This is a genomic window from Aeromonas sp. RU39B, from assembly GCF_900156095.1.
In the GTDB taxonomy this organism is placed as follows: Bacteria; Pseudomonadota; Gammaproteobacteria; order Enterobacterales; family Aeromonadaceae; genus Aeromonas.
Map to the genome: position 1 here is coordinate 54747 of NZ_FTMJ01000013.1, position 55710 is coordinate 110456.

Genomic DNA, 55710 nt, shown 5'->3' on the forward strand with positions numbered 1-55710 from the left:
GTCGGTAGCCAGCGGTTTCAAGACCATGAGCTTTATGGGCATGGACGTGGCGATGATCGGTTATCAGGGCACCGTGTTCCCGGTGCTGTTGGCGGTCTGGTTTATGTCTCATCTCGAGCGTCAATTGCGCAAGCGGGTGCCCGATGCGTTAGATCTGATCGTGACCCCATTCCTGACAGTCATTATCACCGGCTTTGTGGCGCTGCTGTTTATCGGCCCAGCCGGTCGCATGCTGGGCGATGGTATCTCGTTTGGTCTGAGTGCTCTTTATAATCAGGCCGGTTGGCTGGCGGGGCTGGTGTTTGGCGGTACCTATTCGGCCATTGTTATCACAGGTATTCACCACAGCTTCCATGCTATCGAAGCGGGCCTGCTGACCAATCCGCAGATTGGCGTTAACTTCCTGCTGCCGATCTGGGCCATGGCCAACGTGGCACAAGGGGGCGCCTGTATCGCTGTCTATTTCAAGACCCGCGATCCCAAGGTCAAGGCCATCACGGTGCCGGCGGCCATGTCCTGCCTGCTCGGAATCACGGAAGCGGCCATCTTTGGTGTGAACCTGCGCTTTATGAAGCCGTTTCTCGCCGGCCTGTTTGGTGGTGCGCTTGGCGGCGCTTATGTCGTGGCGGCCAAGGTGGGGATGACAGCGGTAGGGCTGACCGGGATCCCGGGCATGGCGATCGTGCAGCCGCAGAGCCTCATCCACTACATCATCGGTATGGTGATCGCGTTTGGTTCGGCCTTCGCGGCCTCCTGGCTGCTCAAGTACAAGGTAGAGTGATGAGCGAGAGCGATTTTCTCAAACAGGTTGTCCGGTCAGTGCTGGCCGGACAGCTCAAGGCAGCGGCCGATCCTCATCGGCCCGCTTGGCATTTGGCAGCCCCGGTGGGGCTGCTTAACGATCCCAACGGTTTTATCGAACACGGCGGGCGCTACCATCTGTTCTACCAGTGGAACCCGTTGGGCTGCGCGCACCGGCACAAAAGCTGGGGCCATGTCAGCTCGACCGATCTGCTGCACTGGCAACACGAGCTGCCGGCGCTGCTGCCCATTGAAGAGTATGAAGTGAGCGGCTGTTATTCGGGCTCGGCGGTGAGTGATGCCCAGGGCCGGCTCACGCTGATCTATACCGGTAATGTCAAATACCCCGACGGCTCGCGCACCGCCTATCAGTGTCTGGCCCGTGAAGATGAGCTAGGCGGATTTAGCAAACTGGGCCCGGTGCTCGGCCTGCCTGAAGGCTACAGCGGTCATGTGCGCGACCCCAAAGTCTGGCACGACGGCTCCCAATGGTTGATGGTGCTCGGCGCCCGCACCCTGGACTCTCAGGGAGAGGTGCTGCTCTATCGCTCCGATAACCTGCATGAGTGGCACGCCATCGGCCCGATTGCAGGCAGTCGGCGCGGCGGGCTCGGCGAGTTTGGCTACATGTGGGAGTGCCCGGATCTCTTCCCGCTCGGCGACCAGCATGTGCTCATCAGCTGCCCGCAGGGGATTGCGCCCGAGGGCGATAACTATCTCAACATCTACCAGTGCGGCTGGCTGGCGGGCAACTTCGATGGCAAGCAGTTTGACCACGGGGCATTTCACGAGCTCGACCGCGGCTTTGAGTTTTACGCGCCGCAGACCACCTGTGACAGCCGGGGACGGCGTCTGCTGTTTGGCTGGCTGGGGCTGCCGGAAGAGAACGAGATGAGCCAGCCAACGATGGAGTATGGCTGGCTTCACCAGATGACCTGTCCGCGCGAGCTCTATTGGCAAGGAGAGTGGTTGTGCCAAAAGCCGGTCGATGAGCTGCATAGCCTCAAAGGCGAGGCGACCGGCTATCAGGGCGCGGTGCTCGGGGCGCCTGCGTTGGCGCTGGGCTCGGCTTGGCTCGAACTGACACCAACGGGCCAAGGCATGCTGGCACTGGGGGATAGTTTGCGTCTGCACTGGCAACCGGGTCAGGTGGCGCTGGAGCGGCGCAACTGGGAGAGCGGTGAGTGGCAGTGGCGCAAGGCGCCCTGGCAAGGGGGCCGCATCATCTTGCTGCTCGATCACTCCAGCATCGAGTGCTTTGTCGATGAGGGGCGCGCTGTGCTGTCGGCCCGTTACTTCCCGAGCGCAGAGCCGGTGGCCGTGTGGCAGGGTGACGGGGAAATTGACCTGACACACTGGCCGCTTGGCGCGAGCCTAGTACAATAGTCCGGTTATCCATAGAGCCGGACCGCCAGGTGGAGAAGAAAAAACGCATTACCATCGCCCGGATTGCCGAGCTGGCAGGAGTCTCCAAGGCGACTGCCAGCCTGGTGCTCAACGGGCGCAGCGCCGAATATCGTATTGCTGACGAGACCTGCCGCCGCATTCAGGAGGTCGCCAATGCCTATCACTATCAGCCCAGCATTCATGCCAGGGCGCTGCGTGAGACCCGTAGTTACACCTGGGGGCTGGTGATCCCGGATTTGACCAACTTCGGCTTTGCCCAGATTTCGCGCCATCTCGAGGCGCACTGCCGCGAGGCCGGTATCCAGCTTTTGATCGCCTGCTCGGAAGATGATCCCACCATCGAGCAGCAGGTGGTGGACTCTCTTATCAGCCGGCAGGTCGATGGCTTGATTGTCGCTTCCAGCACCCACAATGATGAGATCTACTGCCGCATTCACGACCAGCTGCCAGTGGTGCAGCTGGACCGTCATATCGGTGAGTCGCATCTGCCGATGGTGATCTCCGATGCCTGTAAGGTGACGGCCGAGCTGGTACAGGCGATGGCCGCCGAGCATGGAAACCGCATCTATTACTTTGGTGGTTTGCTCGATCTCTCCCCGAGTCGCCACCGTCTGGCTGGCTATGAGCTGGGGCTGCATCGGGCCGGATTTGAAGCCGAAACTCGCTATGTGCGTCATCGCGACTATCAGCCGCGCTCCGGTTATCAGCTGATGAGTGAGCTGGTGGACGAGCTTGGTGGCGAGCTGCCAGAAGCGCTGTTTACCGCCTCATTTACCTTGCTCGAAGGGGTGCTGCGCTACTTGAACGAACATGGCAGGATGGACACGCCCATGCGGCTGTGCACCTTTGATGATCACTATCTGCTCGACTGCGTTCCACTGCGTATCGACTCGATTGCCCAAGATTGCGAGGCGCTGGCCAACCATGCGTTTAGCCTGATGGAGCAACTGGTGCGCGGGCGCACCCCTGACAACATCGCGCTGGTGCTGCCACCTGCCATTCACTGGCGAACCCGTAAGCACGCCTGACTACTAGCTCACACCGCATCGAAATAGGTGACCCGGCCTTGGACGGGTCACCTAGCTGTGTTTACTCAATTTTGTCTATACCCAGATATTTGAGCATCAGTTTTTCGTAGAGGGGTTCGGTATCGCCGACTTGCATCTTGTGCAAGAAGTATTTTTCAAAGGCTATCTTGGCTAGGTGCACCCATTTTCCTTTTTTGAACCAAGCTACGTTGCGCGGCGGGATCTGTGGCATAGCGACAAAGGCTGCGCCAGTGTCTCCCATATCAGCAAGACAAATGGCATTCCATACCGCTTTGCAGGTGGGGGGGGTACCATTAATTTCGGCCTTGATGTTGTGACTGAGGGCGCGCACCATCGCTTCAATCATGTAACCGGTTTTGGGAACGCCGGTCGGGACCGGAGTCTTGTGCTGGGGAGGGATGGCAATACAGACCCCGGCGGAATAAATCTCATTAAAGACCGGGTTGCGCTGGAACTCATCCACGATGACAAACCCACGCGGGTTGACCAACCCTTCAATACCACGCAGGGGCGCAATGCCCTTAAAGGCCGGCAGCATCATGGCATGGTGGTAAGGGAGCTGGTGGGTGCGCTTGATATTGCCATCCTCATCAAGCTCCTCGACAATCATCATCCCCTCTTTGACTCCGACGGTGCGTGCATTGCAGATCCAATGGATGTCACGCATGCGCAGTTCACTTTCCAACATCCCTTTTGAATCACCTACACCGTTTAACCCGAGATGGCCAATGTAAGGCTCGCTGGTGACAAACGTCATGGGGATATGCTTTCTCACTTTCTTATCGCGCAGATGGCGGTCAAGGATGAAGGCATATTCGTAGGCAGGACCGAAACAGGAGGCTCCCGGCATGGCACCCACGATCACGGGCCCGGGATGTTCAATCAGCTCAGTCACATTGTGCCGGCACTCTTCGGCATGTGAGAGGGTACAGACGCTGGTGGTGCCGCCGGCGTCGGGCCCAGCGCCAGTCACCTCCTCAAAGGCCAGTGCTGGCCCTGTGCAGAGCACCAGAAAGTCATAACGCAGGGTTTGTCCATCTGACAGGCTGATCTGCCGCTCTGTCGGTTCCAGTTTGGTCAGCGCGGCATGCACAAATTGAATCCCCTTTTTCTTCACATAGGGCTCGATAGGGATAGAGATCTCTTTGCGTTCGCGCCACTGGACGGCAATCCAGGGATTAGAGGGGGTGAATTCGAAGTCGGGTTTGTCGTTGACCAAGATGACGTCGTGTTGTTTGCCAAGCTCGGCCTTGAGCTCGTAAGCAGCCGACATACCGCCCAGTCCTGCTCCGATGACGATCACTGTAGCCATGGATGGTCTCCTGTTTGCGTGACCAGCTGTTTAGTCCTGAGTAAAACCGATGTGCTTTAACAGCGTCTGCGCAGGGCAGAATCCGGTGAAGGCACTTTGGATTAGATTTAATCCGACAAATGCACTCAGCCAGACAAAACCGGGATGAACCCAGTGCGTCAGTGCCAGTGAGAGCAGCACCATGCATCCGGCCACCACCCTGACTCCGTTGTTTACAGTCATGATGATTCTCCTTTCATTAGGTATTGCTAATTTATAGTTGGTTTATAAAATAGTAGTAAATATCAGTAATCGCTAATTTATCGCCATGAGTTCATTAACACAGATGGATCAGCATGCTGAAGCCGCGGCGGCCTTGCTCAAGGCTCTCGCCCATCCCGAGCGGTTGATGGTGTTGTGCCAGCTGACGCAAGGGGAGAAAGGGGTGGGTGAGCTGCTGGCTAAAAGCCGGCTGGGACAGTCGGCTTTTAGCCAGCAATTGGCGGTATTAAGACGCTGTGGCGTGATCCGCTCGCGCAAGGTTTCCCAGCAGATTTACTACTCGCTGGCCAGCGATGCGGTGGCCGATGTGCTGATGGCGCTCCAGAAAAATTATTGTGATCCACGGGAGAATATCGATGTTTGAAATGCAATGGCTGCTTTCGCTGCTAGGAGGTGCGCTGGTCGGCAGTGCTGCACTCATGCTGCTGCTGGTCAATGGCCGCATAGCAGGGATAAGCGGCATCCTGGCTGGTGCCCTGCAGAGCCGGCAGCTTTGGCGCTGGGTTTTCTTACTCGGGCTGGGGGCCGGCGCTTGGAGCGGATTTACTCTGGGACTTGCCGAAATGCCAGATTTTACTGCCTTGCCAAGCTGGCCCGTGGTCGCGCTGGCCGGTTTGCTGGTTGGCGTTGGTACCCGCCTTGCGAATGGCTGCACCAGTGGACACGGCATCTGTGGTCTGGGGCGTTTATCACCCCGCTCGATGGTGGCTACCCTGACTTTTATGGGCGTGGCTGCGCTGACCGTCTTCGTTACCCATCATCTGCTGTAAAGGAGTCTTCATGATGATGTTTGTCGCCCTGTTTTCCGGTGTCTTGTTTGGGCTGGGATTGGCCGTATCCGGTATGGTTGATCCGGCCCGGGTTATCGGTTTTCTTGATGTGGCCGGAGTCTGGGATCCCAGCCTGATGTTTGTGATGGTGGGGGCTCTGGGTGTTTTTACACCGGGCTATTTCCTACTGGTGAAGCCTCGTCTGTGCAGCTTGTCAGGCTGTGCTTTCCAGTTTTCGAATCAGAAAATAATAGACAGAAGACTCGTTGGAGGCGCGGCGTTGTTCGGACTAGGCTGGGGGATGGCAGGGATTTGTCCGGGGCCGGCCTTGAGTCTGCTGGCCAGTGGTGAGCCGCGCATCCTGTTGTTTGTATTGTGTATGGGGATTGGTTTGTTCTTGGTTGACAAGGTGCTGTTACCACTAAGATGGCTGCGGCACGCCTGATGGGATGAGTGACAGGGAGGTGAGAAATGGGAAAAACGGTAACACTGTTATTCGCCATGCTGGTGGGAATACTCTGCAGCGCTGCCCGGGCAGCTGATGCTTCCCTGACTGTTCAAGACGAGATGGTGCCTCGCTGGTTGCTGCTCGATGGCACGGTAGAAGCCATCAACAAGGGGACTATCGCCGCCCAGACCAGTGGTCGTGTTGTGCGCATGCTGGTTGATGTCAACGATCAGGTCGAGGCAGGTGCACCGCTCATTGAAATCAGCGGTAACGAGCAGTCCGCATCAGTCAATGGCGCTCAGGCGCAACTGGCACAAGCACAGGCACAGGAGAAAGAGGCTGACCGCCAGCTGGCCCGTTACCAGGCGCTATCGGTCAAGGGGGTGATTACTCGGGCCCAGCTTGATAATGCTCAAGCCACGGCGCAGGCTGCCAGAGCTCGGGTCAAGGCCAGCGAGGCGGAGCTGACCAAGGCGCGTGAAGCCTATGGTTACACCCGGGTTCTGGCTCCATATGCTGGCATCGTCACAGCTCGCCATGTCGAGCTGGGTGAAACGGTGGCGCCGGGTACGCCCCTCTTATCGGGTCTGTCGCTCGATGCTCTGCGTGTAGAAGCACAATTGCCCCAGTCGGCGATGAGCAGGGCATCACTTACGGCCTCTCAGGTGCGAGTGTTGCTGCCATCGGGCGATGAGGTTCAACCAACAAGTCTGACACGCTTTAACTATGCCGATAGCACGAGCCATACCTTTCATCTGCGCCTGACTCTGCCTGCCAAACAAGCCGGTGTGCTGCCCGGCATGTGGGTCAAGGCCAAGATCCTGCTTGGTGAGCGTCGTGCCCTGCTGATCCCGGCAACAGCACTGTTGCGTCAAGGTGAGCTCAGTGCAGTGTATCTGGCGCAAGGGAACGATTGGTCTCTGGTGCCGGTGCGGGTAGGTGATAGCACTGGCGATCGGGTCGAAATCCTCGCAGGCCTTCAGGCCGGAGACAGGATTGCTATCGATGCCTGGTCCAGAGTACGAGAGGTGCATCATGAGCAGTGACAAGCCGCTTGGTATTGCCGGACGATTGGCGAGGGCGTTTCAGGGCAGCGCCATTACGCCTCTGCTGGCGCTGGTTGCCGTATTGCTCGGACTGTTTGCTGTCTCGGTGACTCCGAAGGAGGAGGAGCCGCAGATTGATGTCACGTTTGCGGATGTCTACATTCCCTATCCCGGAGCGACACCGCGCGAGGTTGAAAATCTGGTGACTACGCCGGCCGAGCAGGTGATTTCACAACTGGCCGGTATTGATACCCTCTACTCGTTTTCCCAGCCTGATGGTGCGCTTATCGTGGTTGTGTTCAAGGTCGGCGTGAAGCGGGCTCAGGCGATCGTGGATCTCTATAACCAGCTTTACTCCCACAAAGATTGGCTGCCAACCGGGTTGGGGGTGGGAGATCCGCTGATCAAGCCTCGTGGCATCGATGATGTGCCGATTGTTAGTTTGACGTTGTGGAGTCAATCACTTGGCACGCCCGCATTGACCCGCGCCGCTCATGAACTGGAGACCGAACTCAAGCGGTTACCCGGTACACGGGATATCACCACCATTGGTAGTCACGACGAGGTTCTCAATGTGGTGCTGGATCCTGTTGCACTGGCCGCCCATAAGCTGACGGTAAGCGCTCTGGCCGATCGTCTTGGCGCAGCCAATAAGGTCGGGACGATTGCAGGTATCACGCAGAATAATCGTGAGTTCAAGGTGAGAGTCGGTGCATTTTTACATTCGCCGCAAGAGGTCACCCAATTAGTCGTGGGGGTACATGAGGGGAAGCCGGTTTATCTTGGCGATGTCGCCAGCGTGACACTGGGGGCTGCGCTACCGACCCAGGCTGCCTGGTTTGCTAAAGGAGGCAAGGGCGCGCCACATCCGGCGGTGACCATCGCTATTGGCAAGCAGCCCGGTCAAAATGCTGTTGAGGTAGCCAAGCGGGTGGAGGCACGAGTTGCCGAGCTTAAAAACCGTCTGCTGCCGGGCCAACTCGAGGTGACGGTAACCCGCGACTATGGTGTGACCGCTGCAGATAAGTCCAATACCCTGATTGGCAAGCTAATTTTCGCTACGGCAGCGGTGGTTTTATTGGTGCTGGTCAGCATGGGGTGGCGTGAGTCGCTGGTGGTTGGGTTGGCCATCGTGATTACCTTGTTGCTAACACTGTTTGCGTCATGGGCCTGGGGCTTTACCCTCAACCGGGTCTCCCTGTTTGCCCTGATCTTCTCCATCGGCATTCTGGTCGACGATGCTATCGTCGTGGTAGAAAACATCCACCGTCATCGCTCGCTCGAGAAGCGACCACTGCGCGAGTTGATCCCCGGTGCCGTCGATGAGGTGGGAGGGCCGACGATTCTGGCTACTCTCACCGTGATTGCAGCCCTGCTGCCAATGGCCTTTGTCTCTGGCTTGATGGGGCCTTATATGAGCCCCATTCCAATCAATGCCAGCATGGGGATGCTGCTCTCGTTGCTGGTGGCGTTTATTTTCTCTCCCTGGCTGGCTGGACATCTGCTTTCTCACCATGGCCATCATGCTGGCACCAGCGTGCAAGAAGGGCTGTTTCACCGCCTGATGTCTCCGTTTTTGCTCGGTCCCGGGGCAAGGCGAGCGCGGCGCTATTTGTGGCTCGCTGTGCTGCTGTTGGTTGGATTGGCATCCAGTTTGCCAGTTATCCAATGGGTCGTGCTCAAAATGCTTCCCTTTGATAACAAGTCAGAATTTCAGCTAGTGCTGGATATGCCGGAAGGAACCAGCTTTGAGCAAACCCAGCGTACCTTGCTGGCGATGGGCAGAGAGATTGGCCAAGTGCCAGAGGTTCGTGATTTCCAGATCTATGCCGGTACGGCAGCGCCGATTAACTTCAACGGCTTGGTGCGCCACTACTTTGCGCGAAGCGGTGCCAATGTGGGTGATATTCAGGTCAATCTGGTGGAAAAGCATGAGCGCAAACGCAGTAGCCATCTCATTGCTCTGTCAGTGCGTGATGCGCTGCAAGCCATCGCGCGTCGTGATGGGGGCAATCTTAAAGTGGTAGAGGTCCCGCCCGGTCCCCCCGTCTGGTCCCCGATCTTGGCTGAAGTGTACGGACCAACCGAAGCCATTCGGTCAAAGGCGGCGGACAAAGTCATGGCCGCGTTGCGAGCCACACCAGATGTGGTGGATGTGGATATCTATCGAGGCGAGACGCAACCTCTCTGGCGACTGACCGTCGATCGCAGCAAAGCTGCGCTACTGGGTGTCGATAGTGCTGATGTGGTGAAAACCCTCGCGGCCGGTGTCGGTGATCTGGATGTGACCTGGCTGCACCGGGAAGAGGCCAAATACCCGGTGCCAATTCGCCTGACTCTCTCGCCAGGGGATCGGCGCGATCTCGATAGCGTGTTGACACTCAAAGTGAGCTCATCATCCGGTAATCGGGTGCCGCTCTCGGAATTAGTCATGCGCCGTGATGAGGTTTTACCGCCCTATATCACCCACAAAAACATGCTGCCGATGGTGATGGTGGTGGCTGACATGGCTGGTCATCTCGATAGCCCGCTATATGGCATGGTGGAGGCCGGTGGACGTATCGACCTGCCTCAATACTATGTACGCCAGCCAACGGCACCGGGTGAGGTGGCGTTGTTATGGGATGGGGAGTGGAAGGTCACTTACGAGACGTTTCGCGATATGGGAATTTCTTATGGTGTCGGCATGGTACTTATTTACCTGCTGGTAGTGGCCCAGTTTCGCTCCTATCTGGTGCCACTCATTATTATGGCCCCGATACCCATGACGGTGGTTGGCGTTATGCCAGGGCATGCTCTGCTGGGAGCCCAATTCACTGCTACCTCAATGATTGGCATGATTGCGCTGGCAGGCATCATTGTTCGCAATAGCATTTTGCTGGTGGATTTCATCGAGTTGGAGCGCGCTGGTGGCACGCCGTTTGAGCAAGCAGTGATCCGTGCCGCCCAGGTTCGTGCCAAACCCATTTTACTGACTGCGCTGGCGGCGATGATTGGTGCGTTTTTTATCCTCGATGACCCCATCTTCAATGGGCTCGCCATCTCGCTAATCTTCGGGATTCTGGTTTCGACCCTGCTTACTCTGGTTGTGATCCCGCTGCTTTATTACGCGCTACTTGCTAAACGCAACGTATAAACAAGGCGCCACTGGTGTATTCCAGTGGCGTTATCAACGTGCCTCTCGCTGTGTTCTGAGCTGGGCGAAAAAGCGGCGATCCGACAGATTGACGTGGTGCATGATGAGATCGTGCATGACGAAATGGCGCAATCGCTCGGTATCAAAATGGCCGTCAGCCAAGGCGCCTAGCAGGATCTCCCCTTTTTGCAGCAGATAACGGTGCTCTTCACTATGGGTATCCAGATCGCCCAACCCCAGGGCGTTGAGCTGCTGCTCCTGATAAGCGAAATGGTGGCGGGTGGCGTCGAGCAACGTCTGTAGGCGACCATGCCAGTTACCACTGGTGCCTTGGGGATCTTGCAGACATATCAGCAAGGCATTAGTGGCCGTGACAATCTGGTGATATTGCTGGTCGAGTTGGGGGTCGCCGCTGTCTTGGGCCGGATACCAGTGCAGCATGCCGCGTTCAGGATCAATCTCTTCGCAATAGAGGCACACCTGAGAACGACCATCGTTTTTGGCCTGATACATGGCCAGATCGGCATGGTGCATCAGCATCTTGGTGTTCTGGCCATGTTCGGGATAGAGGGCAATACCAATACTGCAGGAGATCTGCATGGTTTGGCCGCGCGTAGAGAACGGCTGGTTGAGGACTGTCTGCAGCCGGTCAGCAATCATCAGCGCTTCATCGCCGGTATGGGGCAGCAGCACGACAAACTCGTCACCGCCAAGGCGTGCTACCAGATCTTGATCACGCACCGCTTTGTGCATCCGCTCGGCCACCATGGCCAACAGTGCGTCCCCCATCTCATGACCTAGTGTGTCGTTGATTGGCTTGAAGTTATCCAAGTCGATAAACATCAGCGCCAGTTGCCGAGTATCGGGGTGCTCGATGGACTCTTGCAGCCGCTGCTTGAGCAGGCGGCGGTTGGGCAGGTTGGTGAGCGGATCGTAAAACGCCAGCCGCCGCATCACCTCTTCGGCCGCAACGCGCTCGGTAATATCGCGGGTCACGCCGATGATGGAGACGGGCTCACCCTGCTCGTTGCAATAAAGCGTGGTGACTGATTCGGTGGGAATGCTGTGGCCATGCTGATGGTAAAGCTCCAGCATGAAGGTCTGCCGGGTATCGTTTAGCGCGCCATCGTGCCAGGCGAGCAGTGCCTTGGCGGCATGTTCACGCAAGCGCTCGGCCGAGGCGGCCGTCATCACACTCTCGGGCGGCAGACTCATGATGTCATCGATGTTATGGCCGGTCAGCCGGGTGACCGCTGGGCTGATGTAGGTCAGGCGGGTGGTGTGCACATCCATGGTCCAGATCACATCGGCGCTGTGCTCGGTCACAAACCGATAGTGCTGTTCGCGCTCGGCTAACTCGCGGGTGAGGCGCAGGCGATCGCGGCTCTCGTCACGCAATCGCAGGTAAAATCCACCAAAGATACCGCACAGCATGAGTGCTATCAGGATTGTAAAAAAGACGACCATAATGGTGCGGTCAACGTCCTGACGCCGCTGCTGCTCAAGCAGCAACTCAGGGTCAAACAGAAAGTCGGACACGTCAGGTGAGCGTGCCAGCAGGCTTAAGTCATGATAACGATCGGCGATCTGTTGCCAGCGCTCGCGCTGCATATAGCCGGGCTCGACCAACTCGGGTCGCACCAGCTCATCGAGGCGGGCAAAGGCGGCGCGCAGGTGTTGTGTGTCGGCGACGCCGGGCAAATAGAGCTCCATCCAGTCGAGCACTTCATCCGGATGTGCCAATGCATAACGCCAGCCGCGCACGGTGGCATCGACAAACGCTTTCACTTGTTGAGGATGGCGCTGCAGTTCGGTGCGGGAGGTAAACAGGGTCGCACCATAGGCATCGAGTTGCCGATTGGTGACGGGAAACAGGGCCAGGGGAGATGAGGGGCTTCCCGCATCAGGGGGTAAATCCAGCAGTGACATGCCGACTGCCGCCACATCGCCGCGTGCTAACTGCTCCAGCGCGTCACTCTGCCAGGGCAGCAGAGTAGGATGAACATCATTGAGCTGGAGATAGGCTTGCAAGGTCAGGCTGTCGGTCTCCAGGATGACCGGCTTGCCCCTGAGCTCATGCACATCACTTAGCGAATTCTGTTTGCGGGTGACCAATATCAGGGGAGAGTGCTGCTCGAACGCGGCCAACGCAACCACTTGCTGACCGGCAGTAAAAAACTGCAACAGGCTGCTGTCAGCGATACCAAATTGGGCTTCTCCTGCTCCGACCGCCTGGATGGCGTCTTTTCGTGAGGTGCCGGTTTGCAGGCGAACGTCGAGCCCGGCTTCCCGATAGAAATCCTTGAACAGTGCAGCGTAATAGCCGGCAAACTGAATGTGATGTGAGCCACCCAGTTGCAAGGTGAGAAACTCATGGGCCTGCAGTGAGCCATGACTCAACAACAGCAGTAAAGCGAACAGCCACCGAGGGGCGAACGACGTTCGTGGCACCTGCTTAGCTTCTCCAAGAACACTCATCCTAACCTCAGTGTTCATCCTCTTCATGCCTTGCATCCTGCCTGTACAGCCTGAACCGGGTGTCAGCCTCAAAAGAGGCGGCTTTTACTCTCTTGCATCGAGTTTTCTATCAAAAGAGCCATTTGATGATGTTTCAAAAGCGCGTAATGGCTTGTTCAACGAACCAAATGGCAAGAAACTTGAAAATAATCCTGTTTAAAATTCAATAGTTGAAAATTACACTATTCATATACCAGATTTTGTGTTTAAAACCATGCTGTTACGTTTATTTACCTAGCGCGCCCATTTGGGGAGGCTTGCCTTGGCAAAGCGTCCGCAATCTGTTAGCGATACGTCTGGCAAACCGGCTGGTTATCTGGTGTTGTTCGACCTTCCCGTTTGTGACGGCTCCCTGTTACGAGGTCTCTTATGCACCGTTTGCGTCTGCTTATTTCCACATCCCACGATCCCTGGTTCAATCTGGCGGTCGAGGAGTGCATCTTTCGCCAGATGTCCCCCGAGCAGCAGGTGTTGTTCCTGTGGCGTAATGACGACACCGTGGTGATTGGCCGGGCGCAAAACCCCTGGAAAGAGTGTAACACCCGGCGCATGGAGCGTGACGATATCAAGCTGGCACGCCGCAGCAGCGGTGGCGGCGCGGTATTCCACGATCTGGGCAATAGCTGTTTTACCTTTATGGCTGGCAAGCCCGGTTACGATAAACAGATCTCGACCGGCATCGTGCTGGCGGGGCTGCGTCGCTTGGGGATTGAGGCCCACGCGTCGGGTCGCAACGATCTGCTGATGGTGACCCCGGATGGAGAGCGCAAGATCTCGGGCTCGGCGTATCGTGAAACCCACGATCGCGGCTTTCATCATGGCACCGTGCTACTTTCGGCCAATCTCAGCCGGCTGGCTGACTACCTCAATCCGGATCCCAAGAAGCTGGCCGCCAAGGGCATCACTTCGGTGCGCAGTCGGGTGGCCAATGTCTGCGAGCAGCACCCTGCTGTCGATCACGCCGCGCTGGTTAACGCACTGAGTGAGGCCTTCTTTGCTCATTATGGCGCGGCGGTCATACCGGAATTTATCAGCCCGGACGAGTGGCCTGATCTGCCCGGCTTTGCCGATACGTTTGCCCGTCAGAGCAGTTGGGAGTGGAATTTTGGTCATGCCCCTTCGTTTAGCCATCAGTTAGATGAGCGTTTTGCCTGGGGCGGTGTCGAGCTGCACATGGAGGTGGAGAAAGGGGAAATCCAAGCGGCCCGCATTTTTACCGATAGCCTTGACCCGGCGCCGCTCGAAGCGTTGGCACAGGCACTGGCGGGGGTGCGTTATCAGGCCGAGGCGCTGAGTGCTGCTGTGGCAGCGCATGCCAGCCAGTGGCCGCAGGCGGCAAAGGAGTTGGCCGAGCTACAGGCATGGTTCGAGCGGGCACTACGCTGATACGCCGCATCAAAAAATCTATAGTGATTCATTAGTTAATATCGTTGGTTGCCATGGCGGGCAAAGCGTATAAATGCGCCACCCTGTACATGGAAACCAGATAAAAATGAGCGAGTTACTCTATCTTAAAGATGATGGCGTCAACGCCGTATCCGATCGCTTTCAAACCCGCTTTGCCCAGGTAAAGGCTAACTTTTTCTCACGTGATCCGGATCTGTGGCCGGTGTTTCGTGAACCCGGCTTTGCGGCCCTCAATGCCTTCCGTGCTCGCGCGCTGGCGCCCGCTGAGCGCTTGAGCGCCTGGCCGGACGGCCCGGCTCGTCTGGCGCATCTTCGCGAAGGCGCGCCGGTGCCTGCGACCATGCAGATGCCCGGTGAGCCGATGGAAGAGCTGCTGTTTGCAGCCGCGCTCTCCAAGGATTGGGAAAACCCTTCAAGCGTTGAAAACGTCATCACCATGTCGGCCGACCCGGCCATTTATGGTGCCCAGATGGGCATTTTGGCCAACCCGAATCTGGTCTATTCGGAGTATGCCGGAGTGGCCGAAGAGCTCGAGCGCAAGGTGGTGCGCCAGATTGCCATGCTGGCCGGTTATGACCCGCAGCGGGCCACCGGCATCTTTACTCAGGGTGGTACCTTCTGCAACCTGTATGGCTACCTGCTCGGTATTCGCAAGAGCCTGCCGGATGCCAAGCACAAGGGGCTCGGCCACTATCAGGATTACCGCATTATCAACTCGCAGGGCGGTCACTACTCCAATATCACCAATCTTTCGCTGCTTGGGGTGGATATCGAGAACAAAACCATCCGTATCCAGGTGGGTGAAAACAATGACATCGATCTGGACGATCTGGAGCGCACCCTCACCGCCTGTTTTGCGCTTAAGCACGTCGTACCGACCATCATGCTCACCATGGGCACCACCGATACGTTCGGGGTGGATCGGGTCAAGCCGGTATTTGATCTGCGCAATCGCCTGTGCGAGCAGTTTGAGGTGCCGGTCAAGCCCCACATTCACGTGGATGCGGCTATCGGTTGGTCAATGATCTTCTTTTTGGGTTATGACTTTGCCGCCAACCCGCTGTCGATCAACCCGGCCACGTTGGCGGGGATTGAGCGCAACGTGGCGCGCTTTGCCGAGCTTAAATATGCCGACTCGTTCACTGTCGATTTCCAGAAGTGGGGCTATGTCCCTTACACCTCCAGTCTGGTGATGATCCGCGAGCGTGACGATCTGAAGGCGATGGAAAATGATCCGGAAAACTTCTCCTACTTTGAGCGGGATATTCAGGGACAGACCCATCTGCAATCGACTATCGAATGTTCGCGCGGGGCGAGTGGTCTGTTTGGCGCCTATGCCGCGTTGAACTATCTGGGGGTCGAAGGGTACCGGATTGTGTTGGCGCATTGCCTGCAAAACGCCAACTACTTCCGCTATCGCTTGAGCCAGCTTGGCAACGTCAAACTGGTGGCGCAGGAGAACCAGGGGCCGAGCGTGGGCTTTAAGCTCTACAACCCCGAGTGGGTCAGCGACCCGGATGCCGAGTTCGCCTTCGAGCTGGCCAGAAGTCCGGATCCGGCTTACAAGGCGCGGCTGGCGCGCAACACACAATGGCACCGTCAGCAGTTTACATCCCGTGGCAAGGTAGGGCTGTATACCAACTGGGTCGAGGCGGTCGCACGCTCCGAGTATGACGCCCGTGGTAAGTACTCTTACATTGCGGGTGAGAAGGCGGTCTTTATGAATCCCGCCTGCAGCCGTGAGCAGATTGACGCCTTTATTGCTCATATTCGGGGATAATCTGGTAACCATAATCTCAATGGTGGGTTGGTCGCCCACCTTTTTTATGCCTGTAACAGATGGTGATATAAGGATTCTTTCGGAGCACAAGGATATGCAGAATGGAATTGGTACTGATTCGTCACGGTCAAACTCGAGCAAATGCTGAGGGGCGTTATCTGGGTAGCCTGGATCTTCCCCTTGATATTACTGGCTTAGCCCAGATGTGGGAGCTTGCGGAGGAATTGGCCAACGACCTTCCATTTGATCGCTTGCTCTGCTCACCACTACTTCGTGCTCGTCAAAGCGCGGAGTTGCTGGGTGAGCGACTTGGGCTAGTACCGCACATCATGCCAGCTTTTCGTGAACGGTACGTTGGGTGTTTTGAGGGATTGACTCAGGGGGAAGCAGCTGCCCGGTACCCTGATCTGTGGGCTCTGAATATCACTCGGCGATGGCACTTGGCGCCTCCTGGAGGGGAACCATTGGGGGCTATGGCAGCTCGTCTTGGCGCTGCATTAGAATCTCTATCGCAAGAGCAACAGGCAACAAGGATTTTGCTGGTCGCACACGGTGTTGTGGGGCGAATGTGTCGAGCCTTGCTTGAGGAGGGTTTTTCCAACTTTTTTGAGCGTCAACTTGGTAATGGCGATCGTATCGCACTGACCTTGACTCCTGGGATTATGTTACATTCATGGCCAGTGTCAGATTGAGGTTTGTTTAGCATTCTAATCACTTTGATTCTAGATGAGCTGCAACATACAAATGTTAGAGTAGTTTGAACCCAATAAAATGGGCTCTACAGCCATGTGGAAAATTCCGATGTTAAAAATATGTAGTGTTGGGGCTTGATATAATAAACGGCCAAGGCAGACTGAAAGTAAGCGCGATCCCCTGTGATCGCGTCGCGCCCACCGCCTTGCCAGCTGTCACTTGGCAACCCGGGCCGGAGCCCCGGGGCGGCGCGAACAGGCTCACTGACAGGGAATATCAGGTGAACTATGCCAAACTACACAACGCCTCACGATCACCCCATCTATGGTCAGCTATCGCATGCCAAACCTGCCGTCCCGGGCAAGCGCAAGCCGACCGTATTGATGACCATGGGCAGCCAGGCTCGCGCCGGGCACGACTATCAGGTCATGACCCACAAATACATCACTCCGCTGGTTGAACATGCTGGCTGCGTACCGCTGCTGGTACCGACTTGTTGCGGGCTCGATGATGTGGAGCACTATCTGGATCTGGCCGATGGTCTCTACTTAACCGGCGCGGGGTCAAATATCGATCCGGCGCTGTATGGCCAGAGTAATTTAACACCGGAAAAGCCGCAGGACTTGGCCCGGGATCGGGTCGATCTGGCGATGATAAAAGGCGCACTGGCGCGCGGCCTGCCGATTTTTGGCATCTGCCGTGGCATGCAGGAGCTCAACGTGGCGCTGGGCGGTGATCTCTACCAGAAGGTCTATTGCGAAGAGGGCATGGATGATCACCGGGAAGACGGTGAGGCATCCCCCGACGTGCAATATGGGGCCAGCCATCCGGTGACACTGGTGGCCGGTAGCTGGTTAGAGCGCTTGCTCGGGGCACCGCAGATCATGGTTAACTCGTTGCATGGCCAGGGTATTCGGCGCTTCGGCGAGGGGCTGGCACCGCTCGCCCACGCAGAGGATGGCTTGGTCGAAGCGATCACTATGCCAAGCCGTAGCCAGTTCACGCTCGGGGTGCAGTGGCATCCGGAGTGGCGGGCACGGGAAAATCCGCACTCGGTGCGGATTTTCGAAGCCTTTGGTGCAGCCTGTCGGCAGTGGCTGGGTTAGCCATCAGCCAAAACGGTAGGCGCCCATATGCAGGTTGCCGAGATCCCAGCTCTGATGGAGCGGGATAGTCGCATCCCCATTGGCAGCGCCTAACGCCACAAACAGCGGCCGCAAGTGGTCGTCGTGCGGGTGGGCCATGGCTGCATGGGGGGCGCGGGCACGGTAATCAAGCAGTGCTTCGCGATCCTGGCGTGCCATGGCCGCTTCCAGCCAATCCACAAAGTCAGTGGCCCAGCGATCGGTTTTGCCACTTTCCCAGTTCAGGGCGCGCAGGTTGTGGGTGATGGCGCCAGAGGCCATGATCCCAATTCCCTCTTCGCGCAGCGCTGCCAAAAGCTCACCGAGTTGCCACAATTGCTGCGGATTGAATCCGGCCGGAATCGACAGTTGCACCACCGGCACCTGGGCCTTGGGGTCAACCAGCAGCAGCGGCGACCACACGCCATGATCAAACGGGCGGGCTACCGCATCCACCGGCAACGCTTCAGCGGCAAACAACGTGAGCAGGCGTTCGCTCAGCCAACCCGGGGTTTGTCCCGGCCAACGCAGTTGATAAAGCTCGTCGGGAAAACCGTAAAAGTCGTACATCAGCTCATCGCCCGGTTGCACACTCACCTGCAGGTTTTGGCTAAACCAGTGCGCCGAAATGACCACCAGACCTTTCAGGTCGGCAGGCAGGGTCAGCTGCTCGAGAAACTCGGTGGCAGGTTGGCGACGGATAACCAGATCCGGCGAACCGTGAGAAATGAACCAAACAGGTGCGGATGACATGGCAGTAACTCTCTTTAGTGATGATGAGTGCACTTTACTCCCGTTTATTTTGAAGATAATCAGGCAATGCATTCATGGACTATTAACTAATGGTTTAAAGTAAAGAGAGTGTGAAGCATATGTCATCGGAGGAGCTGACAGAAGAGAGGTAGCACGGTAACCTGACGTTCACGTTACGCCTAGTCTTGTCGCATCTTTCTTTTGTGCCGGAGTGGCCTTCATTACAGCATGTCCATGACCCTGACCTTTGAAGAGTATTTCGACCCCGATCTCACCCTGATCCGCGATTTTTACGAGGCGTGCTTTGCCCGTTATGACGCGGACCTGACCGAGCGGGTGTTTGTGGTCAAGGATGGGCACTGGCTGATTGGCGCCCTGCGCATCCGCCACGAAGAGGGGTACTACCATCTGTGTGGGCTGCAGCTGTTGCCACACTATCAGCAGCGCGGGATAGGCTCTTGCCTGCTCGACTTTGCCTGCAAGCAGCTCGATAACCGGCCGGTGCTGTGTCAGGCGCTCCCTTTTGAGCGTGACTTCTATCTAAAGGTGGGATTTTCCCTGTGTCAGGTCAGCGATATGCCCGAGCCGCTGCGCTCACGGCTGCGCCAGCAACAGGAGCTCGGTTATCAGGTCGAGCCCCTGATGCGGGAGGGCGGCGAGCCCTCCCACTGCACGGTGGTCCGCCAGCTGGTATTCCAGCCGGTGTGACGATCAGCCCTTGTTGATCAGCAACAGCAACTTGCCGGGTTCGACATCGACCCCGGTCAGGTGCTGACGCCACCAGAGCAGTTGCTTGTTTTGAGCGCCCAGCCGGTAAATCGGCTGATTGACCAGACGTTGTTGCAGGTTTTGCAGCATCAGTTCCAGCATCACACCGTATTGAGCCTGCACTTCCTTGGGCTCCATGCTGTAGCTCACCACTTTGGCATCATCCAGATAGAGCGAGTGGGTGGTTGCGTCATAGCGAGGCTTGCCATCGAAGGTGATGGCTACCTTGGCATCCACCGGGGCTTTGTTGCCCATGGCCAAGCGGGCATCGCCCTTGCCAATGACCCGCGCAACATCCTCTTGCCGGCGGCCGAGCTGCACTTCGCCATGGTTGAGGGTGAGCTTGGCCGAGAACAGGCCCGGCATATCCACATTGCGCTCCACCAGTCCCTGGTGATCGAGCATGCTGTTGATCTGCTGCTCGGTAATTTCGGTCTGTCCCGGGGTAAGAAGTGCTGCCGATAGCAGCAGGGATTGCAGAAGCATAGGAATATCCTGATAAAATTGGCTGGCCAAGCATATCACAGCGGTTTTTGGTTACTCTCCCGCCGTGAGTTAAAGGTTAGGTAAGGAGCGCGTTTGTTCAACGGTCTGGAAAAAGATCTGCATGATCTGGTCACCCACTTCCTCGGCCTGTTGCTGTTACTGTTTCACACCGTCATTGTGGTGGGCGTTTCCCTGCGAGTCATTCTCAAGCGCCGCCCGATCGGCGTATCGCTGGCCTGGCTTGCCCTCATCTATGCCATCCCGTTTGCCGGGGTCGGTTTCTATGTGTTGTTTGGTGAAGTGCGGCTGGGCCGTCGCCGCGGTGAGCGGGCCAAGGCCATGTATACCCCTTATGCCGTCTGGATCCGCCAGTTAGCGCGCCGTTTTCCCCAGTATCACACTCCGGTTAGCCAGAAGGCGCAGCCGCTACATGATCTTATTCAGGGCCGGCTGGCCATGCCCATGCTGTCGGGCAACCGGATGACACTGCTCGACAGGCCCCAAGCCATTTTAGGTGAGCTCGCCAATGACATCCGTCGCTCAACCCAATCCTGCTATCTGGAGTTCTATATCTGGCAACCGGGCGGCTGGGCCGATGAGGTGGGTGAAGCGCTGATCGACGTGGCGCAGCGCGGCGTGGATTGTCGCGTGTTGCTCGATTCGGTGGGGAGCAAGGAGTTTTTCCGTTCAATCTGGCCGGTGCGGCTGCGCCGCGCCGGGGTGCAACTGGTGGAAGTGTTACCGGTGGGGGCCTGGCGCATTCCGTTTCAGCGTCAGGACCTGCGCATGCACCGCAAGCTGGTGGTGATTGATGACAAGGTGGGCTACACCGGCTCCATGAATCTGGTCGATCCCCGTTATTTCAAACAGCATGCCGGCGTCGGGCAGTGGGTCGATATCATGATCCGGGTTCAGGGGCCTATGGTTCCGCTGATGTGGTCTTTACTGGTGTGGGACTGGGAACTGGAGACCGGCGAGCGGTTGCTCGATAGCCTGCAACACGACCCGGAAGCCTGGCCGCTGATTAACCACCGGGCCCAGCTGATCCCCTCTGGCCCGTTTGAAGGGGGCGATGCAATTCAGCAGATCTTGCTGCAGGCCATCTATCAGGCGCGGCAGCGGCTGGTGCTGACCACCCCCTATTTTGTACCGGATGATTCGCTGGTGGGGGCTCTTCGCGCAGCCGCCGACCGGGGGGTGTTGGTGCAACTGGTGCTGCCGCATCGCAATGACTCCCGTTTGGCTCATCACGCCGGGAATGCCTTCCTCGACGAGTTGCTGGTCTCGGGCGTGGAGATCTATCGCTACGATGCCGGCCTGCTGCATACCAAGAGTGTGTTGGTGGACGATGACTTTGTGCTGGTCGGAACGCTGAACCTCGACCGGCGCAGCCTCTGGCTGAACTTCGAGGTGACCTTATTGGTTGATAACCCGATGTTTGTCGAGCAGATGCAGCGTCTGGTGAAGGGGTACATGCAAGCGGCAACCCCCATGTCCCTTATTAAATGGCGCCAGCGTCACTGGTACCGGCGCATGCTGGAAAACCTCTGTTATCTCTTCAGCCCGCTGCTGTAGCGGGTGTCACTTGTGTTCTGCTAACCTTGCACTTAGAGTGCCAAACAATCTAACTACATGGATAAAACATCATGAGCAAAGCGGTCATGGGGGCGGCGGCAGTGGCTGTGCTGGTGGGTGCCGGCGCAGCGGGTTGCTGGTATACGGGCGATCTTTTTGACAAGCAGGTTCCGCTGCAACTGGGCACTGCGCAGCGTGAGAGTGGCCTGGTCTTTCAGTGGCAACCGACTTCCAGCAACCTGCTGACGCGCGAAGCCGATCTACGTATCGAGCTCACCCCTGAGCTGGCCAGCAGCCTCGATGCCGACCTTGTGCTCGACAAGCCACTCGAGCTTTATCTGCACACTCGTACCCGCATCATGCCGCTCTATACCTCCACCGAGATCAGCCTCGACATGAGCCGCGGTGATCTGGCCAAGACTCTGACCCGGATGGGGCTGCAAAACTGGAAGCCGGTGATGCAGAGCCACAACAGCTTTTGGAACAGCAACACTGTGACCGTGCTGAGTTTGCCGGAGGCCAACGTCGACAGCGATGGCGAGCAGCTTAAGTTGATGCCGCTTGAGATGCGCTTTGATGGCGACTTCAATGGCAGTGGCCAGGTTGCCCTAAGCTGGGCCGGTATGACCTATCGTCAACCGTCGCAGCAGGTCGAGTGCAATATCGGCCGGGTGGATGGCACTGCCGAGCTCAAGGCCGTCGACAACATCCTGATGGTACCGAGCAGTCAGGCCAAGGTTGCCGGATTCTCTCTCAATGTCGGTGAGGGGATGAAGTTTGACATGCAGGGCATGACCTCCAGCTCGACGTTGCAGGGGGACTCTGCGGATACGCTGGCCAGCCACTATCAGCTGGGAATCGGTCAGTTCAAGATGGCGATGGAAGGGGAAACGGTCGAACTGGCCGATACCGCGCTCGATGCCCATATCAAGGGTATGGACATGAAGGGTTACCATACCCTGCTGCAGGCCAACGCCGATCCCAAGAAAGATGAAGCGAAGCTGCAAATGGCGCTGGATCAGCTGTTGGCGCGTGGTGCCACGCTCGAGCTGACCAATCTGGCAGCCAAGGTCAATCAGGCTCCGGTCTCCCTCAAGGGAAATCTGGTGCTTGCCCCGACCACGCTGGAGAAACTGACCGGCGGGGATGAGGGGCTCAATGCCCTGAACGGTCAGTTTGCGGCCGAGCTCTCGAACAAACTCGGACAGGCACTGCCACAGGTCGCCCCCTGGCTCGAACACCTTGGCTCGATAGGTTATCTCAAGAGTGAAGGGGATCTGCTTAAAGCCGATATCCAGCTCGCCAAGGGTGCGGTGACCATCAATGGCCAGCCGCTGTAGGTTATATAAAGGCATACAAAAAGGGCTCCGTGAGGAGCCCTTTTCCATTCTGTATCCACCAAGAGATTACTTGAATACTACGGTCTTGTTACCGTTGACGAAGACGCGTTCGTTCAAGACCAGCTCCAGCGCGTGGGAGAGCACTGACTTTTCTACATCGCGCCCAGCCTTAGCCATGGCGTCAGCCGTAAAGGTGTGGTCCACATGAATGACGTCTTGCTCGATGATCGGGCCTTCATCCAGATCGTCGGTGACGAAGTGGGCGGTGGCACCGATGATCTTCACGCCGCGATTAAAGGCCTGCAGATAGGGGCGGGCACCGATAAAGGCGGGCAGGAATGAGTGGTGGATGTTGATGATCTGACGCGGGTAGGCGGCGACAAACTCAGGCGTCAGTACCCGCATGTACTTGGCCAGAATCACATAGTCAGGATCATAGCTGTCAATCATCTTGCGCACCGCCAACTCATGCTCGGCGCGGTCCAGCCCATCGTGGGAGACGGTGTGAAAGGGAATGTTGAACTTGCCAGTCAGCTCGGCCAGTGCGTCGTAGTTGCCGATCACCGCTGCGATTTCGACGTCGATGGCACCGGCATAGCTCTTCATTAATATGTCGCCAAGGCAGTGTGCCTCCTTGGTGACCAGAATCACGATGCGTTTTTTCCCGGCCTTGACCAGTCGGCGCTTGGCGCCGGTGGGCAGTGCGTCATCCAGATCGGCCAGCAGGGTTTCATCGTTGAAACGCCCTTCCAGCTCGGTGCGCATAAAGAAACGGCTGGCGTCGTAATCGACGTATTCATCGTTCTTGATGATGTTGAGCTGGTGCTTGTAGCAGATGTTGGTGATCTTGGCGATGAGCCCCTTGGCGTCGGGGCAGTCGGTCAGCAGAATTTTCTTTTCCATCATGGTGTGTTGTGTCATCTGGTTGTTATGGCGGCATGCGTCGCGCACGCGATTTTTGCCGCACTATGCCATGAAGGCCGCGCCGGTGCCACGACTGCGTGTGTTTGCCGGGGTGATGAAATAATTTCCGCTGACGAGGTGGACAGATAGCCACATTTTTCACTAGTCTGGTCGGGCTTATTCTCAGGGCGGGGTGCAATTCCCCACCGGCGGTATCCTGCCATGATGCAGGGAGCCCGCGAGCGCCCGACGCAAGTCGGGGTCAGCAGATCCGGTGAGATGCCGGAGCCGACGGTTATAGTCCGGATGAAAGAGGATAAACGCCGCACCCGCCCCAGGGTGAGGTCGCGCGCGCCTGTCTCGCTTTCCATGCCCTGATTCTGGTAGATGTCAATTAACGGAGTATTACCATGAATCAGTCTTTACTTGCCCCCTTTGGCGATCCTGTTACCCGTGTCGAGTCAGCCCTTGACGCACTGCGTCGCGGCCTTGGCGTATTGGTCGCTGATGACGAAGATCGGGAAAATGAAGGGGATCTTATCTTCTCGGCCGAGCTGATGACCACCGAACAGATGGCGCTGATGATCCGCGAGTGTTCCGGGATTGTCTGCCTCTGTCTGCCGGACGAACGCGTCCGCCAACTGGGGTTGCCGATGATGGTTGAGGCCAACTCGAGCCAATTCCAGACTGCCTTTACGGTCACCATCGAAGCCGCCAAAGGGGTGACTACCGGCGTCTCTGCTGCTGACAGGCTCACCACCATTCGTACTGCGATTGCCGATGGTGCCAAACCATCTGATCTTAACCGCCCCGGTCATGTGTTTCCGCTGCGTGGCCGCACCGGTGGCGTGTTGACTCGTCGTGGTCACACCGAGGCTACTATTGATCTGATGACGCTGGCCGGTCTTAAGCCTTATGGGGTGTTGTGTGAACTCACCTTGCCAAATGGAAACATGGCACGACTCCCCGATATGGTGGTATTTGCCCAGCAACATGGCATGCCTGTGTTGACCATTGAGGATCTGGTGCAGTATCGTCTGGCTCTGAGAGGTGAAAGCGCCTGACTGGCTTAAGATTTGTGATCTTGCCAGTTATTGGTTACGCTTTGCTCTGGTCGCGTCGCTGAATGTGTCCATTTTGGTTTCGAGTGATGCTTTTTTGCTCTATCGAAAAAAAATGAGCGATTTAATGCAGTTATCGGCGACAAGACCTATGCAAACTCTTTTTTTTTTGTGCCATAATAACGCCGCTTGCTAAACGTCTGGCGAGTTAAAGGGAGCTATAAAATGAAGAAAATGTTGTTGGTAGGTGTTGTTGGTCTGTCTGCTCTGCTGGGCGGTTGCGCTAACACCGAGCTGGAAACCTCTGTTCAAAACCTGTCTAACAAGGTTGACCAGCTGGCTCAAGACGTTAGCGCCGTTCGCGCTGACCAGTCCAAGATCGCTGCCGACGTAGCTGATGCCAAGGCTGAAGCTGCTCGTGCTAACCAGCGCCTGGACAACCTGGCTACTTCCTACAAGAAGTAATCCAAGTGAAAAAATGGCGCGGGAGACTGCGCCATTTTTTTTCGTCTGTCATTTACTACTGATGCTTCTCTCACTTTAACTTCCCCACGTTACACACCCGCTCTGTCCTATCTTGATTGCTCCGTCGGCCGCTGCCTGCAATAAAAAACCGGCCCGCAGGCCGGTCTGAATCATCTTTATCATCAATACAGCAGGCTGTAGAGCTTGCGGCGCCATGCTGATGCCACCGCAGTTGCGCCCATGGTTGCCAGAATATCCAGATAAATCTTCTTGGCATCACCAAAGGCCAGATCTTTTCTCAGGATAGTCAGCAGCTGCTCGAGCGCCTCTTCCTGGCGGCCCGCTTGATGGTAGAGCAAGCCGAGCTCTTGGCGGGTCTGGAAATCATCCGGTTGACTGGCGAGTTTCTCTTCCAGTGCACGCAGCTCGGGGGTGTCACCGGCTTGACGAGCCAAGTCACGGCGAGCGCACAGGGTTTGATAGTGGCTGTCTTGTGCCACCATCGGGATGGTGGCAAGCAGTGCATCGGCCTGATCCAGATGGTTAAGATCCAGCTCTGCCTGCGCCAGCCAGAGCGTGATGTCGTGGCGCTCGGGGGCTAGTTGATGGGCCTTGGTCAGCAGCGGCAGTGCGGTAACGGCATCACCCTGCTCCAGCAGATCGCGCCCCTCTGCCAGCAGTAGCTCCTCTTCACGGGGAGCAAATGCTGCAAAATAGTTGCGCAGGGTGGCTTCATCCTGCGGCCCTTCCAGAAAACCTTGCTCGTCGGGACGACCCTGATGGAATTTGACCAGTGCCGGCAGCGCCCGCAGACCGAGTTGCATTGCCAGTGACTGCAGCTGTGGATCGTTCACATCCACCTTGGCCAGCGTCACGGCCTGGTTGTCGTTGCCAACGATGCTCTCGACCAGCGGCGTAATGCTTTGGCATTCGGGCAGTTGCGGGGCGTAGAAATAGATGACCACCGGCTTTTGTATTGAGGCATCGAGCAGGGCGGCATGGAAATTCTGGGGAGTAATATCGACGATCATAGGACGGACTCTCGCTACAGATTGATTGCAAGATGGGGTGGGGGAGTGCCGATTTCAAGTCGGCCGTCGAGCCAATGCTGGTTCACCTGGTGCTCACCTTGGCTGGCAAGGGCCAGCCAGCCACTCATAAAAGGGGTATCGCTGATCTGATAGTCATGTTCATCCAGCTGGTTGTCCAGGCGCCACTGCTGATCCGGATGGAACACCATCTTATCAAGACCAGCCGAGAGTCCCCCCCCGTGGGCTTTCAGCACGGCTTCTTTGCGTGCCCACAGCCGGAAGAATCCCGCAGCCTGTTCCCGCTCTTTCAATCCAGCCAGCCAGTTACTTTCAACCGGAGCAAAAAATCGCCGGGCCAGCACCAGTACCTGGCGTTGGCGCTGCCCAAACTCCAAGTCGATACCAACGGGGGCTTCACGGCACAGGGCCAGGGCCAGCCAGTCGCCACTGTGGCTGAGATTGAAGTGAGCATGGCCGCTGGCGAGAACCGGTTTTCCATGGGGTTGTTGAATAAATTCAAGAGCTTCGCCGGGAAGTCGTGCCTGCAGCTGTCTGCGCAGTAGCACCCTTGCTGCCGTCCACTGCCGGCGGCGCGTTTCTGAGTTAAACACGCCGAGTTGTTGGCGCTCGTGCGGGTCAAGCTCCTCTTCCCAGCCGCTCGCATCAGCGGCACTGACACTGCATATATTCAGCATAAAAAGGTCTACGGTGCAGGTCATTTTTTGCTCTCGAATTCCATCAGAATGCCAATAAAACCACATTTCCTCGGGCTGGCATAGCTTTGCGCAACATTGTCTATTGTTTGGGCAAGATCACATTTATCATGATTAATAAGGCTTTTTTGCAAAAAAATGTGACCCCGATGGGTTTTATTGCTTGATCTGTCACACTGGTCAGTTATAGTCGAGCCTCGTTGTGTAAAAAGGCTCGCTAGAAGCCGACATTGATTGTTTATGTTTTTGGGAGGTAAGGGATTGCGATATCTGCTGCTACTATTAGTAGCCCTTGGGATGGCGGGCTGTTCCTCCACGCCAGATCCTGAAGTGGCGAGTAAACTCGAAGTATCGATGGTCGAGCCGGTTGTTGAACCGGAATCTTCCGCCCCCAGTGTTGAAGACATCATCTCGGTATACAAGCAGTGGAAAGGTGTTCCCTATCGCATGGGTGGCACTTCCCAACGTGGTGTAGATTGCTCCGCGTTTGCGCGTGAAGTGTTCCGCGATGCACTCGGTATCGAGTTGCCCCGTTCCACTCGCTCCCAGGTACAGGAAGGTACGCGGGTTGCGAAGAACGATCTGGTTGAAGGGGATCTGGTTTTCTTCCGTATCAACCGTCGTCTGAACCACGTTGGCATCTATATCGGTAACGGCGAGTTCATTCATGCATCGACCACCAAGGGTGTAACCCGCTCCAGACTGGATGATAGCTACTGGCGTGGAAAATTCTGGCAGGCTCGTCGCGTGAACATCTGACAGTCAATCTGGAAAAACGGCTCGCCGTACGGACCGTTTCTCCAGACTGACGATAAAAGGCCCTACGGGGCCTTTTGTGTTTTTAGCGCTGACAGTTATAGTGTGCGCCGGTTTTTTCCGGTGAGTCAGCCATGTCCAATGCCCCCAAATCGGGATTGCATCCACGCAATCGCCACCGCCACGGTTATGATTTCAAAGCACTTATCGCTGTTTGCCCGGAGCTGGCTGCCCATGTCCGACCCGGGCCGACCGGTCGGCTGACCATCGACTTTGCCAACCCTGTTGCCGTCAAGGCGCTCAATCGGGCGCTCCTGTGTAAAGATTATTGCCTGCGTTTTTGGGATATCCCGGCCGGTTATCTCTGTCCCCCGATCCCCGGGCGGGTGGATTATCTGCATCATCTCGCCGATCTGCTGGCCGACGGGGGCGAGATCCCGCAAGGGGGTCAGATCAGGCTACTGGATATTGGTACCGGTGCTAACTGCATCTATCCGCTGCTGGGGCATCAGAGCTATGGCTGGCAGTTCGTCGGCTCTGACGTGGACGGCGGCGCCCTTAACAACGCCCGCCTAATCGTCAAATCCAACGGTCTTGAGAAGCGGATCGTCTGCCGCGAGCAGCGTGACGTGGCCCATATCTTCTCAGGCATCATTCAGCCTGGGGAGTTCTTTGCTGCGACGCTGTGTAACCCGCCGTTTCACTCCAGCGCTGCCGCTGCTAACGAGGGGAGTGAACGCAAACTGCGTAATCTGGCCCGTAGCAAAGGCGGACGTCACACTTCGACGCAAGGTAAATCGCCCGCACTTAACTTTGGCGGCCGCAATCATGAGCTCTGGTGTGAGGGTGGCGAGGCGGCTTTTTTGCGCCGGATGATCGCCGAGAGTCGGCGCTTTGCCAGCCAGTGCGGCTGGTTTACCAGCCTGGTGTCAAAGGGAGAGAATATCCGTCCAGCCCGCAGCTGGCTTGCCTCGGCAGGGGCAAACGAGGTGCGGGTCATTACCATGGTGCAGGGCAATAAACAGACCCGGATCCTGGCCTGGCGCTTTAGCGAGTCTGATCTTGCTACCGGTCAGCACGGTGAGAAGAAAGTGTAAGGTAAGTGATAACTTCGCCTGCAGGTACAGCTGTACGCTGAGATTTTTTTGCAATTATCCCCCGTTCTTTTCTAAAATAGCGACTGGTTTGACCTGTTTAGCAGCCAGCTAGAAGTAGGAACGGTTGATGAAGGTTGTCGATTTTCTGAAGCGCAAGAAGGAAATCTTGGCGCAACACCCCTTTGAGCTCAAGGACTGGCTCTCCCCGGCCATTCGCGACTATTGGCGTGAGTTTCAGCAAATGGCGCAGCATCACCCTCTGCTTGGCCGGGTGATGGACGCCACTGTGACTAACCTGGTGCAACCGGCGCAAAGTCGTGAGCTGCAGCAGGTCGTTAATGGTTCGCCAGTTGCAGCGCCCAGTGGTGAGCCCACTGTCGAGCTGGAAGGCGAGGCTGCCGCAGTCTTTGCTTCCTTGTCGGGGCGTATCGGTGAAGAGACCCATGTCGGTGAATGGCTGCACGTTGATCAGACCATGATCAACGGTTTTGCCCAAGTGACGGGTGATCATCAGTGGATCCACACCAACCCGGAGCGTGCGGTTGCCGAGTCGCCGTTCAAAACCACCATCGCTCACGGCTTCCTGACGCTGGCGTTGTTGCCGCAACTGACTGGCTCGGTGGATGAGCAGAGTCCAGAGTTTCCGACCGCCCGTATGGTGGTTAACTATGGCCTAGATTCGGTGCGCTTCCCTTATCCCATCAAGGTGGATAGCCGTATCCGCGCTCGCACCAAGCTCGCCAAAGTGACGGCCATCAAGGGCGGGATTGAGCTGCTCAAAGAGATCAAGGTGGAGATTGAAGGGGTTCGTCGCCCTGGCTGCGTTATCGAGTCACTGACGCGACTCTATTTCTGATTCTGAGCTGTGATGACCGGTGTTGATGAGACAGGGCGTTGCGCCCTGTCTGCGTTTTGGTAACTGGCCATAATTTTCTCATAGCGACCATCTTGTTTCATGCTGGCCAAGCCTTTGTCAAAGGCATCGCGCACGGCGCTGCTGGTAAACGCAAAATGGTAAATCGTCGGGGGCAGCAGCGCGTTGCTGATAACCCGGCTCTGCTGATAACGCTCTGGATGTTCGCTCTGTGCCGCCCACAGCTGGCGGTAATGCTCGAAGATACGCTCCTCCATCACCACGGCCTCGGCGTGCCCCTCAAAAAGTTGCCTGACCTGCAACTCTTGGCGGGCCACTTCCTGATAATCCTGGCTTTTGGCCACGGCATCGGAAAACTCCTTCCCCAGCACATCGCGGGCGCGCTGAAACGCGACCACGTTGAGTCCGGCAAGCTCCGATAGTTTGGCCAGCTTGCGCGGTGCCAGAGTAAATACCCGGTTATGGAAGGTGATGACGGGGGCCGAAAGGTGCACGTTGTTCAACAGCCCCGGTCGCACATTGATAATGGCGTCGAGCTGATGGCGCTCGATAAGCTCATAGGTTTGGCGCAGGGATAGGTAATAGAAATGGGGTTCAAAAGTGCTGTGTTTCAGGGCTTCACGAACCAGATCCAGTTCAATGCCACGCTCTTCGGCGCGCAGCACATAAGGCGGAATAGCCAGACTCACGCCGACCCTGACCGGTTCAGCCGAGCCGGCAAATGCCAGAAAAAGCAGACATAATCCACCGAACTTAGAACCCATTCGATACCCCTTCTCCCTTAGCTCAATCCATTCTGGCACAACCGGTGGCGACTTTTCATCCTTAGTTACCACCAACCTCACGCCCTGTGATCGCTAAGCGGTTTAACCCATACGGTGTCACCCGTTATGGGGGCCTGCTCTGGGCAGAAAACCAGAGCAGGTATCGCTAATGCGTGCGGTCTTTGTGTAGCGCAGTAGCAACCGGCATCGTGAGCTTGCCACAAAAATGCCGCCTGCAGCGGCCCCTGCGATGGATCCAGCGAGCTATGCAGCCGCGCCCTCAGATAATCGGCTGGCGGAGGGTGGCCATTTGCGTGCGCCAGCCAGGGCGCCAAAATGGCATGTTGTAGCAGTAGTGCCATCTGTGGCGTGGCAATCATGGCCAGAGTAGGTTGACGGCCGCGCGCCCCCAGCGTCAGCAGCGCTTGCCCATTCCAGTGCCAGTGGTGGGATAAATCGGTTGGCAGCGCAGCTCCGGGCGCGAGCAGTGTTAGCGTCAGCGTAGGGGCCTGCGCCGTGTTATCGCACCGATATCCGGCGCCTTGCAACAGTGCCAGCCAGGGTTGCAGCTGCGAAGTGGTCAGTTCAGCGTGAAGTTGTACGCAGGGCGCCTGTGCCACCGGCAAGGTGGTCATTCCATGCAGCGCGGCACGCTCTATCAGCGAAAAATCGATAGGTTGACCCACAGTGCCCAGCAAGGGCAGGTCACCTGCCAACGCGAGCCCCAACGCGCCGCGCAATGGGCAGTGGTACACCTTGGCAGCGGGAGCATTTGCGCACCAGTGTCGCGTGGCCAGATTGAGTGCGACCAGTGAGTCCGGCAGGGTTTGCTGGCGGCTGAGCAAGGTCACAATGAAGTTGGCCACCGCGCCCGGATCATTAAGAGGCAGTTGTAGGTGGTCGGTAGCAAGCGGCATATCGGTGACCACCGCCAGTACGTTGCGCTGCGTCATATCTGGCAGCGGTTTGCCCAAGGCGGCGCGATAGAGTACCAATCTGGGCAGTGGCTCATCCTTAAACCCCTCAACCAGCACCAGATCCAGCTCGGCGGGATTAAAACGCTCGAGCAGGGCTGCCAAGGCGATAGGGCTCTCTGGTGTCTCCTTGAGCCAGGCGATGCGTTTGTCACTGGCAAGTAGCACTTCACTGGCTCCGGCTTCGCGCAGCCGCCAACTATCCTTGCCCGGTTGGTCCAGATTGACGTCGTGATGGGCGTGTTTGATCACCGCCAGGCGAATGCCTCGCGCAACCAGCAGCGGAATCACCTGCTCGAGCAGGGTGGTTTTTCCCGTGCCGCTCCAGGCCGAGATGGCCAGCACTGGCAGGGGAGTGGCCAGTTCAGTGGGGCAATGTGGCATGGCGGGTCAGATCATCGGGCGTATTGAGATTATCAAACGCCGCCGGGCAGTCGCTGAAATCGGCGTAAACCATCGGATGACGAGCATACCAGAGCCCGATTTTGCGCTCGCCTTGCTGTAAAAACGCAGCCAGTGAATCACGCAGGCTTCGATGCAGCAGTGCCACCACCGGGTGCGGGCGCTCACCGTCGTGTGCTACGACCACTAAGGTGTCGGAGCGGCGGGCCGCGAGCATGCGCGTCACCAGATCAGTTGGCAGATACGGGGTATCGCACGGAACGACTAACAGCCAGTTATCAGACACAGCCTGCAAACCCGCCAGCATGCCGGCCAGTGGGCCGGGATAATCCGGTAAGGGGTCTGGCAGGGTGGGGGCGAGGGCTTGGTAGTGCGACAAGTGACGGTTAGCGCTGATCATGACGTGGCTGACCTGCGGCGTGATGCGCTCCAGCAGATGGTGGATCAGTGGCTTGCCAGCAAGTTTTTGCCACCCCTTGTCATCGCCGCCCATGCGGGTAGCGCGACCGCCAGCGAGGATCAGCGCGCAGGGAAGCTCGGGATCATGGTTCATCAGTTCGCTCCAGGCATCAGCGGCACTTATCAACGCCCACAAGGCGTTGCGCCGCCACGAAAGGGCAGTGTGCGACAGAACGTTCGCTCAGGCAATCGGTTGACGCTTGCAACGGTGACAACGCATGGATGGCCGAGGGATAATGCCACTCCTGTTGCAGGAGGCCTGGAACGTGATTGATAAGCTGGCATGGATTTGTATTAAAGAGGGACGTCTGCTTTGTGTGCGCTCGCACGGCAAGACGCTGTTTTATCTGCCTGGAGGCAAGCGCGAAACGGGTGAGAGTGACGAGCAGGCGCTACTGCGTGAAATTGACGAGGAGCTTAGCGTACAACTGGTGCAGCAGAGCATCCGTTCGCTGGGGCGCTTCGTGGCGCCGGCCGATGGCAAAGTCGGGGTCGAGGTGATGTTGAGCTGCTATCAGGCCGATTATCAGGGGTCGCTGCAGTGCGCCGCTGAAATCGCCGAGCTGGATTGGCTGGATTGCTCGGATCTGGCGCGCTGCTCGGAAGGGACCCGGCGGGTGCTACTGGCGCTGCAAGAGCGCGGCGCGCTGGCATAAAGCAGCAGGGAGCCGAGGCTCCCTGATTGAACCGATAGATCAGATTGATCAGGCGAAGGTGGTCCAGATCGGTGCGTGATCGGAGGGCTTCTCGATGCCGCGCAGCTCATAGTCGATCCCCACCTCGGTCACCGTCTCCTTGAGTGCGTTAGAGGCGAGGATAAGGTCAATCCGCAGACCACGGTTCTCATCAAAGCCACGTGAGCGGTAATCAAACCAGGAGAAGCGTTCACACTCGTCCGGGTGGGCGGCGCGGAAGGTATCGGTCAGCCCCCAGCTCAGCAGACGGGCCATCCATTCACGTTCGATAGGCAGGAAGGAGCACTTGCCCTCTTTGAGCCAGCGCTTGCGATTGGCCTCGCCAATGCCGATGTCCCGATCGGACGGAGAGATGTTCATATCGCCGATCAGCACCAGCTGTTCGTCCGGCGAGTGGTGATGCTCAAGATAGGCTTGCAGATCGGCATAGAAGCGGGTCTTGGCCGGAAACTTGGTTTCGTGATCCTGATTTTCCCCTTGCGGGAAGTAGCCGTTCATCACCTTGATGACTGAGCCGTCGGCGCGTTGGAAGGTAGCCATGATCATGCGACGCTGCGCCTCTTCATCATCGCCGGGAAAGCCCTTTTCCACCGACAGGGGGGCCTGCTTGCTCAGAATTGCGACCCCATAGTGGGCCTTCTGGCCGTGGAATACGACGTGGTAGCCCATGGCTTCCACCGCTTCGCGGGGAAACGCCTCGTCGTGAACCTTGATCTCCTGCAGGCCGATCACGTCCGGTTGATGCTTGTCGATAAGGGCTTGCAACTGATGGAGGCGGGCACGCAGGCCATTGATATTGAAAGAGACGATTTTCATTGTCCGGATGCTCATGTCGTTGTTTGAGGTTATTGGACTAGGAAAGGGGGCCGGATGCAAGGTCTGCTCGGTCGTCAATGGCGCAGCTGGGTAAACTCATCACGCAGCTTGCGATAACGTTCGTTCTGGGCCGGGTTGAGCGGAATACCGTCGAGCAGACTGATGGTGGTTCGGCACTCATCGTCATAATCCTTATTCTTGTGGCTTTTGCCAATGAGCTGCAGCAATACCTGGATCTTGTTAAGTGCCGCGCCGGTGTTAGCCGGTGCGCGGCGCAGCGCTTCGCGAAAATGGCCCAGCGCCTGCTCGAGCTCCCCGGCCTGATAGGCCTTGATGCCCAATTCGTTAAGCTGCTGATAGCGCTGGCGGCGCTCTAGCACCGTTTTGTCGGTGCGGGTCACCTGAATGCAGGTGGTCAGCAGCTGATCTTCATTATCAGAGAGCAGTCCCTGCAAACTGTCTGCATATTCAAACTCCCCTAACTGATAGAGTCCGAGGATGGTTTCACCCAGCAGGGTAGGTGGCATGTTTTCCGGAGCGTCGAGCCAGTTTTGGTTGGCGCGATAGAGCATCTTCTTGCCTTTGAGCAGCTCACCACGGGCAATTTGCACCCGCGCCTGACAGAGCTGCTCGAAGGCCGGATAGTTAAAATCGCTTCCAACCATCACGTCGCGCAGCCGGGAGAGGGCGTTATTGACCTGTTTTTGCAGATTGGCGATGTGATAGCTGTCGTTGCTATTGAGGGCATAGAGCGTCAGGGTCTGGATATAGGCGCCAAGATAATGGGGCGTGCGGTGAATCGAGTTACGGGTCAGATCAATGAGGCTTAGCAGCACATCCTTGGCCACGGCGTAATCGCCCCGCTTTAGGCTCACTTCCGCCAGACGACGTGACAGATGCACCGATTGTGGCGAGATGGCCACCGCCTGTTGCAGCTGCGCCTGTGCATCGTCGTCACGGCCCTGCGCCAGGTAGCTTTCGGCCAGCCAGTGATAAGCCTCCACCATCAAGGGGGTAAGGCGAAGACAGGCTTGCAGGTGGCTGATGGCCTCATCAAACAGACCGAGATCAAAGCAGGCACGTCCCAGTGCCTGACGGGCCCAGCTATTATCCTGGGCGGCCAGCAGCTGGCGCATCAGGCTGCGTGCCTCTTGAGCCCGTTTGAGCTTGATCAGCGTGTCAGCCTGCAGGCAGCGGCAGAAATTGCTGTATTTAGGGTGCTGGGTGGCGCCCGATTCACACTCCTCGAGCAGCGTCGCATCATCTCCCCGATCCAGCGCCTGAAACAGGGCCAACAAATTGCGCTTGCGCTCCAGTGCGCGGCGCAGACGGGTTTTGAACTGCTCCTGAGAGAAGGGCTTCATGAGGTACTCATCAGGCTCTAGCTCCAGGGCGCTCAATACCATGGCGCGGCTGGCATCGCCGCTGACTACCATCACCACACCGTGCGGCGGGATCAGCTTTTTCTCGCGCAGACTCTCCAGCAGTTGCCGTCCGTTTTCACCGGCACCCAAGTCATAGTCAATCAAAAAGACATCAAAGGTATCGCGCAGGCAGAGGCGACGCGCCTCATCGGCAGAGTAGGCGTAATGGATGCGACTTATCCCCACGTTGAACAGCATCGCCTTCATCATGATGTGAAATGAGCGCTGCTCGTCGACCAGCAGCAGGCGCAATTCATGATCAGCAGGAGCGGACGGGGACATAGCATTCTCAGGTTCGATCTGTTCTTCCCTGAAGTGTGCCAGCAAACCAACGGAGCGGCAAACCGGCGTAGTCCTCATTGGAGGCTCATTGCGTACTAAATTGGTTTGTCTTTGTTACTCAATTGAAGGTTTGTTGTTGATTGGATTTGCGCTCGTTTCACCAGCAAGGCAAGATGCGGCGCCACATTGCAGTGGTATTGATAATGTGAGTGCTTATGATGAAGGCTTGGTATCGTGGATGGATCTACGGAATGTGTGCAATGGGATGGCTCGTATCGGTACAAGCCAGCGAGATGGTCGTGACGGTGCAAACCCATTTTGTCGGTGAGCCCGTCACCGAGGTCGTCGTGGATGAGGCTACAATTAGTCGGTTGCCCCAGTATGAGATCGTGACGGGTACCCCCTGGGATGATGGGGTCCATTCCTATCGTGGCCCTCGTTTGCTTGATCTATTGAACCGCCTGGGGATCAAACAGGGCCGTCAGGTCACACTGCATGCACTCAATGAATATTCTGCCACGTTGCCGTTTTCCGATCTGCGCGACTTTAGTGTCATCTTGGCGCATTCACAGGATGGCCAGCCTTTGTCAGTGCGCCAGCGTGGACCGTTTTTTCTGATGTACCCTTTTGATGAGCTACCTCGTCTTAAGAGCAAGCTCTATTACGCGCGTTCGGTCTGGCAGATCGACAGGATTACTGTGGAGTAGTGTTGCATGTTGCTGCGGGTTGGCAGTTCTAGTCGCCGTTTTCTTATCATCATTGTGCTGGTGCTGATCAGCGCCATGGTGGGGATCGGCGCGGTGCAATATCGCCAGTTTGCTGACTTGCAAGCCAACGCCAATCAGGGCGATGACAGCATCATGTGGAACTACTCACAGCTCTACAATGAAACTCTGCGCCTGCAAAATGCCTTGCTGCAGTGGCGACCGGGGCGCGATGCCGCGTTGCAACTGCGCTATGACATCTTTGCCAGTCGGGTCGATCTGGCCCTGATGGGGCGCGATCGTCGTCTGCTGGCACATCTCCCTCTGTTTGGTGAAGTGCGCGATGTGTTGCACGCCTTTATCACCATGGGAGATCACTGGCTGGGGCCAACCCCCGACCTGAAGGTGGATCAGGAGGCCGTCAACCGCTTGCAGCAGGAATTGCCACAAGTGATTGAGCGCTTGCAACCGCTGATGTTGGAAGTCAACCAGCGGGTTGCCCTGTTCGATGAGGCGCGGCGTGATTCGGTGCGCCACCAGATCATCACCACCACCGTGATTGCGGTGCTGCAGTTTGCGCTGGTGTTGCTGTTTGCCATTCTGGCCTGGCGTCAGCAGCGGCGAACCGATGAGCAGCATGCAGCGATGCGCCGCCTTAACGAAAATCTGATTGCCGCCAATCACGCTGCCGAGGCGGGGAACCGTGCCAAAAGCAGTTTTCTTGCCAACATGAGCCACGAAATCCGTACCCCGATGAACGGGGTGATCGGCATGCTCTCGTTACTCTCGGACGAGCCTTTGGGCGAGCGGCAACGCAGCTATCTTAATACCGCGCGTGAATCGGCAGAGCATCTGCTGGAGCTACTCAACGATATTCTCGATGTGTCAAAGCTTGAGGAGGGCAAGATCCACCTTGAGCTGGTGCCCTGTGATCTGCACGCCCTGATCCGCGATCTGTTTGAGCTGCTGCGCCCCAACGGCGAGAAAAAGCAGCTACGCATGCAATCTTTGCTACCAGAATCCGGACCACGCTGGATCATGGCCGACCGGCTGCGGCTACGGCAGATCCTGCTCAACCTGCTCTCCAACGCCATCAAGTTCACGCCGCGCGGCGAGGTGACGGTGCGCCTGAGCGCCACGCCCATCAGCGAGCAGCGTTACCATGTTGAGGTATCGGTGCAAGACACCGGCATCGGTATCTCCCGCGAGCAGTTAGGGATGTTGTTCCAGCGCTTTGCCCAGGCCGATATCTCGATCACCCGTGAATATGGCGGCTCCGGGTTGGGCCTTGAGATCTCACGCAGTTTAGCCCAGTTGATGGGCGGCGAGATCCGGGTCGAGAGTGAGCCAGGCAAGGGGAGCTGTTTTACCCTGAGCTGGCAGGCCGATCTGGCCGCCGAGCTTGAGCCGGCCGAGCCGGGCAGTGCCGCAGCCGGTCAGCAGACGTTTGATATCCTGCTGGTCGATGACAATGGCACCAATCGCAAGGTGATGGGCGCTATGCTCAGTAGCGCCGGGCATAGGGTGCGTGAAGCCACTAATGGCCGCGAGGCGTTGGCTGCGCTGGCATTGACCCAGCCTCACCTGATCTTGATGGATATGCAGATGCCGGTGCTCGATGGCCCGGCCACCACCACTATCATTCGCGCTTCTGGTCAGCCGTGGGCCAATGTACCGATCATCGCCGTCACGGCGGATGCCATGGCCGATGCCAAAGCGCGCTATCTGGCGGCGGGCATGAACGGTTATCTCACCAAACCGGTTGATAAACTGCGGCTGCTGGAAGTCGTAGCCAGTGCGGTCAGCAAGCAGGATGAGCGGCCTGAGAGCGATGGGCTCAGAGTGCTGGTGGTGGATGACAACGGCGTTAACCGAACCGTGGCGGCGTTAATGCTGGAGCGTCTGGGCTGCCTTGTTGTCACAGCCAGTTCAGGCGAAGAGGCGCTGAACGCCTGTCATCAGCACTATTATCCGTTGGTGTTGATGGATTTACATATGTCGGGAATGGATGGGCTCACCACCACTCGCCATCTGCTGACAGAGGCAAGCTATAAACCGGGCTGCGTGATGGCGCTGACGGCGGATATGACGCCGGGGCTTGAGGGACGCTGTATTGAGGCCGGCATGTGCGGACTGCTGCACAAACCGGTCTCCAGGCATGATTTGGCTGGCGTGTTGGCACGCCTGTCAGAGGATCAGGCGGTTTTCTGCTCCGGGTCGTAACCGAGCTCACGGGCCAGACGCGGCGCTTCGCGGGCCACCCAGTCGGCATCAATCGGTCCCCAGTCCAGAATCCGATACCCCCCCTGATTGTTACGCGCCCCTTCTCCTTGCTCAAAGGCACAGACGATATCGAGCTCGGCCAGCGCCTCAAGCGTATCTTGCGCGGTGCGCCGCGGCATGCCGGTTGCTTCCATCAGGGCAGGGACAGTGGCTGTCCCCTGACTGACAAGATGTGCCACATAGAGGCGGCGAAAGAAGCTGGTGCGAGTCTTGCTCTGCTTGATGTCACTCATGATACGCGCCCTGTCAGTCGGCGTGCTCGAACCGGCGCCACAGCCAAAGTGCCGCACGTCCCATCACCAGCGCCCAGACACCAAACCAGAACCAGCGGAAGAAGCTCCAGGTGGACACGTCTTCCGGGGCATCTTCGACCTTGGTGACGTTCGGGAACAGGGAGAGCATGTTGATGCGCCAGCCATAAGAGGTCAGCAGGGCGCGGCGCTTGTCGAACTCCATCGACTTGGCCTTGGCCTGAACGTCAGCGGCATTGAACTTGAAATAGAAAGGCCAGCCCCAGCCGGTATCTTCGTTGCGAAACACCCGCACGCTTTCGCCCGCTTTCTCGGTGTAGATGTAATAGACATCCGTGGTGGGGCCGTCAGCCGGATTGTTTTTGCTGATGGGGCCGTCCTTGTCGGTTCGTTTGACCTCGACACCTGTGATGGTGGCGATCTGTTTCTCCGGCAGGTAGTAATCCAGCCACAGGGCTGAGGCCAGCGCCACCATGGCCAGCAGGAGATAGGCGGGTTTTTCCAGTTTCGCGTTCATGCTATCGGTTCGCACTAGGGAAGATGGTGATACCTTACCCAATCTTCATGGCATCGCCCACCCCGAATGACACCATTGGCTGAAAAAGTAGCCCGTCACTGCCCCGCATGCGACAGGGTGGCGCCAGGTCGGGTTAAACAGCGTCTCAGGGGTTGCCTGATAGGCAAACACCACGGCATCATGGTGGACTGACCCGCAAAAGGAGTATCGTGTGTCTGCCTATATCGACCCGGCCATTCTGGCCCTGTTTATCCCCACCTTCTTCTTCGTCTCGGTGACCCCTGGCATGTGCATGACATTGGCCATGACGTTGGGCATGAGCATCGGCGTGCGGCGAACCCTGCACATGATGTGGGGAGAACTGATTGGTGTCGGACTGGTGTCAGTGCTGTCGGTGGTTGGGGTGGCTGCGGTGATGCTGCACTATCCGACCCTGTTCCATCTGTTCAAATACGTGGGCGGCGCTTATCTGCTGTGGCTGGGCATCCAGATGTGGCAATCGCGCGGCAAAATGGCAATGGGTGAGCAGGGATCGGATCGCCCCGGCAGCGCCCTGACCCTGGCAGGACAGGGTTTCGTTACCGCCATCGCTAACCCCAAGGGGTGGGCGTTTATGATCTCTCTATTGCCCCCCTTTATCTCTACCAGTCGGGCGCTGGCGCCACAGATTATTGCGCTGGTAGGGCTTATTCTCATCATCGAATTCTCCTGCCTGGTGCTCTATGCCAGCGGCGGGCGTACGTTGCGTCATTTTCTGGCCAAGAGCGGCAATGTGCGATTGATGAACCGGATTGCCGGCTCCTTGATGATGGGTGTCGGGGTCTGGCTGGCGTTTGGTTAAGCGCAGCAAGATGCAACAAGCAGCGGGGCGACATGATGTCGCCCCGCTGCTTGTTGACTCAATCGGTCAGACAGTCCGGATCAAACTGGTATTCACCGGCCAGCCAGCCGAGGATTTCGTCGGCACAGACCTGACCGCGATAGGCCTGATAACGAGTCTGCAGCTGCTGGTGCTGCTCGGGGGTCAGTTGGTTGAGGCCCACCGCCTGCATCAGCGCCAGATCTTCTTCAATCAACGGCGCCAGTTGCGGGCCACAAGATGATTGCACCGAGGCATGGAACGCCTTGTCGGGATGATAGTGATCCCCCAGCCGATAGCTCATGGGCAGGGTGGCCAGCGGGATGGTCGACAGCGCAGCCTGTTTCATCGGATTGACGGCGTGACCTGACAGTTCCTGGGCCAGACGGGCGGGGCGATCTTCAAACGCACTCAGATTTAAAAATGCGCTCGATTTACTGCCATCGTTGACCGGGTAGTTGTCCCACAAAAATGGCTTGCGCTTGAGCCAGTCGGTAACCTGCGCCAGATGATCGCTCGGGTAACTTTTCGACATCACTTTAGGGCCGGTCCAGAAGATGTCGAAGTTGGGATCAAGATGTAGCCCGAGCTCGGTCAGATAGCCTTGTGGCATCGGACCAAACACCTTCTCGAGGATCGGATCGGTGGAGTAATAACTGGGGCAGAGTAGCAGTCGCGGTGCCCGGGTCCAGCTGGCAATGTCATGGGCGATGGTCAACTGACAGGCTGCCAAGTCTGGTGTATCGCTTTTCATGTCATCAAACAGCACCGCCAGAATATCCGGCGCCAGCTCGTCATCAATCAGGCGCACCTTGGCTTCGAGCAGCGGGCGTTGATGGGCATAATCGTGATGAGCGCCCATCGGGCTTAATCCAATCCCAAAGGCTAGCCCATTGGCGCGGCACTCGGCGGCCAGTAGTTTAAGCTCATGCAGGGTTGCTTCGCTCCAGGGAGAGTGCCACTGCTTGCGCAGGCAGGCATCTTCCTTGGGAGCATAAATGTAAAAACCGTAGCCATGGCGTGGCAGCCACTGGGCATAACGGCGGCGGGCGTACCAGCTCCAGCCTTTGCCAAAAAATCCCTCAATCACGCCCAACTTGGGCTGCAGAGGGTGGGGGTGTTCTAGAACGGTGCTGTACGGCATGACTCCTCCGCAAACTACTCATCATCCTGGGCGTCCAGCAGGCGAACCCCTACCCGACGAACCTGATTATCATCCATTTCAGCCACGGTCCAACGCAGACCCTGCCAATCCAGCTGATCGCCAACGACCAGCTTATCGCCCAACGCCTGACTCAGGTAGTCACCCAATCTCTGATCTTCGATCCCGGTCAAATCCAGACCGTAGAGCAGCGCCAGTTCACCAAGACGGGTCGTGGCTTCCAGCTGGAAATCACCGAAGAAGCGCAGATCCGACTGAGGCGACGGAGCGTGACTAAACAGCTGGCCCAGTGCTGGCAGATCTTCTTCATGGCCGATGACACAGAGAATGTCGCCGGCCAGCAGTTCGGTACTGCCGGAGGGGTGCAGCAGCCGGTTGCCGCGAAACAGGGCGCTGATGCGGGTGCCGCTTGGCATATGCAGATCGCGCAGCGGTGAGCCGATGCACCACTTCTCCTCCCCCAGCTGATAGATAAACAGCTCCCACTCGCTCTCGGGGTGGATCTCCACCGCTGCGCGCGAGATGGGGGAGGGACTGGCTGGAATTTCTACCCGGGCCAGCCGGATAGCGAGTGGCAACGAGCTGCCCTGCACCACCAAAGAGACCAGCACCACGAAAAACGCCACATTGAAAAACAGTTGGGCCTGCGGCAAACCGGCCATCATTGGGAACACCGCAAGAATGATGGGCACCGCCCCGCGCAGGCCGACCCAGGAGATAAACCAGCGTTCGCGGGCCGAAAAGTTGCGAAACGGCAGCAGGCTCGACCAGACCGCCAGTGGCCTTGCGATCACAATCATCCATGTGGCCAGCAGCAGGGCCGGCAGGGCGATAGGCAGCAGGTTGCTCGGGGTGACCAGCAGCCCGAGCACCACGAACATGCAGATCTGGCTGAGCCAGGTCAGCCCGTCGAGAACCGAGAGAATTGAGCTGCGGCTGCGTACCACCCGGTTCCCGAGCAAGAGGCCGGTGAGATAGACCGCCAGAATGCCGCTGCCGCCGAGCGCCGTGGTGATGGAGAAGATGAGCAGGCCACCGCTCACTGCCAGCAGCGGATAGAGGCCGGTTGCCAGCACGGCGCGGTTGTTGATGCGCCATAGCAGCCAGCCGCCGCCGAGTCCGAGTCCTGCGCCAATGCCGAACTGTTTAATCAGGCTCCAGACAAACAGACCCGGCCCCACTTGCTGGCCAGTGGCCAGCATTTCAATCAGGGTCACGGTCAGAAACACCGCCATCGGGTCGTTACTGCCGGATTCAATCTCGAGGGTGGCGCCGACCCGCTGGTTAAGGCTGCGCCCGCCCAGTAAGGAAAATACGGCGGCGGCATCGGTCGAGCCGACAATGGCGCCGATCAGCATGCCCTGCATCCAGTTGAGATCAAACAGGTAGGCGGCAATCAAGCCGGTCAGGCTGGTGGTGACCAGCACCCCGAGGGTGGCCAGTGACAACGCAGGCCATAGCGCAACCCGAAAGGATGACACCTTGGTGCGCATACCGCCATCAAGCAGGATGATTGCCAGTGCCAGGTTACCTATCAGGTAAGCCATTGAATAATCAGCAAACTGAATCCCACCTGGGCCGTTTTCACCGGCCAGCATGCCGACGGCGAGAAATACCACCAGGATGGGGATGCCAAGGCGTGAGGAGAGGGAGCTGAGCAGGACACTGAGACCAACCAGCAACCCTACGACAAGAAAAAAGTGGTTGATGGTGCTCGCATTCAATGCCTGACCCCCTTGATGTGATTATTTTGTAAAAAACAGCGCCTGTTAATTCATCATACGGCGTCAAGGGGGAAAAGTCGCAACAAAAATGGCCTCAACAGGGCCTTTTTTGCATACAAATTCAGTGGCCGGACCAATGAAGACGGGGCCGTGGCCCCGTCTTGTCAATCATCGTCGTCCTTGACGTCGCGTATTTTGTCCCGGTACTTGGGCAACTGCTTTTCGAGCTGTTTCATGTCCTTGATGGCGTTGAGAAACAGACCGAGCAAAAACAGCAGCGGCAGGCCAATCCACAACCACAGGTTCATCATTACTCCTTGGGTGCCGAAATGGCACCGTAGCGTTCGAGCAACTCCGCAAGGCGGGGAAGGATCGCAGCTTTGCCCTCAATATCGCTCATCTGCAGCAGCTCGGCCAGCGCATCCGCATCGGTGCGCAGGGTTTGCGACTGCGGCGCGAAGCTGATGTGCCACGGCTCGTGGGCAACGCCGGCGCTCTCGCCACGAAATGGCAAAAAGAAGCCGTACTGCGCCATATGTGCCTCAAGCCAATCAGAAAGCGCGGCAAACCAGCCCCCCGGCTGATACTCCCAAGGCTCCAGCTGTAGCTTGGTACCAGTGGGCAGCCGGTCCGGATCATAGATATCGAGATCAGTGCCCCAATGATGGCGGCTGGTGCCAGGCAGGGCGCTCCAGCGCAAAATGGCGGCGACCTTCTGTGCATCATCCAGAGCGTGAATATCAACCGGCTCACCCTGCTCGCCTTGCACCGGACGCTCGCCGCGCCACTTGCCGTTCCAGATGGCAAGCTGACGCTCGAAACTGCGCCAGCTCGAGGCCGGCTGCAGATTGTGTCCCTCGCTGGCGGCCGCGGCCTGCATTGCAGCAAAGGCGGCGGCCGCCTCCGGCGTCAGACGGTGCGGGCCATTGCCAAGCAGTATGAGGTGGCGCCCGTCGGTACCGAGCAGTTGCGCAGAGTTCATGCCAACAGGCGCTCCAGCACGCCCTGATACATGTCGGCCAGCAGGTCGAGATCGCTGGCTTTCACGCACTCGTTGACCTTGTGAATGGTGGCGTTGACCGGGCCAAGCTCGATCACTTCGGCGCCGGTCGGGGCGATAAAGCGGCCATCCGAGGTGCCGCCTGTGGTGAGCAGTTGCGGTTTGGCACCATTGACGGCCGCGATAGCCTCGACGGCGGCGTCGAGCAGCTGGCCGGTATCGGTCAGGAATGGCTCGCCAGAGAGAGTCCAGTTCAGCTCATAATCGAGCCCATGCCGGGTCAGCAGCGCCTTAACACGTTCTTTGAGCGCCTCCGAGGTGGACTCGGTGCTAAAGCGAAAATTGAACTGCACCGCCAGCTCGCCGGGAATGACATTAGAGGCGCCGGTACCGCCATTGATGTTGGCAATCTGAAAACTGGTGGGGGGGAAGAAGTCATTGCCCTGATCCCACTCGATGGCGGCAAGTTCAGCCAGCGCCGGTGCGGCGCGGTGGATCGGGTTATCAGCCAGATGGGGATAGGCCACGTGGCCCTGAACACCGCGTATCACCAGATCGCCGGTCAGTGAGCCGCGGCGGCCATTTTTAACCACATCGCCTACCTCGCTGGTGGAAGAAGGCTCGCCCACGATGCACCAGGTGATCTTCTCGGCACGCGCTTCAAGGGTGTCGATGACCCGCACTGTGCCGTTGATAAAGGGACCCTCTTCATCGGAGGTGATCAAAAAAGCGATCGAGCCCTGATGATCCGGATGCTGGGCCACAAAGCGTTCGACGGCGACCACCATGGCGGCCAGCGAGCCCTTCATGTCGGCAGCGCCACGGCCGTAGAGCATCCCGTCGTTGATGGTGGGCTCGAAGGGCGGCGTGCGCCATTTGTCGAGCGGGCCCGCCGGCACCACGTCGGTGTGCCCGGCAAAGCAGAACAGGGGGCCACTGTCACCACGGCGAGCCCACAGGTTGGTGGTGTCCTCGAAAATCATGGGTTCGAGGGTAAAGCCCAGCGCGGCGAGGCGCTCACCCATCAGGGTTTGGCACCCTTCATCGAGAGGGGTCACGGAGGGGCGGCGGATCAGCTCCTTGGCCAGTTCGATGACATCAGACATCGGTTCGTCCTTAACGGGAAAAGAGGGTGTGATACTGCTCGGGCTTAAAGCCGAGGTGATAGTGGCCATCGATGGCCAGCAGCGGGCGCTTGATCATGGCCGGTTGTGCCAGCATCAGGGCGCGGGCTTTATCCAAGGTCAGCTCGCTTTTTTGCTCTTCGGGCAGAGCGCGAAAGGTGGTGCCGCGAGTATTGAGCATCGCCTCCCAGCCAAGCGTTGCCAGCCACTCGTCGAGCTGCGCCTCACTGAGCCCGTCACTGCGCAAATCATGAAAGCGATGGTCGATCTCTGCCTCACTCAACCACTTGCGCGCCTTCTTGACGGTATCGCAGTTTTTAATCCCGTAGAGGATGGCCTCGGGCGCTTGAATGTTATCCATGGATATTCAGCCTGTTCCGTACATTGGTCAGTAGCATACAGGTGAACATCATTTATGAAAACGAGAGGGGATTTTCGGAGTTCATGCGGGTTGGTCCGTCGCGTTCGGAACAAAAGCACTTGTTGGAGATCACAGACTAGCCACACGCCAAAGGGGTAACATTGCAAATTCAGAATCAGGGCATCGATACGGCTACCCCGACAGGTAAGCTGATGTTGAGCATGATCGGAGCCATCGCCACGTTCGAGCGGGAAATCATGCTAGAGCGTCAGGCAGAAGGGATCGCCTTGGCGAAGGCAAAAGGGGTCTACAAGGGCCGCAAGCCGACAGCGATGGAGAAGCGGTAGGAGGTGCTGCATCTTCTATCACAAGGCATCGCTAAGGCATCAGTGGCAAAGCGGCTAGGTATCAGTGTGTCGAGTATCCATCGGATTGCTGTTACAAAACCGACTCAATAGTTTGACTTGGTTGAACAGCATGTCACTTCTTAGTCATATAGCTGATAAGGAGGTTGGTTTTGAAAGAACAAACAAAAGACATTGGATTTTCAAAGGTTTATCAAAAAATAAAATCCCTTGGAGCTAAAGATATTTGTGAAATCAAAACTGGTAATAGGCGAGCTATAGTCTTTACCTCTGATAATGGCAGAGTGTACCGTGTTACGACTAGAGCTAAGATGCGTGGAACATGGCAAACGTCGATTACTTATGGCGAAGTATGTTGTGAAAATAAAAATGAGGATGAGTATTGGGTTTTTGTTGATATATCAAGCGATGACTCTGACTTCTATGTTGTACCAATGTGGTGGATGAAGAACGACATCGCCTATCATCATGAAAAATATTTAAATGGACATGATGGTAGGCGGCCTAACAATGTCTTTTCAAAACACCATGCAATCGCTAAGAAAAGAATTGTACAGTGGGAGAATAAATGGCAGCAAATTGGATTGTAAATAGTCGAGCCATATTGGCAATATTGTGTGCACTGTTTACTCAAGGGTGTGCATCTGGGTTTGTTGATTCATATGTAAAGGGGGCTACGGAAGGTGTCCTAGGTAAGGATTATATTTCTTCCCCTGAGTCAGCAGCTGCATTGGGGCAATATGCAAAAACGTTGGAGGTATGCAAAGAATACTTATCGCCACAACAGTTCGGATTATACACGTCAGATATATCTTGGTATGTGAACTATATTGATAACGCTTTGGAACAAGAGGCATATACAAAAGCTTTTAATACAACCGAACCTAAAAAAGATGAATGTCAAAAAATATCGTATGATGCTGAAGCTATTCACAATATTCGCCTAGATCAACAAAGGGAGAGTGTTGAGGCTCAAAAAAATCGACGTACATCTCAAACTAATTGTGTTGAGAGGAACGGGGGGGTTAGTTGCACCACCTCAGAATGATTCGCTGAACGAAATAGTTTCTACAAATACTGTTTGTGAAGCTCAAGGGTAACTTGAGCTTTTTTTGGTTCTTTCATAAAAAACTGCTCGCAATTTTTGATGCCGTACATGACAACCTGCATGCCGTGTGCTCCTTTACATCGGTGAGCGTCAGATTCTGGCATTGAGGCCCTGAGCCCGCAACCCTTGGCTCGTCACCTCAAGCGGGCAGCAATTCCCGACACTCCGCCTGCAGGGTGTGGCACCACTGCTGCAACTGCTGGCAAAACCAGTTGAGGGCGGCGTGGTTGTCATCACGGCGATGACGGATCTGACTCACCACAAAGCGTGGCAAGGCAAACTGGGTGTGGATCTCGCGCAGTTTTAGCGCCTCTTTCATGGGCTCGAGAATGCGCACCGGCGCGGTCAGCAACAGACGTGAGCGGGCCAAAATAAAAGGGGCTGCCAGAAAGCTCTGCACAATCAGCTGGGTATGACGGGCCAGACCACGGCGCGCCAGCAGATCGTCGAGCACACCCCCTTCCGAACCACGCGGCGCAACCACCAGATGATCGGCGGCGGCAAACGTCTGGTAATCAATGCGCTTGCCGGCCAGCGGGTGATGGTGATTGGCCACGCACATCAAGCGGTCATCGAGCAGTGGCAGGGTATCAAAACGGCTCGGCACATTTTCATGGCGCATGATCACCATACTGACCTGTCCCTCGTCGAGCTGGCGATCGTAGTTGCTGCACAAGGGCACAATCTGAATGGTGAGCTGGGGCGCATCACGGTGCAGCTGTTCAATCAGACCGGGCAGCATCACGTATTCCACATAGCTGTGGGCGGCAATGCGCAGCACGCCGGTGAACTCGGTCGGGCGGGGCGGCGTGAGTGGTTGCAGGGTCTGCTCGACCGAGCGCAAGATCTGGCGCAAGGGGGCGAGCAGCTCCAGAGCGCGGATGGTCGGCTCCATGCCTTGTGGCGTGCGGATCAGTAACGGGTCGTGATACATGCTGCGCAGGCGTGACAGCGCCCGGCTCACCGCAGGCTGGCTCATGGCCAGACGCTCGGCAGCGCGGGTGGTGTTGCGCTCTTCTAGCAGGACTCTCAGGATCACCAACAGGTTAAGATCGATACCGCGTAAATTCGGTCTGTGCATAGCGAGATTCTAATAAATCATTTCCTCAATAAGGGGTATCACTTTAGTCTCTCTCCCTGTCGAATGTCAGCATGAATCCGTATGACACCTGTGTACGGTTTCGTGGTGTGCCTGCCTTCTCTTAGCGTGGTGCCGGAGAAGGTGGAGTCGACAGCCTGAACTCTTACTCCGGTTCATCCGGAGCGTTGCTTGCTTTAATCCCCGCCCGCTGGCGGGGATCTTTTTATCTATCTCCCGCCTCACTTTCGCCTGTTTCACCGCCAGTTCGTGCACAAGCACGCATTTTCATGCGACAGATTCCGCTAGCATGGTGTTGGAATGTTATTGCCAGTTGCACGTTATGTAAGCAAAAGTTGATTTTTTGTGTGTTTTCCACCTTTTTGTTTACGTATAATCGCGCCTGCAAATGGATTACAACAACAACCTCTGCAGTTAAAGGAAAGAACATAATGGCTATCGAACGTACCTTCTCCATTATCAAGCCGGACGCTGTGCGCAAAAATTTGATCGGCGCCATCTATCATCGTTTTGAAACCGCAGGCCTGCGCATTGTGGCCGCCAAGATGCTGCACATGACCGAGCAGCAAGCCAAAGGCTTCTATGCAGAGCACGAAGGAAAGCCGTTTTACGGGGATCTGGTGCGTTTCATGACCTCCGGACCTGTCATGGTGCAGGTGCTGGAAGGGGAAGAGGCGATTCGCCGCAACCGCGAAATCATGGGCGTGACCAATCCAGCTCAGGCGCTGGCTGGTACCCTGCGCGCCTGTTATGCCGAGAGCACCCAGCTTAACGCCGTCCACGGCTCGGATTCGCCCACCTCGGCGGCCCGTGAAATTGCCTATTTCTTCACCGAGCAGGAGCTCTGCCCGCGTGACTGACCCTGCCGGTCAACGGTGACAGGGGAGCTTCGGCTCCCCTTTGTTTTTGTGCGGCAGGCCGCTGTTCATTTTTTCTGCAAAACCCTTTGTTCTGCAGGTGGAAAGGCGCCACCATTATTTGTACAATGCCGCGCCCTTTTTTATGGGGCTCTGTCTATTTGTCTGAGGTTCTGATGAGCGAAATAAAAACCAACCTGCTGGATCTCGATCGCGAGGCCCTGCGTGCTTTCTTCGTCGAGTTGGGCGAAAAGCCGTTTCGTGCCGACCAGGTCATGAAATGGATCTATCACTTTGGTTGTGATGATTTCGACCAGATGACCAACGTCAACAAGGTGCTACGCGAGAAGCTCAAAGCGATCGCCGAGATTCGTGCCCCCGAGATCAGCCGCGAACAGCGCTCCTCCGATGGCACCATCAAGTGGGCGCTGCAGGTCGGCGATCAGGAAGTTGAAACTGTCTACATTCCGGAAGATGACCGCGCCACCTTGTGCGTCTCCTCCCAGGTGGGCTGCGCCCTTGAGTGCAAGTTCTGCTCCACCGCCCAGCAAGGGTTCAACCGTAACCTGCGCGTTTCCGAGATCATCGGTCAGGTATGGCGCGCCGCTAAAGTAGTGGGTGGCAAGCGTCCGATCACCAACGTGGTCATGATGGGCATGGGTGAGCCGCTGCTGAACCTCGCCAACGTGGTGCCGGCCATGAAGCTGATGCTCGATGACTACGGTTATGGCCTCTCCAAGCGCCGTGTGACGGTTTCTACCTCTGGCGTCGTGCCGGGTCTGGATATGCTGGGTGACCAGATTGATGTGGCCCTGGCCATCTCGCTGCATGCGCCTAATGACACGCTTCGCTCCGAGATCATGCCGATCAACGACAAGTACAACATCGAGACCTTCCTCGCGGCAGTGCGGCGCTATCTGGAGAAATCCAACGCCAATCAGGGCCGGGTCACGGTGGAGTATGTGCTGCTCGATCATATCAACGACGACATGCAGCATGCCCATGAGCTGGCCGAGGCCCTCAAGGACACACCGAGCAAGATCAACCTGATCCCGTTCAACCCCTTCCCGGGCAATCCGTATGGCAAGCCGAGCAACAGCCGTATCGATCGTTTCTCCAAGGTATTGATGGAGTACGGTTTTACGGTGATCGTACGCAAGACGCGCGGTGACGATATTGATGCTGCCTGCGGACAACTGGTCGGGGATGTGATCGACCGCACCAAGCGCACCATGAAAAAGCGGATGCAAGGTGAGGAGATTTCCGTCAAAATAGTCTAATTCTTCAATATCTTGCGTTGGCCTGCCATGGATAGACGAGTGCTGATGATTGGGGTGGTGTTAACAGCGCTGCCCGCGTGCGTCACCCAGACATCCGTTGTGGGCCAGCAAGGTACTGCACATGAAGTCAGCTCTCCGGACCTCAAAGCGGCCGCTAAAACCCGTTTAGAGCTCGGTCTGGAATACCTGCGCAAGGGCAATGCCGAGCAGGCCAAGTTCAATCTGGATCGGGCCCAGGGTTATGATCCGGATAATCCCGATATCTACTTAGGTTACGCCTACTTCTACCAGTCGGTGCGTGATGACGCCGCCGCCGAGCGCGCCTATCGCAAAGTCCTCGATCTTTCCCCCCAGCATGGCGATGCCATGAATAATTATGGTGCTTTCCTCTGTAGCCGGGGACGCTATGATGAGGCCGACCGGATGTTTAATCTGGCGATAGCCCAGCCGCATTATGCCAAGTTGTCAGATACTTACGAAAATGCGGCCCTGTGCGCGACACAAAGCGGCAAAAAGGACAAAGCGAGTGAGTACTATCGCCTGGCATTGGGGTATAATCCGCGCAAACCCGGTTTGTTACTGGATTTGACGGCTGCCGCCCTGGAACGGGGCGAGACACTGCAGGCTGGATCCTATTTGAGTCGCTTTAGTGAGGTCTCTTCCGAGACAGCAGAGAGCCTGTGGCTGCGACTGCGTCTTGCCCAAGTCCTCGACAAACCTGCCCAGTTGCACCAGTACGGGTCGCAACTGGTTGAACTTTTTCCCAATTCGCAACAAGCCAAGCGTTATTTAGCCAATGACTACTGAACAACAATTCGATTCCCAAGACGCCTCTGTGGTAGTTGGCCCAGGCCAGTTGCTGCGTTCTGCCCGCGAAGCAATGGGCTGGACCCGTGAACAGGTTGCATCTCGCCTTCATCTTCGCCTTACGCTGATTGCAGCCATTGAGACGGACACCTACGACAAGCACACGTCGCCGACCTTTATCCGCGGCTATTTGCGCACCTATGCCAAGTTAGTCGGGGTAGAGGAGAGCACCATTCTCGCCGCCTATGCCACCTTGGGGCTGGAGCCGCAGCAAAGCATCAAGATGCAGAGCTTCTCCAAGCGTACCCGCCTGGAGGCCAATAACAGCCGCCTTAAATTTGTCAGCTGGCTGGTGATCCTGGTGCTGGCTGGCCTGCTGTTTGCCTGGTGGTGGCAAAACTCCAACCGCCGCGCGGCAGGTCAGGAAGAGCTGGCGGCTAGCGAAATCAGCAAGCCGGCAGCCGTTGAGGCCGCCGCAGGCAGCAACAACACTGACGCCGATACCTCGGGTGACATCATCTCGCCAATCCCGGAAGTGGAAGGTTCTGCTTCTGACGCAGAGCCGGCCATGACCACCCCTGTTGCCACTGACGCGACCAGTGCCAGTGTGGCCAGCCAACCGGCTGCTCCGTCTACCAGCGCCGCGGATGCGACGGCTGTCGCCGCCACGGCGGTACAACCGGCCGGTCAAGAGACGGCGGCTCAGCCTGGCACCAGCGATGCTGCCAGCGCGCCGCAACTCAAACTCGGTTTTACCGCTGATTGCTGGTTTGAAGTGCGTGATGCCAGCGGCAAGGTACTCTTCAGCGGCCTTAAGAAGGCCAATGATGAGATGACCTTCGAAGGCAAAGAGCCGTTCCGTCTGCTGATCGGGGCTCCCATGGCTGCCCGTATCCAGTTCAAGGGGCAGGATATCGACATGAGCCGTTATAACAACGGCCGCACTGCCCGCATCACATTGCCGCAGCAGGAGTAATGCCCAGCATGTCTTCCCACGCATCACCGATTGTCCGGCGCAAATCGCGCCAGATCATGGTGGGTAATGTGCCGGTTGGGGGCGATGCCCCCATCACGGTGCAAACCATGACCAACACCAAGACTACCGATGTGGTGGCAACGCTTGAGCAGATCCGTCGCATCGAGCGGGTGGGGGCCGATATCGTGCGGGTATCGGTGCCGACCATGGAAGCAGCTGAAGCGTTCCGTCTGATTAAGGCCGAGACCCGTATCCCGGTGGTCGCCGACATCCATTTCGACTATCGCATCGCCCTCAAGGTGGCGGAATACGGTGCCGATTGCCTGCGTATCAATCCCGGCAACATCGGTAACGAGCAGCGCGTCCGCGCCGTGGTCGATTGCGCGCGCGATCTCAATATCCCGATCCGCATCGGCGTGAACGGCGGCTCCCTCGAGCGCGATATCCAGGAAAAGTATGGCGAGCCTACCCCGGAAGCACTGGTTGAGTCGGCCCTGCGCCATGTGGATTATCTCGACAAGCTCGATTTCCAGAACTTCAAGGTGAGCGTCAAAGCCTCTGACGTCTTCCTGGCGGTTGGCGCTTATCGCTTGCTGGCCCAGCAGATTGAGCAGCCGCTGCACCTTGGCATCACCGAGGCGGGCGGTTTTCGCGCCGGCGCGGTGAAATCCTCTATCGGTCTTGGCATGCTGCTGGCTGATGGTATCGGTGACACCCTGCGCATTTCGCTGGCCGCCGATCCGGTGGAAGAGGTCAAGGTGGGCTTTGATATTCTCAAATCCCTGCGCATTCGCTCCCGTGGTATCAACTTTATTGCCTGTCCCTCCTGCTCGCGGCAGGAGTTTGATGTCATTGGTACGGTCAACGAGTTGGAGCAGCGCCTTGAGGACATCATCACGCCGATGGATGTCTCCATCATCGGTTGCGTGGTGAACGGCCCGGGCGAAGCGCTGGTGTCAGATCTTGGTCTGGCAGGCGCGGCCAACAAGAGCGCCCTTTACGAAGCGGGCCAGCGGGTCGATCGCCTCGATAACAAGGCACTGGTGCCCATTCTTGAGCAGCGCATCCGGGCTCGGGCCGCGATGCTCGACCCCGGTAACCGCATCGAGGTTGACGAACACTGATACAGACGGGCCACGTTGGGTGGCCCGCACCGTTTCGAGCGGTCGCATTGAGCCTGGTTGCGGTTTTACCTGGCGATGGAAACTCCCTATAATGCGGCCAATTTTCACGTCTTTTTCCTGAGTATCAACGTGGCAAAACAGATCCAAGCAATTCGCGGTATGAATGATTGCCTGCCGGAGCAGAGCCCGGCGTGGCAGAAAGTTGAAACAGCCCTGCGCCAGGTGATGGCCAGCTATGGCTACAGCGAGATGCGGATGCCCATCGTCGAGCAGACTCCGCTGTTCAAGCGCGCCATCGGCGAGGTGACCGACGTGGTCGAGAAGGAGATGTATACCTTCAACGACCGTAACGACGAGAGCCTCACTCTGCGCCCGGAAGGCACCGCCGGTTGTGTGCGCGCCTGCATCGAGCACGGCCTCATCTATAACCAGGAACGTCGCGTCTGGTACACCGGCCCCATGTTCCGTTATGAGCGTCCGCAAAAGGGTCGCTATCGCCAATTTCACCAGTTCGGGGTGGAAGTGTTCGGCCTCAATGGCCCGGACATCGACGCCGAGCTTATCCTGCTGACCCACCGCCTGTGGCGCCAGTTCGGCATCGCCGATCATGTCACCCTGCAGCTCAACACCCTGGGTCAAAGCAGCGAACGCGCCGCTTACCGTGATGCGCTGGTGGCCTTCCTCGAGCAGCACAAAGAGGTGCTTGATGAGGACAGCCGTCGCCGCATGTACACCAACCCGCTGCGGGTGCTCGATTCCAAAGACGAGCGGGTACAAGCCCTGCTGGCTGATGCCCCGCGTCTGATGGATTACCTCGGTGAAGAGAGCCGCGCTCACTTCGAAGGGCTCAAGCGCCTGCTCGAAGCTGCCGGCATTCACTACGAGGTGAACGAGCGTCTGGTGCGCGGTCTTGATTACTACAACCTCACCGTGTTCGAGTGGGTCACCACCAGTCTGGGCGCCCAGGGCACCGTCTGTGGCGGTGGCCGTTACGACGGTCTGGTTGAGCAACTCGGCGGCTCCGCCACCCCGGCGGTTGGCTTTGCCATGGGGATGGAGCGTCTGGTGCTGCTGCTCGAAACGCTCGAGCTCAATCAGGACATCCCCCCGGTGGTTGATGTTTACCTTGCCATGATGGGTGAGGGGAGCGAGATGGCCGGTTTCCTGCTGGCCGAGCGTCTGCGTGATGCGCTGCCCGAACTGCGTCTGATGAGCCACTGCGGTGGCGGCAACTTCAAGAAGCAACTCAAGCGTGCCGACAAGAGCGGTGCAAGCATTGCGCTGATCCTCGGTGAGAGTGAAATCGAGCGCGGTGAAGTGACCATCAAGTATCTGCGTGGCCAGGCCGAGCAGATGACCGTCAAGGTTGACGAGGCGATTGCCCTGCTGGCGGACAAAGGAGAGTAACGTGGAAGTCTACACCACCGAAGAACAACAGGTTGAGGCCATCAAGAGCTGGTGGAAAGAGAACGGCTCCTCGATCGTAATCGGCACTGCAATTGGCTTGGCTGGCCTGTTTGGCTGGCGTTGGTACAACAACCATCAGCTGGAAACCCAGCAGAGTCTCTCCGCTCAATACAGCGTGGTGAGCGAAGCACTGGCCAAAGATGGCGACAAGGCATTTGGTCAGGTTGAATCCTTTATCAAGGGCAACGAAGGCGCCTCCTACGCCGATCTGGCCTCCCTCGAGCTGGCGTCTGCCGCGGTGAATGCCGGCAAGCTGGATGTGGCTATCGCGCAGCTGTCCCGGGTTGCCGACAAGGGCGATGCCAGCGTGCAGAATATCGCCGGTGTCCGTCTGGCCCGTCTGCTGGCCGAGCAGGGCAAGGCCGATGACGCGCTGGCTCGTCTTGACAAGATTAAGGATGACGGCTTCAAGGCGCAGGTTGCTGAAGTGCGTGGCGACATTCTGCTGGCTCAGGGCAAGCGCGAGCAGGCCCGTGATGCCTATCAGGCCGCCGCCGACGCCGGTGGTCTGCAAAGCAGCCCGGTACTGCGCATGAAGATGGATGACATGGCCCAGGGGGCCGCGGCAGGGGATGTGAAGACGGATGCGTAATCAGTACAAAAAACTGGTATTGGGCGCGGCTGTCGCCCTGGTCCTGCAAGGCTGCTCTCTGTTTGGTGGTGACGAAGACCTCACCCCCATGGCGCCGCTGCCGCAGATTCAATCGGCTTTTGAAGCTGACACCGCTTGGAGCTCCTCGGTCGGTGGCGGCATTGGTGATTTCTACTCGCAACTGCGCCCGGCGCTGGATGGCTCGCGCATTTATGCCGCCTCCCGTGACGGCGATGTCACCGCGCTGGATGCCAGCAACGGTGACAAGGTGTGGCGTGTTGATCTCTCCGATCTGGACGTGAACGCCGACAAGCGCAGCGCCCGTATTTCCGGTGGCGTGGTCGCCGCGTATGGCAAGCTGTTCCTTGGCTCCGAAAACGGCGTGGTGTATGCCCTGTCCGAAGAGAACGGTGATGTGCTGTGGCAAGCCACCGTTCCGGGTGAAGTGGTCGCCAGTCCGGCGGTCGGTGATGGCCGCGTGGTGGTGCTGACTACCTCCGGCACCCTGATCGCCTTTGACAGCGAAAGCGGCAAGCAAGAGTGGTCGCTGACCGAAGAGCAGCCGCCGCTGACCCTGCGCAGTGTGGCCCAGCCGGTTATCACCAATGGCGCCGTGCTGTATGGTCGCGCCGATGGCAAGGTCGGTATTGCGCTGCTGAGC

The 55710-nt window shown here is 57.4% G+C and carries 57 protein-coding genes, 1 pseudogene and 1 riboswitch (2 of these 59 running past the window's edge); of the genes and pseudogenes, 36 read left to right on the plus strand and 22 right to left on the minus strand.

Going from position 1 to position 55710, the window contains the following annotated elements; all coding sequences use genetic code 11:
* The 3 genes in view from BW958_RS16225 to BW958_RS16235 are tightly spaced (at most 29 nt apart) and all read left to right on the plus strand, a layout consistent with a single transcriptional unit that may run on beyond the window.
* Positions 1 to 781, plus strand: the 3' portion of a protein-coding gene (locus BW958_RS16225; RefSeq protein ID WP_076576876.1) for a sucrose-specific PTS transporter subunit IIBC. The gene continues 584 nt to the left of window position 1, outside the view; only the last 781 of its 1365 coding nucleotides appear in the window; its start codon lies off the left edge, out of view; the stop codon is at positions 779 to 781.
* Complete coding sequence (locus tag BW958_RS16230; RefSeq protein WP_076576877.1) at positions 781 to 2187, plus strand: glycoside hydrolase family 32 protein; 1407 nt, start codon at positions 781 to 783, stop codon at positions 2185 to 2187. Before BW958_RS16225 ends, BW958_RS16230 begins: the two co-directional genes overlap by 1 nt.
* A 29-nt stretch (positions 2188 to 2216) precedes the next feature.
* Positions 2217 to 3236 (plus strand): substrate-binding domain-containing protein, encoded by a 1020-nt coding sequence (locus tag BW958_RS16235; RefSeq protein ID WP_076576878.1) that lies wholly within the window; start codon positions 2217 to 2219, stop codon positions 3234 to 3236.
* A gap of 61 nt (positions 3237 to 3297) precedes the next feature.
* Here the strand turns inward: BW958_RS16235 and BW958_RS16240 are convergent, their stop codons facing one another.
* Together BW958_RS16240 and BW958_RS16245 are read right to left on the minus strand one after the other, a co-directional pair.
* Positions 3298 to 4569, minus strand: coding sequence for an NAD(P)/FAD-dependent oxidoreductase (locus BW958_RS16240; protein WP_076576880.1), 1272 nt, complete (start codon positions 4567 to 4569; stop codon positions 3298 to 3300).
* Positions 4570 to 4599: 30 nt separating this feature from the next.
* Positions 4600 to 4791 (minus strand): YgaP family membrane protein, encoded by a 192-nt coding sequence (locus BW958_RS16245; RefSeq protein WP_076576881.1) that lies wholly within the window; start codon positions 4789 to 4791, stop codon positions 4600 to 4602.
* Between the two features lie 85 nt (positions 4792 to 4876).
* On the opposite strand from BW958_RS16245, the gene BW958_RS16250 reads away from it, so the two are divergent.
* Genes BW958_RS16250 through BW958_RS16270 form a run of 5 tightly spaced genes read left to right on the plus strand, consistent with a single transcriptional unit; the run spans position 4877 to position 10230 of the window.
* A complete protein-coding gene (locus BW958_RS16250; RefSeq protein ID WP_076576883.1) occupies positions 4877 to 5194 on the plus strand; it encodes an ArsR/SmtB family transcription factor in 318 nt (105 codons plus the stop codon).
* Entirely contained in the window at positions 5187 to 5600 is a 414-nt protein-coding gene (locus BW958_RS16255) for a YeeE/YedE family protein (protein WP_076576884.1), read from the plus strand. The genes BW958_RS16250 and BW958_RS16255 overlap by 8 nt, the downstream gene beginning before the upstream one ends.
* Positions 5601 to 5610: 10 nt before the next feature.
* The gene (locus BW958_RS16260) at positions 5611 to 6045 is read left to right on the plus strand and encodes a YeeE/YedE family protein (protein WP_076576886.1); all 435 of its coding nucleotides are present in this window, start codon (positions 5611 to 5613) and stop codon (positions 6043 to 6045) included.
* 56 nt (positions 6046 to 6101) lie between these two features.
* Positions 6102 to 7094, plus strand: coding sequence for an efflux RND transporter periplasmic adaptor subunit (locus BW958_RS16265; RefSeq protein ID WP_256702057.1), 993 nt, complete (start codon positions 6102 to 6104; stop codon positions 7092 to 7094).
* The gene (locus BW958_RS16270) at positions 7084 to 10230 is read left to right on the plus strand and encodes an efflux RND transporter permease subunit (protein ID WP_076576888.1); all 3147 of its coding nucleotides are present in this window, start codon (positions 7084 to 7086) and stop codon (positions 10228 to 10230) included. Before BW958_RS16265 ends, BW958_RS16270 begins: the two co-directional genes overlap by 11 nt.
* A 33-nt stretch (positions 10231 to 10263) precedes the next feature.
* Here the strand turns inward: BW958_RS16270 and BW958_RS16275 are convergent, their stop codons facing one another.
* A complete protein-coding gene (locus BW958_RS16275; protein ID WP_076576889.1) occupies positions 10264 to 12708 on the minus strand; it encodes a diguanylate cyclase domain-containing protein in 2445 nt (814 codons plus the stop codon).
* A 408-nt stretch (positions 12709 to 13116) separates the two neighbouring features.
* On the opposite strand from BW958_RS16275, the gene BW958_RS16280 reads away from it, so the two are divergent.
* The 4 genes from BW958_RS16280 (at position 13117) to BW958_RS16295 (ending at position 17733) form a co-directional block, all read left to right on the plus strand.
* Positions 13117 to 14133, plus strand: a complete 1017-nt coding sequence (locus BW958_RS16280; protein ID WP_076576891.1) for a lipoate--protein ligase — start codon at positions 13117 to 13119, stop codon at positions 14131 to 14133.
* A gap of 106 nt (positions 14134 to 14239) precedes the next feature.
* On the plus strand, positions 14240 to 15934 hold the full coding sequence (locus tag BW958_RS16285; RefSeq protein ID WP_076576892.1) for a pyridoxal phosphate-dependent decarboxylase family protein: 1695 nt from the start codon (positions 14240 to 14242) through the stop codon (positions 15932 to 15934).
* 101 nt (positions 15935 to 16035) lie between these two features.
* Complete coding sequence (locus BW958_RS16290) at positions 16036 to 16626, plus strand: histidine phosphatase family protein (RefSeq protein WP_076576894.1); 591 nt, start codon at positions 16036 to 16038, stop codon at positions 16624 to 16626.
* 390 nt (positions 16627 to 17016) lie between these two features.
* Positions 17017 to 17733 (plus strand): gamma-glutamyl-gamma-aminobutyrate hydrolase family protein, encoded by a 717-nt coding sequence (locus tag BW958_RS16295; RefSeq protein ID WP_218641777.1) that lies wholly within the window; start codon positions 17017 to 17019, stop codon positions 17731 to 17733.
* A gap of 3 nt (positions 17734 to 17736) precedes the next feature.
* Here the strand turns inward: BW958_RS16295 and BW958_RS16300 are convergent, their stop codons facing one another.
* Complete coding sequence (locus BW958_RS16300; RefSeq protein ID WP_076576895.1) at positions 17737 to 18504, minus strand: DODA-type extradiol aromatic ring-opening family dioxygenase; 768 nt, start codon at positions 18502 to 18504, stop codon at positions 17737 to 17739.
* Between the two features lie 234 nt (positions 18505 to 18738).
* Between BW958_RS16300 and BW958_RS16305 the strand changes: the two genes are divergently transcribed.
* The gene (locus BW958_RS16305; RefSeq protein ID WP_076576969.1) at positions 18739 to 19212 is read left to right on the plus strand and encodes a GNAT family N-acetyltransferase; all 474 of its coding nucleotides are present in this window, start codon (positions 18739 to 18741) and stop codon (positions 19210 to 19212) included.
* Between the two features lie 3 nt (positions 19213 to 19215).
* Here BW958_RS16305 and BW958_RS16310 read toward each other — a convergent pair whose 3' ends face one another.
* Complete coding sequence (locus tag BW958_RS16310) at positions 19216 to 19758, minus strand: YceB family lipoprotein (protein WP_076576897.1); 543 nt, start codon at positions 19756 to 19758, stop codon at positions 19216 to 19218.
* Positions 19759 to 19851: 93 nt separating this feature from the next.
* Between BW958_RS16310 and cls the strand changes: the two genes are divergently transcribed.
* On the plus strand, positions 19852 to 21333 hold the full coding sequence (gene cls / locus BW958_RS16315; protein WP_076576898.1) for a cardiolipin synthase: 1482 nt from the start codon (positions 19852 to 19854) through the stop codon (positions 21331 to 21333).
* A 71-nt stretch (positions 21334 to 21404) separates the two neighbouring features.
* Positions 21405 to 22673, plus strand: a complete 1269-nt coding sequence (locus tag BW958_RS16320) for a DUF945 family protein (protein ID WP_076576900.1) — start codon at positions 21405 to 21407, stop codon at positions 22671 to 22673.
* 66 nt (positions 22674 to 22739) lie between these two features.
* On the opposite strand, the gene purU is transcribed toward BW958_RS16320, so the two are convergent.
* On the minus strand, positions 22740 to 23576 hold the full coding sequence (gene purU, locus BW958_RS16325) for a formyltetrahydrofolate deformylase (protein ID WP_076576971.1): 837 nt from the start codon (positions 23574 to 23576) through the stop codon (positions 22740 to 22742).
* Positions 23577 to 23751: 175 nt separating this feature from the next.
* A riboswitch (FMN riboswitch) is annotated at positions 23752 to 23898 on the plus strand.
* A gap of 88 nt (positions 23899 to 23986) precedes the next feature.
* On the opposite strand from purU, the gene ribB reads away from it, so the two are divergent.
* Together ribB and BW958_RS16335 are read left to right on the plus strand one after the other, a co-directional pair.
* Positions 23987 to 24640 (plus strand): 3,4-dihydroxy-2-butanone-4-phosphate synthase, encoded by a 654-nt coding sequence (gene ribB, locus BW958_RS16330; RefSeq protein ID WP_076576901.1) that lies wholly within the window; start codon positions 23987 to 23989, stop codon positions 24638 to 24640.
* A gap of 222 nt (positions 24641 to 24862) precedes the next feature.
* On the plus strand, positions 24863 to 25102 hold the full coding sequence (locus BW958_RS16335; RefSeq protein WP_076576902.1) for an Lpp/OprI family alanine-zipper lipoprotein: 240 nt from the start codon (positions 24863 to 24865) through the stop codon (positions 25100 to 25102).
* 182 nt (positions 25103 to 25284) lie between these two features.
* On the opposite strand, the gene BW958_RS16340 is transcribed toward BW958_RS16335, so the two are convergent.
* Both BW958_RS16340 and BW958_RS16345 read right to left on the minus strand, forming a co-directional pair.
* Positions 25285 to 26133, minus strand: coding sequence for a tetratricopeptide repeat protein (locus BW958_RS16340; RefSeq protein WP_076576904.1), 849 nt, complete (start codon positions 26131 to 26133; stop codon positions 25285 to 25287).
* A gap of 14 nt (positions 26134 to 26147) precedes the next feature.
* On the minus strand, positions 26148 to 26828 hold the full coding sequence (locus tag BW958_RS16345; protein ID WP_179078873.1) for a 4'-phosphopantetheinyl transferase family protein: 681 nt from the start codon (positions 26826 to 26828) through the stop codon (positions 26148 to 26150).
* A gap of 258 nt (positions 26829 to 27086) precedes the next feature.
* Here BW958_RS16345 and BW958_RS16350 point away from each other — a divergent pair, with 258 nt between their 5' ends.
* The 3 genes from BW958_RS16350 to BW958_RS16360 all read left to right on the plus strand — a co-directional run bounded on the left by BW958_RS16350 (position 27087) and on the right by BW958_RS16360 (position 29555).
* Complete coding sequence (locus BW958_RS16350) at positions 27087 to 27605, plus strand: C40 family peptidase (protein WP_256702054.1); 519 nt, start codon at positions 27087 to 27089, stop codon at positions 27603 to 27605.
* Positions 27606 to 27736: 131 nt separating this feature from the next.
* The gene (gene rlmF / locus BW958_RS16355; RefSeq protein ID WP_076576907.1) at positions 27737 to 28699 is read left to right on the plus strand and encodes a 23S rRNA (adenine(1618)-N(6))-methyltransferase RlmF; all 963 of its coding nucleotides are present in this window, start codon (positions 27737 to 27739) and stop codon (positions 28697 to 28699) included.
* A gap of 127 nt (positions 28700 to 28826) precedes the next feature.
* Positions 28827 to 29555 (plus strand): MaoC family dehydratase, encoded by a 729-nt coding sequence (locus BW958_RS16360; protein ID WP_076576909.1) that lies wholly within the window; start codon positions 28827 to 28829, stop codon positions 29553 to 29555.
* Here BW958_RS16360 and BW958_RS16365 read toward each other — a convergent pair.
* The 3 genes from BW958_RS16365 to mobA form a co-directional block, all read right to left on the minus strand.
* Complete coding sequence (locus tag BW958_RS16365; protein ID WP_076576910.1) at positions 29546 to 30337, minus strand: substrate-binding periplasmic protein; 792 nt, start codon at positions 30335 to 30337, stop codon at positions 29546 to 29548. The two genes, BW958_RS16360 and BW958_RS16365, sit on opposite strands and share 10 nt — an antisense overlap.
* A gap of 77 nt (positions 30338 to 30414) precedes the next feature.
* The gene (gene mobB / locus BW958_RS16370; RefSeq protein WP_076576911.1) at positions 30415 to 31695 is read right to left on the minus strand and encodes a molybdopterin-guanine dinucleotide biosynthesis protein B; all 1281 of its coding nucleotides are present in this window, start codon (positions 31693 to 31695) and stop codon (positions 30415 to 30417) included.
* Positions 31676 to 32266: a molybdenum cofactor guanylyltransferase MobA gene (gene mobA, locus BW958_RS16375; protein WP_076576912.1), complete on the minus strand. Its 591-nt coding sequence runs from the start codon at positions 32264 to 32266 to the stop codon at positions 31676 to 31678. The genes mobB and mobA overlap by 20 nt, the downstream gene beginning before the upstream one ends.
* Positions 32267 to 32408: 142 nt before the next feature.
* Here mobA and BW958_RS16380 point away from each other — a divergent pair, with 142 nt between their 5' ends.
* On the plus strand, positions 32409 to 32828 hold the full coding sequence (locus tag BW958_RS16380; protein WP_076576914.1) for an NUDIX hydrolase: 420 nt from the start codon (positions 32409 to 32411) through the stop codon (positions 32826 to 32828).
* Positions 32829 to 32876: 48 nt separating this feature from the next.
* Here the strand turns inward: BW958_RS16380 and xthA are convergent, their stop codons facing one another.
* Together xthA and BW958_RS16390 are read right to left on the minus strand one after the other, a co-directional pair.
* A complete protein-coding gene (gene xthA / locus BW958_RS16385) occupies positions 32877 to 33683 on the minus strand; it encodes an exodeoxyribonuclease III (protein ID WP_076576915.1) in 807 nt (268 codons plus the stop codon).
* Positions 33684 to 33757: 74 nt separating this feature from the next.
* Entirely contained in the window at positions 33758 to 35389 is a 1632-nt protein-coding gene (locus BW958_RS16390) for a tetratricopeptide repeat-containing response regulator (protein ID WP_076576917.1), read from the minus strand.
* 260 nt (positions 35390 to 35649) lie between these two features.
* Between BW958_RS16390 and BW958_RS16395 the strand changes: the two genes are divergently transcribed.
* Together BW958_RS16395 and BW958_RS16400 are read left to right on the plus strand one after the other, a co-directional pair.
* Positions 35650 to 36096 (plus strand): putative pterin-binding protein, encoded by a 447-nt coding sequence (locus BW958_RS16395; protein WP_256702055.1) that lies wholly within the window; start codon positions 35650 to 35652, stop codon positions 36094 to 36096.
* A gap of 6 nt (positions 36097 to 36102) precedes the next feature.
* Positions 36103 to 38316, plus strand: coding sequence for a response regulator (locus BW958_RS16400; RefSeq protein ID WP_076576918.1), 2214 nt, complete (start codon positions 36103 to 36105; stop codon positions 38314 to 38316).
* On the opposite strand, the gene BW958_RS16405 is transcribed toward BW958_RS16400, so the two are convergent.
* Positions 38289 to 38609 (minus strand): winged helix-turn-helix domain-containing protein, encoded by a 321-nt coding sequence (locus BW958_RS16405; protein ID WP_076576920.1) that lies wholly within the window; start codon positions 38607 to 38609, stop codon positions 38289 to 38291. The two genes, BW958_RS16400 and BW958_RS16405, sit on opposite strands and share 28 nt — an antisense overlap.
* A gap of 13 nt (positions 38610 to 38622) precedes the next feature.
* Entirely contained in the window at positions 38623 to 39144 is a 522-nt protein-coding gene (locus BW958_RS16410; RefSeq protein ID WP_076576921.1) for a DUF1523 family protein, read from the minus strand.
* Positions 39145 to 39355: 211 nt separating this feature from the next.
* Here BW958_RS16410 and BW958_RS16415 point away from each other — a divergent pair, with 211 nt between their 5' ends.
* Positions 39356 to 39985 carry a LysE family translocator gene (locus BW958_RS16415; RefSeq protein ID WP_076576923.1) on the plus strand — a complete coding sequence of 210 codons (630 nt, stop codon included), beginning with the start codon at positions 39356 to 39358 and terminating at the stop codon, positions 39983 to 39985.
* A gap of 58 nt (positions 39986 to 40043) precedes the next feature.
* Here the strand turns inward: BW958_RS16415 and BW958_RS16420 are convergent, their stop codons facing one another.
* The 6 genes from BW958_RS16420 to BW958_RS16440 form a co-directional block, all read right to left on the minus strand.
* Complete coding sequence (locus BW958_RS16420) at positions 40044 to 41147, minus strand: beta-N-acetylglucosaminidase domain-containing protein (RefSeq protein ID WP_076576924.1); 1104 nt, start codon at positions 41145 to 41147, stop codon at positions 40044 to 40046.
* 14 nt (positions 41148 to 41161) lie between these two features.
* Entirely contained in the window at positions 41162 to 42889 is a 1728-nt protein-coding gene (locus tag BW958_RS16425) for a potassium/proton antiporter (protein WP_076576926.1), read from the minus strand.
* A gap of 164 nt (positions 42890 to 43053) precedes the next feature.
* Complete coding sequence (locus BW958_RS20400) at positions 43054 to 43197, minus strand: hypothetical protein (protein ID WP_143233120.1); 144 nt, start codon at positions 43195 to 43197, stop codon at positions 43054 to 43056.
* A 2-nt stretch (positions 43198 to 43199) separates the two neighbouring features.
* Positions 43200 to 43871: a M15 family metallopeptidase gene (locus BW958_RS16430; RefSeq protein WP_076576927.1), complete on the minus strand. Its 672-nt coding sequence runs from the start codon at positions 43869 to 43871 to the stop codon at positions 43200 to 43202.
* Positions 43868 to 44995 (minus strand): succinyl-diaminopimelate desuccinylase, encoded by a 1128-nt coding sequence (gene dapE, locus BW958_RS16435; RefSeq protein ID WP_076576929.1) that lies wholly within the window; start codon positions 44993 to 44995, stop codon positions 43868 to 43870. Before dapE ends, BW958_RS16430 begins: the two co-directional genes overlap by 4 nt.
* Positions 44996 to 45005: 10 nt before the next feature.
* Positions 45006 to 45374, minus strand: a complete 369-nt coding sequence (locus BW958_RS16440) for an ArsC family reductase (protein ID WP_076576930.1) — start codon at positions 45372 to 45374, stop codon at positions 45006 to 45008.
* A 158-nt stretch (positions 45375 to 45532) separates the two neighbouring features.
* Between BW958_RS16440 and BW958_RS20695 the strand changes: the two are divergent.
* The 4 genes and pseudogenes from BW958_RS20695 to BW958_RS20410 all read left to right on the plus strand — a co-directional run.
* A pseudogene (locus BW958_RS20695) lies at positions 45533 to 45721 on the plus strand (recombinase family protein); the annotation flags it as partial.
* 3 nt (positions 45722 to 45724) lie between these two features.
* The gene (locus BW958_RS20700; RefSeq protein ID WP_256702056.1) at positions 45725 to 45832 is read left to right on the plus strand and encodes a helix-turn-helix domain-containing protein; all 108 of its coding nucleotides are present in this window, start codon (positions 45725 to 45727) and stop codon (positions 45830 to 45832) included.
* Positions 45833 to 45891: 59 nt separating this feature from the next.
* The gene (locus tag BW958_RS20405; protein ID WP_076576931.1) at positions 45892 to 46329 is read left to right on the plus strand and encodes a hypothetical protein; all 438 of its coding nucleotides are present in this window, start codon (positions 45892 to 45894) and stop codon (positions 46327 to 46329) included.
* Positions 46308 to 46787, plus strand: coding sequence for a hypothetical protein (locus BW958_RS20410; protein WP_143233121.1), 480 nt, complete (start codon positions 46308 to 46310; stop codon positions 46785 to 46787). Before BW958_RS20405 ends, BW958_RS20410 begins: the two co-directional genes overlap by 22 nt.
* Before the next feature lie 199 nt (positions 46788 to 46986).
* On the opposite strand, the gene BW958_RS16455 is transcribed toward BW958_RS20410, so the two are convergent.
* Positions 46987 to 47928, minus strand: coding sequence for a LysR family transcriptional regulator (locus BW958_RS16455; protein ID WP_076576932.1), 942 nt, complete (start codon positions 47926 to 47928; stop codon positions 46987 to 46989).
* Between the two features lie 449 nt (positions 47929 to 48377).
* On the opposite strand from BW958_RS16455, the gene ndk reads away from it, so the two are divergent.
* The 8 genes from ndk to bamB all read left to right on the plus strand — a co-directional run.
* Positions 48378 to 48806, plus strand: a complete 429-nt coding sequence (gene ndk, locus BW958_RS16460) for a nucleoside-diphosphate kinase (protein ID WP_076576934.1) — start codon at positions 48378 to 48380, stop codon at positions 48804 to 48806.
* A gap of 173 nt (positions 48807 to 48979) precedes the next feature.
* The gene (locus BW958_RS16465; RefSeq protein WP_076576935.1) at positions 48980 to 50083 is read left to right on the plus strand and encodes a dual-specificity RNA methyltransferase RlmN; all 1104 of its coding nucleotides are present in this window, start codon (positions 48980 to 48982) and stop codon (positions 50081 to 50083) included.
* Between the two features lie 45 nt (positions 50084 to 50128).
* Positions 50129 to 50890 carry a type IV pilus biogenesis/stability protein PilW gene (gene pilW, locus BW958_RS16470; protein WP_306169666.1) on the plus strand — a complete coding sequence of 254 codons (762 nt, stop codon included), beginning with the start codon at positions 50129 to 50131 and terminating at the stop codon, positions 50888 to 50890.
* Positions 50880 to 51866, plus strand: a complete 987-nt coding sequence (gene rodZ / locus BW958_RS16475; protein WP_076576937.1) for a cytoskeleton protein RodZ — start codon at positions 50880 to 50882, stop codon at positions 51864 to 51866. The genes pilW and rodZ overlap by 11 nt, the downstream gene beginning before the upstream one ends.
* Positions 51867 to 51874: 8 nt before the next feature.
* Positions 51875 to 52990, plus strand: coding sequence for a flavodoxin-dependent (E)-4-hydroxy-3-methylbut-2-enyl-diphosphate synthase (gene ispG, locus BW958_RS16480; RefSeq protein WP_076576976.1), 1116 nt, complete (start codon positions 51875 to 51877; stop codon positions 52988 to 52990).
* Positions 52991 to 53119: 129 nt separating this feature from the next.
* Entirely contained in the window at positions 53120 to 54397 is a 1278-nt protein-coding gene (gene hisS / locus BW958_RS16485; protein WP_076576977.1) for a histidine--tRNA ligase, read from the plus strand.
* Between the two features lies 1 nt (position 54398).
* Positions 54399 to 55049, plus strand: coding sequence for a YfgM family protein (locus tag BW958_RS16490; RefSeq protein WP_076576938.1), 651 nt, complete (start codon positions 54399 to 54401; stop codon positions 55047 to 55049).
* A protein-coding gene (gene bamB, locus BW958_RS16495; RefSeq protein ID WP_076576939.1) for an outer membrane protein assembly factor BamB crosses the window boundary here: on the plus strand, positions 55042 to 55710 show its 5' portion. Its footprint extends 516 nt past the window's final position; the window shows 669 of its 1185 coding nt (coding positions 1-669); it begins with the start codon at positions 55042 to 55044; its stop codon lies off the right edge, out of view. The genes BW958_RS16490 and bamB overlap by 8 nt, the downstream gene beginning before the upstream one ends.

Excerpts from the sequence above, each read along its gene's own strand:
- BW958_RS16410 (WP_076576921.1), bottom strand. The coding sequence starts at position 39,144 with ATGAACGCGAAACTGGAAAAACCCGCCTATCTCCTGCTGGCCATGGTG.
- BW958_RS16275 (WP_076576889.1), bottom strand. The coding sequence starts at position 12,708 with ATGAGTGTTCTTGGAGAAGCTAAGCAGGTGCCACGAACGTCGTTCGCC.
- BW958_RS16365 (WP_076576910.1), bottom strand. The coding sequence starts at position 30,337 with ATGGGTTCTAAGTTCGGTGGATTATGTCTGCTTTTTCTGGCATTTGCC.
- BW958_RS16300 (WP_076576895.1), bottom strand. The coding sequence starts at position 18,504 with ATGTCATCCGCACCTGTTTGGTTCATTTCTCACGGTTCGCCGGATCTG.
- ispG (WP_076576976.1), top strand. The coding sequence starts at position 51,875 with ATGTCTTCCCACGCATCACCGATTGTCCGGCGCAAATCGCGCCAGATC.
- mobA (WP_076576912.1), bottom strand. The coding sequence starts at position 32,266 with ATGAACCATGATCCCGAGCTTCCCTGCGCGCTGATCCTCGCTGGCGGT.
- BW958_RS16240 (WP_076576880.1), bottom strand. The coding sequence starts at position 4,569 with ATGGCTACAGTGATCGTCATCGGAGCAGGACTGGGCGGTATGTCGGCT.
- BW958_RS16400 (WP_076576918.1), top strand. The coding sequence starts at position 36,103 with ATGTTGCTGCGGGTTGGCAGTTCTAGTCGCCGTTTTCTTATCATCATT.
- rlmF (WP_076576907.1), top strand. The coding sequence starts at position 27,737 with ATGTCCAATGCCCCCAAATCGGGATTGCATCCACGCAATCGCCACCGC.
- BW958_RS16250 (WP_076576883.1), top strand. The coding sequence starts at position 4,877 with ATGAGTTCATTAACACAGATGGATCAGCATGCTGAAGCCGCGGCGGCC.
- rodZ (WP_076576937.1), top strand. The coding sequence starts at position 50,880 with ATGACTACTGAACAACAATTCGATTCCCAAGACGCCTCTGTGGTAGTT.
- BW958_RS20400 (WP_143233120.1), bottom strand. The coding sequence starts at position 43,197 with ATGAACCTGTGGTTGTGGATTGGCCTGCCGCTGCTGTTTTTGCTCGGT.
- BW958_RS16245 (WP_076576881.1), bottom strand. The coding sequence starts at position 4,791 with ATGACTGTAAACAACGGAGTCAGGGTGGTGGCCGGATGCATGGTGCTG.
- BW958_RS16340 (WP_076576904.1), bottom strand. The coding sequence starts at position 26,133 with ATGATCGTCGATATTACTCCCCAGAATTTCCATGCCGCCCTGCTCGAT.
- BW958_RS16260 (WP_076576886.1), top strand. The coding sequence starts at position 5,611 with ATGATGATGTTTGTCGCCCTGTTTTCCGGTGTCTTGTTTGGGCTGGGA.
- ndk (WP_076576934.1), top strand. The coding sequence starts at position 48,378 with ATGGCTATCGAACGTACCTTCTCCATTATCAAGCCGGACGCTGTGCGC.
- BW958_RS16290 (WP_076576894.1), top strand. The coding sequence starts at position 16,036 with ATGGAATTGGTACTGATTCGTCACGGTCAAACTCGAGCAAATGCTGAG.
- BW958_RS16265 (WP_256702057.1), top strand. The coding sequence starts at position 6,102 with ATGCTGGTGGGAATACTCTGCAGCGCTGCCCGGGCAGCTGATGCTTCC.
- BW958_RS16420 (WP_076576924.1), bottom strand. The coding sequence starts at position 41,147 with ATGCCGTACAGCACCGTTCTAGAACACCCCCACCCTCTGCAGCCCAAG.
- dapE (WP_076576929.1), bottom strand. The coding sequence starts at position 44,995 with ATGTCTGATGTCATCGAACTGGCCAAGGAGCTGATCCGCCGCCCCTCC.
- BW958_RS16455 (WP_076576932.1), bottom strand. The coding sequence starts at position 47,928 with ATGCACAGACCGAATTTACGCGGTATCGATCTTAACCTGTTGGTGATC.
- BW958_RS16285 (WP_076576892.1), top strand. The coding sequence starts at position 14,240 with ATGAGCGAGTTACTCTATCTTAAAGATGATGGCGTCAACGCCGTATCC.
- BW958_RS16395 (WP_256702055.1), top strand. The coding sequence starts at position 35,650 with ATGGGATGGCTCGTATCGGTACAAGCCAGCGAGATGGTCGTGACGGTG.
- BW958_RS16305 (WP_076576969.1), top strand. The coding sequence starts at position 18,739 with ATGACCCTGACCTTTGAAGAGTATTTCGACCCCGATCTCACCCTGATC.
- BW958_RS16430 (WP_076576927.1), bottom strand. The coding sequence starts at position 43,871 with ATGAACTCTGCGCAACTGCTCGGTACCGACGGGCGCCACCTCATACTG.
- BW958_RS16255 (WP_076576884.1), top strand. The coding sequence starts at position 5,187 with ATGTTTGAAATGCAATGGCTGCTTTCGCTGCTAGGAGGTGCGCTGGTC.
- BW958_RS16360 (WP_076576909.1), top strand. The coding sequence starts at position 28,827 with ATGAAGGTTGTCGATTTTCTGAAGCGCAAGAAGGAAATCTTGGCGCAA.
- BW958_RS16310 (WP_076576897.1), bottom strand. The coding sequence starts at position 19,758 with ATGCTTCTGCAATCCCTGCTGCTATCGGCAGCACTTCTTACCCCGGGA.
- xthA (WP_076576915.1), bottom strand. The coding sequence starts at position 33,683 with ATGAAAATCGTCTCTTTCAATATCAATGGCCTGCGTGCCCGCCTCCAT.
- BW958_RS16230 (WP_076576877.1), top strand. The coding sequence starts at position 781 with ATGAGCGAGAGCGATTTTCTCAAACAGGTTGTCCGGTCAGTGCTGGCC.
- BW958_RS16335 (WP_076576902.1), top strand. The coding sequence starts at position 24,863 with ATGAAGAAAATGTTGTTGGTAGGTGTTGTTGGTCTGTCTGCTCTGCTG.
- BW958_RS16440 (WP_076576930.1), bottom strand. The coding sequence starts at position 45,374 with ATGGATAACATTCAAGCGCCCGAGGCCATCCTCTACGGGATTAAAAAC.
- ribB (WP_076576901.1), top strand. The coding sequence starts at position 23,987 with ATGAATCAGTCTTTACTTGCCCCCTTTGGCGATCCTGTTACCCGTGTC.
- BW958_RS16465 (WP_076576935.1), top strand. The coding sequence starts at position 48,980 with ATGAGCGAAATAAAAACCAACCTGCTGGATCTCGATCGCGAGGCCCTG.
- BW958_RS16350 (WP_256702054.1), top strand. The coding sequence starts at position 27,087 with ATGTTTTTGGGAGGTAAGGGATTGCGATATCTGCTGCTACTATTAGTA.
- BW958_RS16345 (WP_179078873.1), bottom strand. The coding sequence starts at position 26,828 with ATGCTGAATATATGCAGTGTCAGTGCCGCTGATGCGAGCGGCTGGGAA.
- BW958_RS20410 (WP_143233121.1), top strand. The coding sequence starts at position 46,308 with ATGGCAGCAAATTGGATTGTAAATAGTCGAGCCATATTGGCAATATTG.
- BW958_RS16295 (WP_218641777.1), top strand. The coding sequence starts at position 17,017 with ATGGGCAGCCAGGCTCGCGCCGGGCACGACTATCAGGTCATGACCCAC.
- pilW (WP_306169666.1), top strand. The coding sequence starts at position 50,129 with ATGATTGGGGTGGTGTTAACAGCGCTGCCCGCGTGCGTCACCCAGACA.
- BW958_RS16280 (WP_076576891.1), top strand. The coding sequence starts at position 13,117 with ATGCACCGTTTGCGTCTGCTTATTTCCACATCCCACGATCCCTGGTTC.
- BW958_RS16405 (WP_076576920.1), bottom strand. The coding sequence starts at position 38,609 with ATGAGTGACATCAAGCAGAGCAAGACTCGCACCAGCTTCTTTCGCCGC.
- BW958_RS16270 (WP_076576888.1), top strand. The coding sequence starts at position 7,084 with ATGAGCAGTGACAAGCCGCTTGGTATTGCCGGACGATTGGCGAGGGCG.
- BW958_RS16390 (WP_076576917.1), bottom strand. The coding sequence starts at position 35,389 with ATGTCCCCGTCCGCTCCTGCTGATCATGAATTGCGCCTGCTGCTGGTC.
- BW958_RS16380 (WP_076576914.1), top strand. The coding sequence starts at position 32,409 with ATGCCACTCCTGTTGCAGGAGGCCTGGAACGTGATTGATAAGCTGGCA.
- BW958_RS16320 (WP_076576900.1), top strand. The coding sequence starts at position 21,405 with ATGAGCAAAGCGGTCATGGGGGCGGCGGCAGTGGCTGTGCTGGTGGGT.
- mobB (WP_076576911.1), bottom strand. The coding sequence starts at position 31,695 with ATGCCACATTGCCCCACTGAACTGGCCACTCCCCTGCCAGTGCTGGCC.
- purU (WP_076576971.1), bottom strand. The coding sequence starts at position 23,576 with ATGGAAAAGAAAATTCTGCTGACCGACTGCCCCGACGCCAAGGGGCTC.